At 35.3% G+C, this 57,671-nt stretch carries 56 protein-coding genes, 3 tRNA genes and 2 pseudogenes (2 of these 61 running past the window's edge); 39 read left to right on the forward strand and 22 right to left on the reverse strand.

Translation table 11 applies throughout. The features are described from left to right. The 3 genes in view from feoB to IPH52_23820 are tightly spaced (each overlapping or abutting the next) and all read right to left on the reverse strand, a layout consistent with a single transcriptional unit that may run on beyond the window. Positions 1 to 1,764, reverse strand: the 5' portion of a protein-coding gene (feoB, locus tag IPH52_23810; protein MBK7058022.1) for a ferrous iron transport protein B. 321 nt of this gene lie to the left of the window's left edge; 1,764 of the gene's 2,085 nt are visible here — the first part of the coding sequence; it begins with the start codon at positions 1,762 to 1,764; the stop codon falls past the left edge of the window. Next, entirely contained in the window at positions 1,757 to 1,999 is a 243-nt protein-coding gene (locus tag IPH52_23815; GenBank protein MBK7058023.1) for a ferrous iron transport protein A, read from the reverse strand. The genes feoB and IPH52_23815 overlap by 8 nt, the downstream gene beginning before the upstream one ends. Next, the gene (locus IPH52_23820) at positions 1,996 to 3,318 is read right to left on the reverse strand and encodes an AarF/ABC1/UbiB kinase family protein (protein ID MBK7058024.1); all 1,323 of its coding nucleotides are present in this window, start codon (positions 3,316 to 3,318) and stop codon (positions 1,996 to 1,998) included. Before IPH52_23820 ends, IPH52_23815 begins: the two co-directional genes overlap by 4 nt. Before the next feature lie 127 nt (positions 3,319 to 3,445). Here IPH52_23820 and IPH52_23825 point away from each other — a divergent pair, with 127 nt between their 5' ends. Further along, a complete protein-coding gene (locus IPH52_23825; GenBank protein ID MBK7058025.1) occupies positions 3,446 to 5,446 on the forward strand; it encodes a helicase in 2,001 nt (666 codons plus the stop codon). A gap of 2 nt (positions 5,447 to 5,448) precedes the next feature. On the opposite strand, the gene IPH52_23830 is transcribed toward IPH52_23825, so the two are convergent. After that, positions 5,449 to 5,724, reverse strand: a complete 276-nt coding sequence (locus IPH52_23830) for a hypothetical protein (GenBank protein MBK7058026.1) — start codon at positions 5,722 to 5,724, stop codon at positions 5,449 to 5,451. Positions 5,725 to 6,004: 280 nt separating this feature from the next. Here IPH52_23830 and IPH52_23835 point away from each other — a divergent pair. From IPH52_23835 to IPH52_23860, 6 genes are all read left to right on the forward strand, one after another. After that, a tRNA-Ile gene (locus IPH52_23835) sits at positions 6,005 to 6,078 on the forward strand. A gap of 4 nt (positions 6,079 to 6,082) precedes the next feature. Then, positions 6,083 to 6,155 (forward strand) — tRNA-Ala (locus IPH52_23840). A gap of 165 nt (positions 6,156 to 6,320) precedes the next feature. Next, complete coding sequence (locus IPH52_23845; GenBank protein ID MBK7058027.1) at positions 6,321 to 7,607, forward strand: hypothetical protein; 1,287 nt, start codon at positions 6,321 to 6,323, stop codon at positions 7,605 to 7,607. A gap of 19 nt (positions 7,608 to 7,626) precedes the next feature. After that, positions 7,627 to 8,397: an ABC transporter permease gene (locus tag IPH52_23850; protein MBK7058028.1), complete on the forward strand. Its 771-nt coding sequence runs from the start codon at positions 7,627 to 7,629 to the stop codon at positions 8,395 to 8,397. A gap of 5 nt (positions 8,398 to 8,402) precedes the next feature. Beyond that, complete coding sequence (locus IPH52_23855) at positions 8,403 to 9,191, forward strand: ATP-binding cassette domain-containing protein (GenBank protein ID MBK7058029.1); 789 nt, start codon at positions 8,403 to 8,405, stop codon at positions 9,189 to 9,191. 115 nt (positions 9,192 to 9,306) lie between these two features. After that, complete coding sequence (locus IPH52_23860) at positions 9,307 to 10,188, forward strand: RluA family pseudouridine synthase (GenBank protein MBK7058030.1); 882 nt, start codon at positions 9,307 to 9,309, stop codon at positions 10,186 to 10,188. 2 nt (positions 10,189 to 10,190) lie between these two features. Here the strand turns inward: IPH52_23860 and IPH52_23865 are convergent, their stop codons facing one another. Continuing rightward, on the reverse strand, positions 10,191 to 10,769 hold the full coding sequence (locus tag IPH52_23865; GenBank protein ID MBK7058031.1) for a phytanoyl-CoA dioxygenase family protein: 579 nt from the start codon (positions 10,767 to 10,769) through the stop codon (positions 10,191 to 10,193). Positions 10,770 to 11,193: 424 nt separating this feature from the next. Continuing rightward, positions 11,194 to 12,342 (reverse strand): peptidoglycan-binding protein, encoded by a 1,149-nt coding sequence (locus tag IPH52_23870; GenBank protein ID MBK7058032.1) that lies wholly within the window; start codon positions 12,340 to 12,342, stop codon positions 11,194 to 11,196. A 256-nt stretch (positions 12,343 to 12,598) separates the two neighbouring features. Here IPH52_23870 and IPH52_23875 point away from each other — a divergent pair, with 256 nt between their 5' ends. The 6 genes from IPH52_23875 to IPH52_23900 all read left to right on the forward strand — a co-directional run bounded on the left by IPH52_23875 (position 12,599) and on the right by IPH52_23900 (position 18,713). Beyond that, positions 12,599 to 13,936, forward strand: coding sequence for an HDOD domain-containing protein (locus IPH52_23875; protein ID MBK7058033.1), 1,338 nt, complete (start codon positions 12,599 to 12,601; stop codon positions 13,934 to 13,936). A gap of 63 nt (positions 13,937 to 13,999) precedes the next feature. After that, positions 14,000 to 14,671: a lysophospholipid acyltransferase family protein gene (locus IPH52_23880; GenBank protein MBK7058034.1), complete on the forward strand. Its 672-nt coding sequence runs from the start codon at positions 14,000 to 14,002 to the stop codon at positions 14,669 to 14,671. 1 nt (position 14,672) lies between these two features. Then, entirely contained in the window at positions 14,673 to 15,695 is a 1,023-nt protein-coding gene (sppA, locus tag IPH52_23885; protein ID MBK7058035.1) for a signal peptide peptidase SppA, read from the forward strand. Then, positions 15,695 to 17,110 (forward strand): MBOAT family protein, encoded by a 1,416-nt coding sequence (locus IPH52_23890; GenBank protein MBK7058036.1) that lies wholly within the window; start codon positions 15,695 to 15,697, stop codon positions 17,108 to 17,110. The genes sppA and IPH52_23890 overlap by 1 nt, the downstream gene beginning before the upstream one ends. Positions 17,111 to 17,122: 12 nt before the next feature. Beyond that, on the forward strand, positions 17,123 to 17,695 hold the full coding sequence (locus IPH52_23895; GenBank protein MBK7058037.1) for a hypothetical protein: 573 nt from the start codon (positions 17,123 to 17,125) through the stop codon (positions 17,693 to 17,695). Between the two features lie 4 nt (positions 17,696 to 17,699). Further along, positions 17,700 to 18,713, forward strand: coding sequence for a serine/threonine-protein phosphatase (locus tag IPH52_23900; GenBank protein MBK7058038.1), 1,014 nt, complete (start codon positions 17,700 to 17,702; stop codon positions 18,711 to 18,713). A gap of 243 nt (positions 18,714 to 18,956) precedes the next feature. On the opposite strand, the gene IPH52_23905 is transcribed toward IPH52_23900, so the two are convergent. From IPH52_23905 to IPH52_23915, 3 genes are read right to left on the reverse strand one after another with little or no spacing between them, the layout of a single operon-like run. Then, positions 18,957 to 20,201 carry a hypothetical protein gene (locus tag IPH52_23905; protein ID MBK7058039.1) on the reverse strand — a complete coding sequence of 415 codons (1,245 nt, stop codon included), beginning with the start codon at positions 20,199 to 20,201 and terminating at the stop codon, positions 18,957 to 18,959. Continuing rightward, complete coding sequence (gene fsa, locus IPH52_23910) at positions 20,191 to 20,835, reverse strand: fructose-6-phosphate aldolase (protein ID MBK7058040.1); 645 nt, start codon at positions 20,833 to 20,835, stop codon at positions 20,191 to 20,193. Before fsa ends, IPH52_23905 begins: the two co-directional genes overlap by 11 nt. Further along, positions 20,835 to 21,710 (reverse strand): hypothetical protein, encoded by an 876-nt coding sequence (locus IPH52_23915; protein MBK7058041.1) that lies wholly within the window; start codon positions 21,708 to 21,710, stop codon positions 20,835 to 20,837. The genes fsa and IPH52_23915 overlap by 1 nt, the downstream gene beginning before the upstream one ends. A 124-nt stretch (positions 21,711 to 21,834) precedes the next feature. Here IPH52_23915 and IPH52_23920 point away from each other — a divergent pair, with 124 nt between their 5' ends. Both IPH52_23920 and IPH52_23925 read left to right on the forward strand, forming a co-directional pair. Then, a complete protein-coding gene (locus IPH52_23920) occupies positions 21,835 to 22,155 on the forward strand; it encodes an Hpt domain-containing protein (GenBank protein ID MBK7058042.1) in 321 nt (106 codons plus the stop codon). Beyond that, entirely contained in the window at positions 22,133 to 23,443 is a 1,311-nt protein-coding gene (locus IPH52_23925; GenBank protein MBK7058043.1) for an O-antigen ligase family protein, read from the forward strand. Before IPH52_23920 ends, IPH52_23925 begins: the two co-directional genes overlap by 23 nt. A gap of 184 nt (positions 23,444 to 23,627) precedes the next feature. Here the strand turns inward: IPH52_23925 and IPH52_23930 are convergent, their stop codons facing one another. From IPH52_23930 to IPH52_23945, 4 genes are read right to left on the reverse strand one after another with little or no spacing between them, the layout of a single operon-like run. Further along, positions 23,628 to 23,999: a hypothetical protein gene (locus IPH52_23930; protein ID MBK7058044.1), complete on the reverse strand. Its 372-nt coding sequence runs from the start codon at positions 23,997 to 23,999 to the stop codon at positions 23,628 to 23,630. A 16-nt stretch (positions 24,000 to 24,015) separates the two neighbouring features. Continuing rightward, positions 24,016 to 24,306 carry a hypothetical protein gene (locus IPH52_23935; GenBank protein MBK7058045.1) on the reverse strand — a complete coding sequence of 97 codons (291 nt, stop codon included), beginning with the start codon at positions 24,304 to 24,306 and terminating at the stop codon, positions 24,016 to 24,018. Position 24,307: 1 nt separating this feature from the next. Further along, positions 24,308 to 24,808 carry an Ig-like domain-containing protein gene (locus IPH52_23940; protein ID MBK7058046.1) on the reverse strand — a complete coding sequence of 167 codons (501 nt, stop codon included), beginning with the start codon at positions 24,806 to 24,808 and terminating at the stop codon, positions 24,308 to 24,310. A gap of 47 nt (positions 24,809 to 24,855) precedes the next feature. Beyond that, a complete protein-coding gene (locus IPH52_23945) occupies positions 24,856 to 25,188 on the reverse strand; it encodes a hypothetical protein (GenBank protein MBK7058047.1) in 333 nt (110 codons plus the stop codon). Here IPH52_23945 and IPH52_23950 point away from each other — a divergent pair. Further along, the gene (locus IPH52_23950; GenBank protein ID MBK7058048.1) at positions 25,187 to 26,095 is read left to right on the forward strand and encodes a patatin family protein; all 909 of its coding nucleotides are present in this window, start codon (positions 25,187 to 25,189) and stop codon (positions 26,093 to 26,095) included. The two genes, IPH52_23945 and IPH52_23950, sit on opposite strands and share 2 nt — an antisense overlap. A 13-nt stretch (positions 26,096 to 26,108) precedes the next feature. Here IPH52_23950 and IPH52_23955 read toward each other — a convergent pair whose 3' ends face one another. Then, positions 26,109 to 26,414 carry an STAS domain-containing protein gene (locus IPH52_23955; protein ID MBK7058049.1) on the reverse strand — a complete coding sequence of 102 codons (306 nt, stop codon included), beginning with the start codon at positions 26,412 to 26,414 and terminating at the stop codon, positions 26,109 to 26,111. 121 nt (positions 26,415 to 26,535) lie between these two features. Here IPH52_23955 and IPH52_23960 point away from each other — a divergent pair, with 121 nt between their 5' ends. From IPH52_23960 to IPH52_23970, 3 genes are all read left to right on the forward strand, one after another. Then, positions 26,536 to 27,489 (forward strand): MBL fold metallo-hydrolase, encoded by a 954-nt coding sequence (locus tag IPH52_23960; protein ID MBK7058050.1) that lies wholly within the window; start codon positions 26,536 to 26,538, stop codon positions 27,487 to 27,489. A 309-nt stretch (positions 27,490 to 27,798) separates the two neighbouring features. Then, positions 27,799 to 28,137: a nucleotidyltransferase domain-containing protein gene (locus IPH52_23965; protein ID MBK7058051.1), complete on the forward strand. Its 339-nt coding sequence runs from the start codon at positions 27,799 to 27,801 to the stop codon at positions 28,135 to 28,137. Positions 28,138 to 28,176: 39 nt separating this feature from the next. Then, entirely contained in the window at positions 28,177 to 28,290 is a 114-nt protein-coding gene (locus tag IPH52_23970) for a HEPN domain-containing protein (GenBank protein MBK7058052.1), read from the forward strand. 88 nt (positions 28,291 to 28,378) lie between these two features. Here the strand turns inward: IPH52_23970 and IPH52_23975 are convergent, their stop codons facing one another. Beyond that, positions 28,379 to 28,624: a UPF0175 family protein gene (locus IPH52_23975; GenBank protein MBK7058053.1), complete on the reverse strand. Its 246-nt coding sequence runs from the start codon at positions 28,622 to 28,624 to the stop codon at positions 28,379 to 28,381. A gap of 480 nt (positions 28,625 to 29,104) precedes the next feature. On the opposite strand from IPH52_23975, the gene IPH52_23980 reads away from it, so the two are divergent. The 12 genes and pseudogenes from IPH52_23980 to IPH52_24035 all read left to right on the forward strand — a co-directional run bounded on the left by IPH52_23980 (position 29,105) and on the right by IPH52_24035 (position 40,813). Then, the gene (locus IPH52_23980) at positions 29,105 to 29,977 is read left to right on the forward strand and encodes a DNA cytosine methyltransferase (GenBank protein MBK7058054.1); all 873 of its coding nucleotides are present in this window, start codon (positions 29,105 to 29,107) and stop codon (positions 29,975 to 29,977) included. A gap of 109 nt (positions 29,978 to 30,086) precedes the next feature. After that, positions 30,087 to 33,226, forward strand: a pseudogene (locus tag IPH52_23985) (DUF3427 domain-containing protein). Positions 33,227 to 33,776: 550 nt separating this feature from the next. Further along, complete coding sequence (locus IPH52_23990) at positions 33,777 to 34,484, forward strand: lysoplasmalogenase (protein MBK7058055.1); 708 nt, start codon at positions 33,777 to 33,779, stop codon at positions 34,482 to 34,484. A gap of 334 nt (positions 34,485 to 34,818) precedes the next feature. Beyond that, the gene (glpK, locus tag IPH52_23995) at positions 34,819 to 36,306 is read left to right on the forward strand and encodes a glycerol kinase GlpK (protein MBK7058056.1); all 1,488 of its coding nucleotides are present in this window, start codon (positions 34,819 to 34,821) and stop codon (positions 36,304 to 36,306) included. A gap of 115 nt (positions 36,307 to 36,421) precedes the next feature. Further along, positions 36,422 to 36,853 (forward strand): TRL-like family protein, encoded by a 432-nt coding sequence (locus IPH52_24000; GenBank protein MBK7058057.1) that lies wholly within the window; start codon positions 36,422 to 36,424, stop codon positions 36,851 to 36,853. Next, the gene (locus tag IPH52_24005; protein MBK7058058.1) at positions 36,850 to 37,161 is read left to right on the forward strand and encodes a TRL-like family protein; all 312 of its coding nucleotides are present in this window, start codon (positions 36,850 to 36,852) and stop codon (positions 37,159 to 37,161) included. Before IPH52_24000 ends, IPH52_24005 begins: the two co-directional genes overlap by 4 nt. After that, complete coding sequence (locus tag IPH52_24010; GenBank protein MBK7058059.1) at positions 37,161 to 37,496, forward strand: TRL-like family protein; 336 nt, start codon at positions 37,161 to 37,163, stop codon at positions 37,494 to 37,496. The genes IPH52_24005 and IPH52_24010 overlap by 1 nt, the downstream gene beginning before the upstream one ends. Further along, positions 37,493 to 38,473, forward strand: coding sequence for a hypothetical protein (locus IPH52_24015; protein MBK7058060.1), 981 nt, complete (start codon positions 37,493 to 37,495; stop codon positions 38,471 to 38,473). The genes IPH52_24010 and IPH52_24015 overlap by 4 nt, the downstream gene beginning before the upstream one ends. 99 nt (positions 38,474 to 38,572) lie before the next feature. After that, complete coding sequence (locus IPH52_24020; protein ID MBK7058061.1) at positions 38,573 to 39,004, forward strand: hypothetical protein; 432 nt, start codon at positions 38,573 to 38,575, stop codon at positions 39,002 to 39,004. Further along, on the forward strand, positions 39,001 to 39,312 hold the full coding sequence (locus tag IPH52_24025; protein MBK7058062.1) for a TRL-like family protein: 312 nt from the start codon (positions 39,001 to 39,003) through the stop codon (positions 39,310 to 39,312). The genes IPH52_24020 and IPH52_24025 overlap by 4 nt, the downstream gene beginning before the upstream one ends. After that, entirely contained in the window at positions 39,312 to 39,647 is a 336-nt protein-coding gene (locus tag IPH52_24030; protein ID MBK7058063.1) for a TRL-like family protein, read from the forward strand. Before IPH52_24025 ends, IPH52_24030 begins: the two co-directional genes overlap by 1 nt. Further along, positions 39,644 to 40,813, forward strand: a complete 1,170-nt coding sequence (locus tag IPH52_24035; GenBank protein ID MBK7058064.1) for a hypothetical protein — start codon at positions 39,644 to 39,646, stop codon at positions 40,811 to 40,813. Before IPH52_24030 ends, IPH52_24035 begins: the two co-directional genes overlap by 4 nt. On the opposite strand, the gene IPH52_24040 is transcribed toward IPH52_24035, so the two are convergent. Continuing rightward, positions 40,810 to 41,259 (reverse strand): nuclear transport factor 2 family protein, encoded by a 450-nt coding sequence (locus IPH52_24040; protein MBK7058065.1) that lies wholly within the window; start codon positions 41,257 to 41,259, stop codon positions 40,810 to 40,812. The genes IPH52_24035 and IPH52_24040 overlap by 4 nt on opposite strands. A 94-nt stretch (positions 41,260 to 41,353) precedes the next feature. On the opposite strand from IPH52_24040, the gene IPH52_24045 reads away from it, so the two are divergent. Further along, complete coding sequence (locus IPH52_24045) at positions 41,354 to 41,590, forward strand: hypothetical protein (protein MBK7058066.1); 237 nt, start codon at positions 41,354 to 41,356, stop codon at positions 41,588 to 41,590. Between the two features lie 116 nt (positions 41,591 to 41,706). Continuing rightward, positions 41,707 to 43,194, forward strand: a complete 1,488-nt coding sequence (locus IPH52_24050) for a hypothetical protein (GenBank protein MBK7058067.1) — start codon at positions 41,707 to 41,709, stop codon at positions 43,192 to 43,194. 9 nt (positions 43,195 to 43,203) lie between these two features. Here IPH52_24050 and IPH52_24055 read toward each other — a convergent pair whose 3' ends face one another. The 3 genes from IPH52_24055 to IPH52_24065 are packed head-to-tail and all read right to left on the reverse strand — an operon-like array spanning position 43,204 to position 49,173. Beyond that, positions 43,204 to 44,616: a von Willebrand factor type A domain-containing protein gene (locus IPH52_24055; GenBank protein ID MBK7058068.1), complete on the reverse strand. Its 1,413-nt coding sequence runs from the start codon at positions 44,614 to 44,616 to the stop codon at positions 43,204 to 43,206. Between the two features lie 12 nt (positions 44,617 to 44,628). Further along, a complete protein-coding gene (locus tag IPH52_24060) occupies positions 44,629 to 47,946 on the reverse strand; it encodes a hypothetical protein (protein ID MBK7058069.1) in 3,318 nt (1,105 codons plus the stop codon). 54 nt (positions 47,947 to 48,000) lie between these two features. Continuing rightward, positions 48,001 to 49,173, reverse strand: a complete 1,173-nt coding sequence (locus IPH52_24065) for a response regulator (protein MBK7058070.1) — start codon at positions 49,171 to 49,173, stop codon at positions 48,001 to 48,003. A gap of 140 nt (positions 49,174 to 49,313) precedes the next feature. Here IPH52_24065 and msrB point away from each other — a divergent pair, with 140 nt between their 5' ends. Both msrB and IPH52_24075 read left to right on the forward strand, forming a co-directional pair. Further along, on the forward strand, positions 49,314 to 49,769 hold the full coding sequence (gene msrB / locus IPH52_24070) for a peptide-methionine (R)-S-oxide reductase MsrB (GenBank protein ID MBK7058071.1): 456 nt from the start codon (positions 49,314 to 49,316) through the stop codon (positions 49,767 to 49,769). Beyond that, positions 49,766 to 50,164 (forward strand): hypothetical protein, encoded by a 399-nt coding sequence (locus IPH52_24075; GenBank protein MBK7058072.1) that lies wholly within the window; start codon positions 49,766 to 49,768, stop codon positions 50,162 to 50,164. Before msrB ends, IPH52_24075 begins: the two co-directional genes overlap by 4 nt. Positions 50,165 to 50,167: 3 nt before the next feature. Here the strand turns inward: IPH52_24075 and IPH52_24080 are convergent. After that, positions 50,168 to 50,611: pseudogene (locus tag IPH52_24080) on the reverse strand (hypothetical protein). A gap of 2,369 nt (positions 50,612 to 52,980) precedes the next feature. On the opposite strand from IPH52_24080, the gene IPH52_24085 reads away from it, so the two are divergent. Beyond that, on the forward strand, positions 52,981 to 53,385 hold the full coding sequence (locus tag IPH52_24085) for a PaaI family thioesterase (protein ID MBK7058073.1): 405 nt from the start codon (positions 52,981 to 52,983) through the stop codon (positions 53,383 to 53,385). A gap of 7 nt (positions 53,386 to 53,392) precedes the next feature. After that, positions 53,393 to 53,479: transfer RNA gene (locus IPH52_24090), tRNA-Leu, on the forward strand. A gap of 5 nt (positions 53,480 to 53,484) precedes the next feature. Here the strand turns inward: IPH52_24090 and IPH52_24095 are convergent. Then, positions 53,485 to 54,246: a hypothetical protein gene (locus tag IPH52_24095; protein ID MBK7058074.1), complete on the reverse strand. Its 762-nt coding sequence runs from the start codon at positions 54,244 to 54,246 to the stop codon at positions 53,485 to 53,487. Further along, positions 54,239 to 55,666, reverse strand: coding sequence for an N-acetylmuramoyl-L-alanine amidase (locus IPH52_24100; GenBank protein MBK7058075.1), 1,428 nt, complete (start codon positions 55,664 to 55,666; stop codon positions 54,239 to 54,241). Before IPH52_24100 ends, IPH52_24095 begins: the two co-directional genes overlap by 8 nt. Positions 55,667 to 55,695: 29 nt before the next feature. Between IPH52_24100 and mqnC the strand changes: the two genes are divergently transcribed. Both mqnC and IPH52_24110 read left to right on the forward strand, forming a co-directional pair. Next, positions 55,696 to 56,832, forward strand: coding sequence for a dehypoxanthine futalosine cyclase (mqnC, locus tag IPH52_24105; protein ID MBK7058076.1), 1,137 nt, complete (start codon positions 55,696 to 55,698; stop codon positions 56,830 to 56,832). Positions 56,833 to 57,342: 510 nt separating this feature from the next. After that, on the forward strand, positions 57,343 to 57,671 hold the 5' portion of the coding sequence (locus IPH52_24110; protein ID MBK7058077.1) for a prolipoprotein diacylglyceryl transferase. 472 nt of this gene lie beyond the right edge of the window; 329 of the gene's 801 nt are visible here — the first part of the coding sequence; it begins with the start codon at positions 57,343 to 57,345; its stop codon lies beyond the right edge, outside the window.

A 57,671-nucleotide genomic window follows, 5' to 3' on the forward strand; every position in this document is an offset into this window, starting at 1 on the left:
AAAAGAAGATATAATACCAACGCCAATTTTCCAATCGAAACCTAATGGTAGTATTGCAGGTTCAATAAATTTTCCTAGTTGAGCTGCATATGATTTTGAAATTTCAGTAGGTATTTGTTGCTTCTCTGTTGGTGCGGCTACGGGATAATAAGCGAGAAACCAGAGAAGAATGGATGCATAAAGAATAATAGTTCCAGAATTTTCAATAAAAGCTTTTACATTTTGGTAAACACTTAGGAATAAATTCTTTAGCGATGGAATTTTATAGGTTGGAAGTTCAATTAAAAAATAGGAGGAATCATGTCTAAAGAATGTCTTTTTAAAAAGGAGTGCGAATAAAAGAGCAGTAACCATACCCAGAATAAATAATCCAAATAATACGAGTGCTTGTAGAGAAAAAATACCAAGCAAATTTTTCTTTGGAAAAATTGCTCCAATGATAAGTATGTATACCGGATAACGTGCAGAGCAGGTAATAAGAGGAGAAATAAGAATAGTCGCCATTTTATCTGATTTGTTTTCAATCGTTCGAGTACTCATAATGGCAGGAACTGCACAGGCTGCTGAAGATAAAAGTGGAATGAATGATTTGCCGGATAATCCGAATCTCCCCATAAATTTATCCATTATGAAAGCTACTCTTGATAGGTAACCAGATTCTTCCATAATTCCTATAAAGAAAAATAGCAATGCGATTTGCGGAATGAAAGCAAGCACTGATCCAACCCCTCCGATAATTCCCTTTGTTACGAGTCCATTGAAAGGTCCAACGGGAAGACGGGCTTGAAAATAATTTGCCAAACTATCAATTGAGGATTCAATTATTTGCATGGGAATTTCTGACCAAGAGAATAGGGATTGAAAAACAAAAGCCATAATTCCAAAAAAAGTTATCATTCCGAAGACGGGATGAAGAATGATTTTATCAAATTTTGAAGAGAAGCTTTTTTGATTTTCCATATTACCCGTCAATACTTTGCCGATAATCGATTTTATTCTAAATGATTTATGAATTACCTCTTCTTGGTATTTATATTTTAGACCAGATGCTTCGAGTTCTTTTTCAATAAAGCTTTGAATTTCAGGTTTGAATTCCTCTAACCCGGGTAATTCTTTTTGGAGTTTTTCACCTGATATTCTTTTTAATGCATTTGACAGAACAAAGGACAGGTAATGATGATTATCCGTTTCTATTCGTGTTAATAGACTGTTTAAAAAATTTTCTCGCTTATCATCCCAAGTCCATAGTCTTGATGGAGTCTTGAAATTATACTCTTGCGAAATTAATTCTTTTAATTCTTGAATTCCACTTCCACTCTTTGCATTTACTAAAAGAGTCTCAATTCCTAGTTCCCGTTTTAAAGCATCTACTTGTATAGAAAGATTTTTCTTTTCTAAGATATCTTTCATTGTTATCACTAAAAGAATTGGTGCACCCAGATCCATTATCTGAAATAAAAACTGCAAACTCCTTTCTAATAACATCGCATCAAGAACGAAGATTATTTTATCAGATTCGCGGCGGTTGATTAAAAAACGAGTGAGAGTTTTTTTATCCTCAGAATTAGCATTTAGAGAAAATGATCCAGGTAGGTCAATAATCTCTAATTGTTTATCTTTTAACTTAATTTCACCCGTGGCGATTCCAACTGTGATTCCAGGAAAGTTGCCTGTCTTTTGGCTAAGACCTGTTAGCCGATTAAAGATAGATGTTTTTCCCGCATTTGCATTTCCCACAAGTAGGCAGCGGTAATTATTATTCATTAGTACTTACCTGTATGTACATTGCATCATTTAATCTAAGAGAAACTTTCGTTCTTCCTATTTGCACAACGATTTTATTTTGACTTTGATACTTTTGTAAAACTGAAATCTCTGTTCCTGGCAGAAAGCCATAATCAATCAATTCCATAATGTATTCAGGCCTAAGCTCATCTTGATTGATTAAATCGACTTGAGCAGTTTGCTTTAGTTCTAAGCTGCTGAGGCTCTTTTTCATCTATATCCGATAGATTTATTTTTCTTTACTTCCATTGGAGTTAGGTCTTTAATTAGATCCATCTCCGGCGCTAATATCTTCACATATCTATCAAAATAGAGCATCTGTTTAATCAATAGACCGAACTCATGTGGAATTCTTAAGCCATTGTTCTTACTGATGTCACTGATTCTTAGCATAACAGCGTTTAGCCGCCCTTCGTCAATGTTTGCAACTTCTCCAAGTTGAATGTTCATTGCGATTTCATTCATCTCATCAAAAATGTATTCCAAGTCTTTTGCGAATTTTACTTCATCAATTCCTTTTGCAGTTGAATCCATTTGCACAAGACCCTTTGCCATGGTCTTAGCATTTGTTGTTCCGAGTCCTTCCATAAATAACATCAACCCCATCCATGTTTCGGGGGAAATTCTTCCGACGATTCCAAAGTCAATGAATCCAATTTTACCATCTTTTAGAACAAGTAGGTTGCCTGCATGAACGTCTGCATGAAACATCCCGCTGCCCAGAGAGGAAAACCAAATATCGAGAGCATCAGTCAATGTTTTTGCTGGATTGTTTGAAACTGCTTTAATTGCTTTTAGATCTGTAAGCGGAATTCCATAAAATCTTTCCATGGTTAATAGACGTTTTGTGCTGTAAGAATGAAATACTCTTGGAACTTTTGCTCTTGTCTCGCCTGTGCTCAAAAGATGTTTGTCGAATTCTTCAATATTTTTGGCTTCTTGGATAAAATCTACTTCTAGCAAAATGGAGTCATGAAAAGTTTTTACGATTTCGGTGAGACCAGATGCCTTAAAACCCGGGGCAAGCTTTTCAAAAAGCAACGTAGACAAATAAATCAAATTCATATCGGTCTTAAGAACATCCTCAATATCTGGTCTTTGAACTTTTAATACAACGTCAAAGCCATCGATTGTTGTTGCTGCATGAACTTGCGAAATGGAAGCAGATGCCATTGGTTTTTCTTCAATATAGGAAAAAAATTGACTAGTCTTTCCACCTAGCTCTTTTTCAAGAATTTGAGTGATCGTTTTAAATGGAATAGGGCGAACAGAATCTAGACATTTTTGCATTTCTTCTACGTAATCTTTCGGAAAAAGAGAAGGAGCAGAGGCGATGAATTGTCCCAATTTAATATACGTTGCTCCTAGGTCTTCGAAAGCTTCTCTCAAGCGAACTGCTAGTTGCGCATCTTTTTTGTCTAGCAGAATGTCAGCGAGAACCTGCGCCAATTTAGTGGAAAGAACCCTGAATGAGTCAGCGATTCGTAGGATTGCATTGATTCCAGATGTAATGTTGTCAGTTAAATGAGCCATTAGGATAAAATTTCAGGCTTACTTTTACTGACAATTCATTTAGCTGGAATGATTTTTTGTTTACAGAATATCATTTTTGGCAAACATTGTCAGAAATTTCTAAAAGAAGTAAATTAATCAACCATATATGGACAAAGAAAACATTTTAATTCAGGAGCTTGGGAAATTGGAGCTCTCTGAGCTAAAAAAAGTAGCAACTCTTTGGAATCTTCATAAATTCATCGGAAAAGATAAGAAAACATCTGTAACTCAACTCTATTCCGCCTTTCAAGAAGAATTCTATCTAAAGTCAATACTCGAAAAGCTCACTCCCATCCAAGTAAACATCTTCTCTCTAATTCTCAAAAATAAAAATGTGCAAACACTCGGTGAGATAGTTCGAAAGACATCACTCCACCCGATCAATGCAGAAACAGAATTAGGTGTGCTTCGAAAATATTGTTTAGTCTACCAGAGAAAAAATCGGGAACGACTGACAAACAACCTGGATAAATACCATGCTTACCAAGAAATTGCAGATCTAATCAAACTAGATATGAATTCTAAGGGCGAGAAATTTAAATTATCCTTAGATAAATTTCTTCATAAATTGCCAACAGATCAAATTTCGCCCGAATGGTCAAAAGCTCTCGGACATAAGAAAGTTGAATCATCGGATGAATTTTTAAAGTTTGCATTATCCGAAGAAGGCATTGGTCTTTGCATTGGGTCTCTTTCTGAAATTGAAAGAGATGTGCTACTCTATGTGTATACGCATGGAGGTGTTATCGAAGCTGACGTTGTGCGGAACTATATCAATGTGAATCGTGAGAAATTTGAGCAGATAATACCTGAGTTAACCGCAAAGTATTTAGTATTTGATACGTATTACGTAGATGAGAGATTTATTCGGATTATAACTATTCCGAAAGAAATCTTAAATTATATTCAAGTTCATACTCTGTTACCTTCCGTAAAAAAAGGGACAAAGCAAAAACAAGAAAAGATCGCAAAGAATGATTTGGATTTCTTTTTAAATATTAAGAAAATGATTTCTTTCGTTTCTAGAAAAGGACTGAGTCTTGCCAAATCTGGAAAAATCAAGCAAGCAGATAATAAGCGAACAGAGCAAGATTTATTGAAGCCGGATATTGATATTTTCCCGGAAAAAGGGCAAGTATATCAAATTGAATTGATTCTTCCGATTCTAAAAATCCTAAATCTGGTCGATATCAAAGGGGAAAACATCGTATTAGCCGGAGAAATTGATGAATTTCAAAAGAAGGATATTTTTGAATTAATGAATTTAGTCATTCATGAAGTCAATGAAGTTCGCTCTAAGAGATTCAATCCACCAGAAGTCTTTTCCGCCATTGAAGTTCCTTTCTACGACAAACCAATCCTAGACAAATGCGTTCAGATTATCTTGAATATGGGTAAGGTGAATACTTCCGTAATTTTTTCAAATGTAGTTAGAGAGAATTTGGTATTAGCCCCTGGTTTTAAAATTAAGAATTTTGAATCAGACTTGTTAGATTTACGAAAGGAAATTATCAGTGCAATTTTTTATCTGCACTTATTTGGATTATTGGAAGTAGAATATCCTTCTCGTTTTTTAGTTTTATCTGATTTAGGAAAATATTATTTTCAATCAAAGGCGATTCCAAAGCATACAGAGAAGGGGGGAATTACTATTAACTCCGACTTTAGTATCATTGCATTTCCTGAGAAATGTTCATTGCATGGCATTCACTTATTAAAAGTTTTTACTGAGCTAAAGGATTATGACCGAGTTTATACATTTGCGTTAACGAAAGATTCTTTTCAAAACGGAATTTTACTAGGATATGATCCAAATCTCTTTATACAATTTTTAAAAGATTCAAGTAAGGCAGACCTTGCTCAGAATCTAATGTTCTTGTTCGATGATTGGGGTAAGAATTTACCGATCGTTGTGGTTACTGAGGATTGTGTGCTCCTTAAAACGTACGACCCACATGTAATGGAGTTGTTGCTAGGGCAGATTAAAGGAAAGAAAATTGTTATGGAGGAAATTAGCCCTGAAGCGATCTTGATAGATAAATCAAAAATTCAGGACGTAATTCAAATCTCCGAGAAATTGAACCTGATTATAAAGTTAATCAGGTAATTCTATTCAGGGTCTGTAACTTTAATCTTAGTTTTAAAGTTCCAGGCTCTGAAAGGTGCTATAGCTTCAAGCCTTTGGTCTAGTACGAAGTAAAGTCTATCACCGTATTTTACCAATCCACCTTTGTAGTGTGCGTATTTTGTTTTATGGTCAACTAATCCTACCTCTTTTACCTGTTTCCAGTCTTCACAGGTTTTCAGGGAAGGTACTTTTCTCAGATACAATTCTTTGATTGTATTATCTTTTACTGCGTCTCTTAAAATTTTTTCCCATTCCATACAGAATAGATTCCTTACTTTTATCCTAGCCTATGCTATATTTACAATACGAAAAAGGTTATCTCTATCTCTTGGCTTCGTATGCAACATAAGCTGCAAATTGGTACAATATAATCATCATGAGAGTAGTCAATGTAAATTTAAGAAAAGAATTGGAATTTTACAAGAATCCATTAAGCTCATATAGGTAAGAATTCCTTTTTTACTAAAAAAAACTTTTCTTTTTCCGGTCTCCCAAAAGAATGGTAATACATTCTTATTCCTTGATAAGATTGTTCTCGGGCCTGTAGCTCAGCTGGTTAGAGCACTCGCTTGATAAGCGAGGGGTCACAAGTTCAAATCTTGTCAGGCCCATAAAGGGGCTTTAGCTCAGCTGGGAGAGCATCTGCTTTGCAAGCAGAGGGTCATCGGTTCGATCCCGATAAGCTCCATTTCTTTTTTAATTTTTCTTGCCTATAGTTGCCTCACACATATTTTATCATTCAGTGCGCATCATAGTTCAAATCCTATTATTTTTATTTCTTACCGTTTCTATTGAAGCTAAGCTCCCCACTTATCCTAGCGGAGTTTATCCTTCCAATTATTGGCAGTTTTGGGTGTTCTATGAAAAAGAGTGGCGAAAGGGGCAAAAAGATATTATCCTCCGCCCTTTTTATTCTAATTATAAGGATGAGTTGAGTGCTCATAAATTTAATACTTCCCTGTATCCTCTTTACTATTCTGAGCAAACAAATCATTGGAGCAAATGGACTTTTTTATTTGTATTTAGCCACGACAGTACTTTGCATGACGATACAGGAGATGACTCAGATTTAGTTCTCTCTCCTTTATTTCAGTGGGGGCGAGGAGAAACAGCGAAGGATCGGTATGTGGCTTTTTTCCCATTCTTTGGAAAAATGAAATCTAAACTTTCATGGGGTGAAATTAATTTTTTTCTATTTCCGCTGTATGTAGATTGGAGTCATAAAGAGTTTAAAGCGCGTAGTTTATTTTATCCGCTTTTGCTTTGGGGAAGTTCGGATATTCGAAGTGAACAGAGGTTTCTTCCGTTTTTTTCGAAGAAGTCTCATATCGCCAAATTTGAACATTACTCAGTTTTCTGGCCATTCCTTCAATGGGGACGCGATTCATTAGATAAGAAAGAACCTACTTCCTTTTCCTTTCTATTTCCGATTTATAATATTAAATCTTCTCAATATGGAAATATGAAAAGTCATGCATTTTTATGGATACCTCTTCTCGGGTCACTTGTTGGATACGGATATGATAAGAGGACAAGCGAAGTGAATTATAATTTTCTTTTCTTTCTAATGCAATATGGTTACTCAAATAGCAAGGATTATCGTAAGCATATATTTTTTCCTTTTTACGGTTATTCTAGATTTGCCAGCAAGGAGTTTACTTTTATTACTCCCTTATTCGTTCATATGAGATCAGACACGTATGGAGTGAAATCAAATTCATATTATCTAATACCTTTCTTTTATTACAAGGAAATGCACTATAATAAAGAAGAAAGAGCGGATACCTATTATAAAGTCTGGCCTATTTTCAAATGGCATAGAGATGCAGAAGGAAATCTTTTTTGGAATACACTCTCCTTGTTTCCTATTCGTTCAACTACTCTAGAACGAATTTGGGATCCGTTTGTTTCTATCATTGAATATAAAAAGTTTATCAATGGAGAAAAGCGATTATCTTTAATGATGCGTTCCTATACGCAACGTTGGACTGAGGATGAATTACATATATATATACCCTTCTTACTTGATTTGTCATTGGAAAAAGATAAAACATCTTGGAAATTTCTTTACGGTTTTTTGGGTTATGAACGAATAGAAGAGAAAAGACATCTACAAGTTCTTTGGTTTATTTCAATATGAGAGTAAGGACGATTTGTCAATGGGAATGATTGAGTTAGCAAAAAGCTTTATTTTTGGAGCGGGGTATACTCTTGTTTTACTCTTTCAAACAGTTTTACAGTTTAGAGCGATTTTCTTTAAGCGAAATGAAATTGTTCAGCAGATGTTCACTGCTGGAATTAGTAGCTTTTTTGTAGTTTCAATTGTTGCTGTTTTTACTGGAATGATTATGGGTTTAAATGCCGGTCTAGGTTTAAAAGACTTTGGTGCTGAAGGGCAAATTGGACTTCTCCTCACAATCACACTTACGCGAGAAATGTCTCCCTTTATGACGGCGCTCATATTATCTGCCTCTGTTGGTTCTGCCATTGCAGCAGAAATTGGAACGATGAAAGTATCGGAAGAAATTGATGCATTGGAGGTAATGTCTATTAGCCCTGTGCGGTATCTTGTGATGCCAAGGGTCATTGGCTTTTCTCTGATGGTTCCTGTTTTATGTATTTATTCTAGCATACTTGGTGTCTTTGGGGGAGCGGTTGTTGGACATTTTCAATTGGGAGTAGAATATCAGGTTTATTTTAATGATGTTTTAAATAGAGTAGGCTCTGTTCCTGGTCTAAAAGACTTGTACGTAGGTCTATTAAAAGGCTTTGTATTTGGTATAACTGTTTCAATAGTTTCCTGCTCTCATGGACTAAGGGCTACTAACGGTGCTATTGGTGTTGGTCGGGCAACCAGAGAATCAGTCGTAACTTCTTTCTTGTTAGTAATCTTTATAGGTTACGTATTAACCGCCATTTTATATAGGTAATAAATATGAGTGAGATACCAATCATTGAAATGAAAAATGTGCATAAGACATTTGGAACGAGAAAAATTTTAAAAGGAGTGGATGTCGTTGTCAATAAGGGGGAAACGATGGTTATTCTCGGTCCTTCTGGAACTGGAAAATCTGTTACACTCAAACATATCACTGGTCTTGTCGCTCCTGACGAAGGGGATTGTCTTATTTTGGGAGAGTCGATTGCATTTTCGAAAGAAAAAGTGAGAGAGAAACTTCGTGCAAAGATGGGAGTTCTTTTTCAATCAGGTGCTTTAATAAACTGGCTAAGTGTCTACGAGAACGTAGCCTTACCACTCAGAGAGCATAAAATTTCTAAAGGGGAAGAGCTACATAGAAATGTGATGGAGAAATTACAGTGGCTAGACTTGGTAGTGGCTAAGGACAATTTACCGGGAGATATTAGTGGTGGAATGAAAAAAAGAGCTGGTATCGCAAGGGCACTGACGACTAATCCTGAAATATTACTCTACGATGAACCAACATCCGGTCTTGATCCAGTAATGTCGAATGTGTTCAATGAATTGATTTTACGTTTAAAAAAAGAACTTCATGTCACTTCTATAGTCGTAACTCATGACATGGAAAGTGCTTATATGATTGCAGATAGAATTACTTTTCTTTACGAAGGCAAAGCGATATTTTGTGGAACTGTTTCTGAATTGAAAGCTTCGCCGAATGCTATTATCCAACAGTTTATTCATGGTCGCACGTTTGGTCCTATGATACTTGATCATTCTGAAAAAAAGAAATTAAAGCATTGATGTATAGCGGATAAGAATTTGTATCTCTTGACAATTAAAAATGAAAAATCGTTAATTGAATATTTCAAAAATGCATTTCACTTATAAAATTAAGTCTGAGGAAAGAGTTTTTAGCCTGCTACAATTTCTTGCTAAGAAATATACATACTATTCTCTAGAGGATTGGAAATTACAAATCACAAAAGAAATGATTTTAGTAAATGGAGAAAAGGCAGAATTCGACTTACTGCTAAAGGAAAATGACGAGATTTCTTTTTTGAAAGAAGATTTTGAAGAACCTTCAGTTGATGAGAATTTTTCAGTAGTTTATGAAGACGAATTCCTATTTGCGATCAATAAATCTGGCAATTTGCCAGTTCATCCTGCTGGTCGATATAGGAAGAATAACCTCACAACCATTTTACAAAATTCTAGTAAGATAAATGGCGAAATGTATATTGTAAATCGTCTTGATCGAGAAACATCAGGAATTGTTCTATTTGGCAAATCATCCTTAGCCGCTTCTCGTTTAGGCAAATTATTCGAAAGAGGCTTAGTTAAGAAAACTTATATAAGCTATGTGGAAGGATTATTTCCTGAAAGAATTACTGCAAAAGGTTTTTTAAGTAAGGATGATTCTTCTGAGATTAGAAAGAAGAAAAAATTTTCTTATCAAAAAGCAAGTAATTCCCTTTGGGAAGTAGATACAGATTTTGAATTAATAAACACGTTCTCTGAGATATCGAAGATATATGCTTATCCACATACTGGGAAGATTCATCAGATTAGAGCCACTCTTTATTCAATCGGCTATCCGGTAGTAGGCGATAAAATGTATGGGTATGACGAGAATCTTTTCCTAAAGTTTATAGAAACTGGAATTAGCGAAAATAAGTTTAATTTGCAAAGACAAGCTCTTCATGCATATCGTTTAGAGTTTCATCATCCATTTACTGATTCAGATATTATTATCCACGCGGAGGAACCAGACGATATGCTAAGTCTAATGCAAAATTAGACTTAAATACATTGGAATCTGTGAAAAGTTTTTGCTGATAGCATATCAATTAGAATTGAGCCAGTGCTTTTATTGTCTACATTCGGGGCACAAGGTCTTTTTAAATCGAGAGTATCCACTGTCCTAAAATCTAAACTAAAACGTGTATGATTTGTTAAATTTGGAGTCGTTCCATGCAGGTGAGAAGCGGAAAATAGCAATAAGTCGCCAGCCTTACAAGGAATTTTTAATTCATTTTTTCGATTCAGTTCTTCTGTTACCTCTGGGAAGATTCTTTCTTTGTCTATTTGAGTAGATTGAAAGCCACCTGCCAAACTCCAATTTGCATAATCAAATTCATTTGAATTATTCTTTACCGGTCTTGAAAAATAGTCGGGATAAAAGCTAAATGTATCTTTTTCATCGACATCATATAATGGAATCCACCAATTGATCTGAGCTTCCGGATTTGCATACCATGTATCACGGTGAATCGCAAATGCAGGCTTAGCCGCTGAGATCTTATGTGCGTATGAGGTAATAGATCTTAGCCGCACTGGATCAAAAAAAATTGTTTCGATATTGAAACTCCTTTCATTCAAGATACTCCGTATAAATTTTCTTGTCTCTTGTTGATTTGAGAATATAGGTTTTATTGCTGATAAAGTTTCAAAGAATATTTCTCTAGAAACTCTATGTTCGAATTCTCTAATATTCTCTGTCTTTAAATATTTTTGTAAAAAGCTTATTGCGAATCTTGCTAACTCTTTTGATTTTTCGCAATTCGTAACGAGAATAATTTTTCCATTAAAAATAAGTTCTCTTGTTTCTACCAAGGAGGTATTAGTGTAAAGGATATCTGAATCATTGGCGATGTTCATTGGGATGTTAAATATGTCTTTCGTTCTAGAAACTCTAGACTTTAAGAAAAGAGATGCTAATTGATAGGAGTTTTTGAGTTTACTTAGAAGAGAAGGAAATTCCGAGCCTTAGTAGCCCGCTCGGAATTTTAAAGACCTTAATAAATTATTTTGAAACGCCGAGCGCTCTAACTGTAGTCATATTGATGTGCTTTCCCTCATCAACAGGTAGGTTTTTGCTTTTTTGAAACTCATTCAGAGCTTTGAAAGTTCCTGCATCTGCATTTCCCTCTGTAGAACCAGGATCAAATCCAGCTGCTTTTAGAGCTTTTTGAACTTCGCTGAGTTTTTCTTTGGTTGTATTGTTTTCACAAAGAATTTCTCTCCACTCTGATTTTTCAGGTTGGTCGATAACTTTCTTGGAAACAGTCTGGTATTCTGCCGGGACAGCTGCTTTGAATTCTTTTTCTGGTTCAACTAGTTTTTGAATTTGAACAGTTCTGTATTCTGCTGGAATTTCGATTGTTTTAGTTGTTGCAGGAGTTTTAAGAACTTGTTTTTGTATGACGGATTTTTCTTCAGGAACATCTACTTCTTTGGTCGAAGCAGGAGTCTTAATAACTTCTTTAGATACCATTTTGTATGTTGGAGGAACTTCAACTAGACATTTAATACCTGTGGTTGAGTCTTTTTTCCACTCAGTGTAACCTTCTTTATCCACGACTTTTTCTTCTACAGTTTCATACACTGCAGGAATTTGTTCGATTTTTTTTCCAGCAGCTCTAACAACTACTGTTTCTTCTACCATTTCGTAAGTAGCGGGAATTGTTTCTGTTGTAGTGGAAGCTGGTTTAACTAAAACTTGTTCAAAGGTGGATTCGTAACGAGCCGGAATAATTTCAATCTTTTCTGTTGCTGCTCTTTTAACAACATTTTCATTCACTTCTCTGTATGTAGCAGGTGAATAAACGGGAATCCAACATTGACCAGCTTTTGCTAGAGGTGGATTTTCAGGTAAAGAGCCTAACTTATTCGTTGCTGATTCGTCTGCACTTCGCATTCCTACTTTTTCTTTGTCTGCAGATGCATCACCTGAGCCACTTCTAGTTGAGGCTGGTGCAGTCTTCGCATCCTTAGAAACTGCTGCATCCTTTGAGTCTTTTACATCTTTTGAGTCTTTGGCATCTTTTGAGTCTTTGGCATCTTTTGTGCTAGCTGCGTCCTTTGCATCTTTTTTAGGTGCACTGCTACAAGTAGCAAAGACTGCTAAGACGATTGACACAAGTATAACTTTAAAGCTAAAATTTCTTAACATTTTTTATTCTCCAATATATCGATTGTAACCATGTAGTTTACTAAATAGAAAAAAGTAAAGTAGACTTTTCGCTACGATAAATACATCGTGATATTTTTTAATTTTCTTGAGGATTGTTTTTTAAGGTATACAGACTTCCAGTGGCTGTCCTAACTTGCATTGCAAATTGTCATTGAGTCCAACTTTGTTTTCTCCTTTTGACTGTTTCTTGTTCGGTTTTATTTACAAAATAAGTGCCCTTAGTATTTGTATTTTTTTGGAATTTCAGTTGATTCTTTGCTGTGCATTAATATTGTTTAATACGACTATGGCAAGTGAAATTCCACTCGGGGTAAATCCCCGAAAAATGATTCCCTATAATGTTTTGATTGCAGATGATTCCATTACAGAGCGCAAATTGATTCAGCAATTTCTAAAATCAGCAGATTTTACGATCATTGGTGAAGCCATTAATGGGGAAGAAGCGATTCATAAATTGACTGCACTTCATGGGCAGGTAGATATTCTATGCATTGATTATCGAATGCCGGATATGAATGGGGCAGAAGTCATTCAACAACTGCGCCCCCTTTTTCCTAAGTTGATTATTATTCTGATTACAGCACACACTGAAAAGGAAATTGTAGAGGAGGCAGTAAGACTAAAAGTTAATGCTTTCCTTGTTAAGCCAATTTCGAAATCATCCGTCTATGAAAAGCTGACTTTTCTTTTGGGAAGAAGAGATCTCGCGGACAAGATGGTAGTCGGCTATAAGCCAGGTGCCATTAAGCTAAGTGAAATTCAAATTCCACCTTTGCGTGATGTAATGAATCGAGTTATTACATTTGATTCAAAAAAATTTGGGGGAAGTGCAGAGCTCGAAACCATTATCGCTCCTGACAAAGCTTTGAGTGCTGATATACTACGAATTGCGAATTCCAGTTTTTATGGTAGACCAGGAACCGTGGATACATTGAAGACAGCGATTACTTTGATTGGTCTAACTACAATTAAAAATATTGTAGTTCTTCAATTTCGGAAAAATTTCACAAAGAATTTACCACAAGCTTTGTTTAAGAAGCATTTGAATGAAATACCTTTGCTAACCGGTCTTATTGCAATGGACTTAACTGCCCCGCTGAATCTAAAGAATCTCAATGATCAAATTGTTGTCAGTTCCACTCTTAGGAAAGTTGGTATGACTATATTAGCACAAAATCTTAAGCTTAGGTATTTAGACATTATTAAATTATTTGAATATGGGTCAAAACCATTAGCCCAACTAGAAAGAGAAGAACTGAACATTGATCATATACAAATTGGAATCAAAGTTTTTAAACTCTGGAAAATGCCTAGAAGTCTACAAAAAATAGTGGCTAATCAGTCTTTTGCGCTTAAGGATATACAGGAAGTAGCGGATATAGACAGGTTGCTTAGAATTGCTGAAATTTTTGCAATGCAAATGTTAGGTGTAACGATTAATGAGGAAGATATTGAAATTTTATCAACTACACTTCAATTCTATAGAGCGCCGGAAGAATTAGCAGCATTGTTCAACGAAGATTATTACACAAATATAAAAAGTCATCCATTCTTTGATTCGTTACAATCGTAGAAAAGACTTAAATTTTTTTTGAATGGATTTTTATCACTACCTTTTCATATTTGTATTTGATACATGAAATATATTGTCGTCAGTCATATTGTAAAATTTATTTTGTCTTTTTGGTTTCTATTCATTCGAAAACAAAAATACTTTGTTCCTGAAGAAACAGAAAAATATTTAAAGCAAAAGAATGGTTTTATATTTGCAGGCTGGCACAATCAAATTCTATCTCTTACAAGGCACGTGGCTCATTATTTACAAAGAGATAGACATATCCTATTAACACCCTTGGTTTCTCTTTCTAAAGATGGAGAGTTTATCTACCAAACGTTTCTTCGATTTAAAATGGAATCAGTGCGAGGCTCTACAAGTCGTGGTGGATCTACTGCACTTCGCCAAATTTTAAAAGCAATCAAAGAAGGGCGTGTTCCGATATTTACTCCTGACGGACCTCGCGGACCTGCTTTAAAGGTTCAAACTGGTGTGATTCAAATGGCTTCTCTTACTAGGCTTCCAATTATAACTTTCTACTCTAAGTTTGATGAATACTATGAATTCAAAAGTTGGGATAGACAGAGATTCCCTAAATTCTTAGCAAGAGAATGGGTGGATTATTCGGAACCTTTTTTTGTCCCAGAGAAAATCGAAAATTATGAAGAGTATGCGCTAGAATTAGAGAAGCGAATGATAGAACAGATGTCTCGCTTGGATAAAATTGTAGAAGACGCTAAATCATCGAGGTAATATGTTTATAAATTCAATCTTTCCTAAAAGAAGGCATTCCATTCTAATCCTTTTTTCTATCTTTTATTTGAACGCGTGCATTATTGGAAATTCAATTAAATTTCCCTCTCTAGGTCCCGAGCGTGAAGCGGAGCTTACCGAACATATAATGGAAGGAGTAGATAAAGATAAAATTTTAATCCTTTCTATTGATGGAGTAATCTCGGAAAATCCAAGTGGCGGAAATATTTTCGGGGGAGGCGGGAGTGAATCAACAGTATCCGCTATTATCAACGATCTTTTTAAAGCTAGTTTCGATAGAGACATCAAAGGAATTATCTTAAAGGTAAATTCGCCCGGAGGCACTGTTACCGGAAGTGATCTGATCTATCGAGAATTAATGAAACACAAAGCAACAACGGGAATTCCAATCGTCGCATTATTTATGGATAAAGCTGCGAGTGGGGGTTATTACGTCGCTATGTCAGCGGATAAAATTGTTTCTCTCCCGACTGCTGTGACTGGTTCTGTTGGAGTTATACTATCAGGGTTTAATGTAAAAGAAGGACTTGATAAGATTGGTGTAAAAGATCAGTCGATTACTTCTGGTGCGAATAAAGCCATCGGCTCTCCTTTTGCGGAAATGAAACCAGAACAAAAAGCGATTTTGCAATCTATAGTTAATAATCTATACGAAAGATTTTTCAATATAGTAAAAATGAATCGTCAGAATGTTTCAGATGCAAAGCTAAGAGAAATCTGTGATGGAAGAATTTTTACTGCCGATCAGGCATTAAAAGAAGGGATGATAGATAAAATTGGTTACTTTGAAGAGACTGTCGCTGAGCTAATGAAAATGGATAAGTATGCAAGAATTGCAACACCAAATAATTCTAGACCACGAATTGTCTATTACTCTCATTTCAAGCAAAAAGTCCGTAGCGTCTACCAAATATTAGCCGAAGAGTCCAATACTTTCGGTGCTCTGGAAAGTATTCTTAAGACTACTACAGAAGTAAAATTTATGTATCTCTGGTCTTATTAATGCTTTTTAATTCTATTCCTTTTTTAATTCTATTTCTATTTACGTATCTCCTTTATTGGAATATTGATGATAAGTATAAAAAGTATGTCCTAGCTGGTTCTTCCTTTCTTTTCTATTTATACTACGATGTGTTAGCTACAGTTCATTTCTTCACTGTCATTGCTGTGAATTTCTATTTTAGTGAAAAAATGTTCATCGCAAAACAGAAAGGTGAGGATACAGGCAAACTGTTAAAAATAATTCTTGGTCTTAATCTTGTAAATCTTGCCTTCTTCAAATACTTTTACTTTTTACTGGATTCTTTTTTTAGCTTAACCAATTCTCAGATGTTCAAGGATCTGTCTTCTTCGGTTAATATTATTTTACCACTCGCAATTAGTTTTTATACCTTTCAACTGATTGCAATTCAAGTAGATATTCATAGAGGTAGAGTTCTTGAAAAAATTACATTCTTTGATTATACAATATTCATAATTTTCTTTCCGCAATTGATTGCCGGACCAATTATGAGAACTTCAGATTTTCTTCCGCGCTTAAGTAAGCCAGTCATTACTTCAGATTCTATGAAGAGCGGCATATTCCTGTTAATCATTGGGCTTTTTAAAAAAGTAGTCATTGCTGATAATGTGGGTTCTCTCATTGCTCCTGTTTATATGGATCCAGATAAATATCATTTTGTTTCGATATTCATTGCTTTTTTGGGTTTTGCTGCACAGGTCTATTCTGATTTTAGTGGCTATACGGATATGGCTCGCGGACTTGCTCTTCTTTTAGGTTTTGAAATACCGGAAAATTTTACAGGTCCATTTTATTCGGCTTCATTTTCAGAGTTATGGTCTAGATGGCATATCACTCTTTCTACCTGGTTACGGGATTACCTTTATATACCACTTGGTGGAAATGCAAAAGGCTTTCACATGAGCAATGTAAATATGTTCATTACGATGGTACTAGGAGGGTTATGGCATGGTGCAAATCTCGCCTTTATACTCTGGGGTGCTTACTTTGGCATAATCCTTTGGATAGAAAGAATTTTCTTTAGCAAAGGTTACAGTCTTGTTCCTAAGAATCCAATTTTACTTTTCTTTAAGAGAATGTTTGTGTTCGTATTGTTTTCTCTCTCTGCCATTTTCTTTCGAAGTGGTGCCTATGGAACTGATTCATCGGCAGTCATGTATAAATTAGCGTCTGATTTCTTTGGAATGAATAAGGGGAGAGGAATTTCTGGAAGAGATGAAGTCATCCTTTATATCTTTCTTGCCTTGTTGCTTAATTTTTTCCAATACAATCCACAGATTGTATCTCGATGGAAAAAATATCAGAATTTTCTACTTCCAGTCGCATCCCTATTGATTTTCTTACTGTTGGGTCTTTTTGGGGACGGGGGCGGCGATTTCATTTACTTCCAGTTTTAAGGCTCTAAGAAGATGAGCAGGCTATTTGTATGTTTCGCCTTGTTATTTATTGGTTGTCAAAGACAGTGGTATCGTAGTCTGCCTGGCGAAAGGGAAGTATCTACACATAATTTCTACGGTTTATGGCAAAAGAAAACAAATCCCCGCTCGCCTATAAATTCTTCTTGGCACAAGAATTGGTGGTCAGAAAAGATTCATCTAAGGCAAGATCAAACATTTGTAAAAATTTATGAATCTGAGGATTTGATAGGTAAAACATCAATTCGACGTAAGGTAGAAGGAAAAGGGACCTTTAGAACTCATAAGAATTGGATTCTTCTTGAAACCAAGCAAATTGAGCAAATAGAATGGCAGGGAGAAGAATTAAAAAAAAAAGAAAGTAAAGAAGTAGATTCGGCATTGCTATATTATTATTATCTTGAGGGAAATCTGATTATTCCGATGATTTATGATATGGGCTACAATGAGAAAGATTTTGGAGTCAAAGACGGAGTTTTTATACCGTATGATGAAAAAAATTCTACTTTTTTCAGTATATTAAAATATATGCTTTCAAAGAATTTCAGTCTCATGCTTACTATCTAGGAAATTGAGAAATAAGATGACGAATCCATTTAGCGTCTACAAACAGCGTAAATATACAATTATTTTAAAGAATAGTATTCTATTATTTTTTTCGCTCATACTCGTTTTTTTCCTTGATCAAATGAATTTTATCAAGATAGGTCATAGTATATTCTGGCTTTGTTATAATTTTATTTGCATTATAGCCTTTTTCCTTTTGAATTTCCCTGAGCTTAAATATTTGAAGAGTCTTTTAGATTTATTGAATTACTTTCATACAAGCGAGAGTCATTCTTTAGATTTTGTAAACTTGAACCTTCAAACTTTTGTCTTTCCACTCAATCTAAATGATGAAAACTTTGAAGTATTCGGAAAACTACAACCGGCAACGTATCTGGGTGGAGATATTATCAATCATGCGCGTGACAGAGAAGGAAACTATTGGTTTGCTGTTGGGGATGCCTCCGGTCATGATTTAAACTCTCATCTATTCAGTATGATGATATTAAATCAAATGAACTATCTAGTCAATTTAGCTAAGACTCCGAAAGAGATGAATGCAATGATGAATCAAGTCTTAAAGGAGAGAATCCAAAGTTATCCTATTCCTGTAAATAGCTATGCCTCCCTGGGATTATTGAAAGCAGATCCAAATGGAAAATTTCAGCACTATGGGCTGCATCCTAATTTTCTTTTGTATAGAGCGGATAAGAAAGATATTGAGATTATTGAAACGAGCGGACATTTTATAGGGATCGAAGTATCGAATGCATTTCACTCTAATTCAAAAGAAGATCATGAGGATAGGTCATTTACTATGGACAAGGGAGATATTCTTTTTTGTTTTACAGATGGTTTATTTGAACAGAGAAACAAAGAGCGAAAGTATTTTGGTTATCGTTTATACGAGTTTATTAAAACAGAAGATAAGAGTAATTTTCCTCAATTTGCTAAAAGATTATTTGATTCAGTTCGAGAGTTTGCAGGAACAAAGAACATTGATGATGATATGACAATTCTTATTATACGAAAGAAGTAAGTCTATCGGTATCTACTCAGAATTTTTTGCCACAAAGGCACAGAGTCACGGAGGATTATGGAATCGTGCCAATTTAATTCATGTGCATCATGTGAAATAGAGCTAATAAAAAAAAATCGAGTTTTAACTGAATATTAGTAGCCTGAATTACGAAAACAAACAAATTTTTTTGAAGAAGACTCTCTCGACATTTCTCAGTGTCTCAGTGTCTCAGTGGCAAAGCATTATGCTGAGTAGTTACGTCTATCTTAGGAAAGGAAAATCTTTCCAATTCCAGTTTCGAGCAGAATTAGTATCAATATTATCCGGCACAAGATTCCATAAATACGTTTCCATATACTGAGCGCCTTTAAAATTTATGTAGAAAGAAATTAGCAAGGTAAAAAGCAAAAATCCATACAGGATTGTCCTTTTATCTATATATTGAACTGAAAAAATAAGATAATAAATGAAAAAAGGGATTGTATCGGATAATAGTCTATATCCATATGAGTGTCCTCCCCACCAATTTAAATTCCTGGAAACTAGAATCCAATGTAGGATGACAATTGAAAATATAGCATAGTCCAAAACCGAAAGTTTCTCCATTTTCTTCTTTAGATAGATTCCATAAATGCTAAATATAAAAATAGGGGAGTATATAAATAATCCACGTCCAGGACTGAATAGATTAGCAACTAACGCTTCATAAAAACTATCACTGCCACTAACTTTGCGAAAGTCGTAGTAGGGATGCACAATACTTCCGAAGAGAAGGAAGTTTATATAAAAGAAAATACTCAACACAAGAAATCCCTGTCCTAAGAAAAATACTGATTTGAGCTTTAAGCGGTAAATGGCAATTAGACTAAAGAAGACAATTGGTAATAGGTTCGTTGGTCGAACTACATAAGAAAAAAATAAGGGGAGGGCAGATAGAATAATCCATTGTTTTTTTTCACTTAGAAAACCATAAAGTGTTAGGCTAAGTAGAAGTATGCTCCCTGAGTGTTGCCATAAGCCTCTTGATATGGTAGAAAATACAAGTGTGCAAAAAGAAAAGATAAACACAGTCTCTAGAGATTTGACCATTGAATTGGTCAGATGCAAGGAAATTAAAAAGAATATACAGGCTGATAGGCTAAGCAGAGAAGAAGAAATATTTTTTTCTAATCCGATAGTAGAAGAAGCAATTACTTTATCAGATAGATTCTTTCCTTTCCATGCATACCACTGGTTTAAAATCCAAATATGTGGTGCTGCGAGTAAGCTGACTCCGTATGGATAATAATTATAGGTATGACCATTGTAAGTTGTAAGATTTGCATGAAATGCCTTTGGAAATAAACTTGCATATTCGTCTAAGTCAATGTTTCCTTCCCTCACAAGACTAATTGTAGTGTAGACACTCCAGAGGGAATCTGTTTGATTGAATACTTTGGTCTCAGTTAACGTAAACCAAACGCAAAGATAAATAAATACTAAAAGCAGTCCCTTCTTAATGCACAATTTTCTTTGCGTCTTCCAAGAACTTAGAAAGTCCTAGATCCGTTAACGGATGTTTGAAAAGCATTTGAAATGTAGAATAAGGAAGAGTCACCGCATCTGCTCCTTCCAATGCAACTTCTTTAAAATGAATCGGATGACGAATAGAAGCAGCAAGTATCTTCGTTTCAAAGCTGTAATTATCGTAAATCGTTCTTATTTCCGAAATTAAATCCAAACCATTAAAAGAAATATCATCAAGCCTACCGATGAAGGGAGAAATATAAGTAGCCCCGACTTTAGCGGCTAACAAGGCTTGTGGTGCAGAGAAGCAAAGTGTGACATTTGTTTTGATGTTTCTCTTGGAAAGCTCTGATACGCATTTAATTCCTTCCGGGATGAGAGGAATCTTAATCACTACATTCTCTGCGATTTCAGAAAGATCGAGTGCTTCAGCAAGCATTCCGGCATAATCTATTGCAATTACCTCTGCACTTACTGGTCCATTCGTAATATTACAAATTTCTTTTATAACTTCTTTGAACTTTCTTTTGCTGGCTGCAATGATACTCGGATTCGTTGTAACTCCATCGAGTAGACCTAAGTCAGCAATTTTAGAAATCTCTGTTGTGTCGGCTGTATCTAAGAATAATTTCATTATTGTTTCACTGGAGGTGTAGAAGGAGTTACCTCTTTATTTTGATCCTTTTCAGAATAGACACCTTCATTTACCAAATCTAACAATACATCTGTTTCCCTTGCTGAAAAATAGTCCTTATAATCAATATTTATCAAATCAGTTCTATCTACGCTAAAATAATCCATTCTTTTGCTGAAAGCCTTCTTATTATAAGGCTCTACCCATTGAATGATAAATTCTGATTTACCGCCTTTCGGTGGAGCAGAAGCGCTTGCTGCTGCAGACGTTGGTGGCTCGCTAGATTCAGTATAAGAGCCAGCTCTTTTGAAAGTCCAAGTATAAGCTCCGGCAATTTTTTTATCGTCTTGGTTTTCATCAGAGGATTCATTTTCGTCATCTGGCTTTGAGAATTTATCCTTTGGAATTTGTGCTTGTGGCTCTTTAGTTGGCTTACCGTATTTATCCTCAACTTGCTTTTTTAATTTCAAGCTTTCTACTGGACTGAAATAAACTCCAACAGAAAATAAAGAAGAGCTTTTTCCTTCATCTTCTTTGCTTTTGTTGAATTTTTCTAAGATTCTTGGCTTTTTGTAGAATCTGTATAGGTAGGTGATATTGTTTCTTTTTATAAGTAAGGTTTTATCCTTTTGCTCATTGATAATTTCAATTTTTTCTTTGACATCTGGGTTTTGACGAATCTTGTTAATTTGATCTCGTATTCCTTCGAACGAATTTCCCCACGCTGAATCTCCTAGACCTCCACCAGGTCCCGGAACACTTACGGCTATCTTAGATTGATCGATTGCTGGTTTGTCTTTAGCAGGCTCATTTGTTGGTTCAGCCCAAATGGAAAGTACGCAAAAAAGGATTAGGGAAATAAGTAAGTTTTTCATAGTAGATTTATCGGAGAATTACGACAAATCGTATACAGTAAAAATGAAAATATATAGAGAAATGACCAAAGATTTTTTGGAAAAATGATTTAATTGCCTGTAGACTCTCAAATTGTTGTCAAATATGACTGATTCAAAAGCAGAGATTTTAGTAGAAATTTCCAAAGATTTAGAGGATTTAATCCCCGAATACATTGATTCGATGAATAGCTCTATTGAATATATTGAAGGCTTAGTAAAATCCAACAATCTAGTGGAAGTAAAAAGTGAAGCACATAAAATGAAAGGGCACGGAGGTGCTTACGGGTTTCGCTATATTTCGGATATAGGGCTTTTAATTGAAGGGTTTGCGAAAGAAGGAAAAAATGAACTAATCTTAAAATGTTTACAAGAATTGAAAAACTATATGAGGAGCATTAAAATTGAATTCAGAGAGGATGAATAAAATATTTCTTGTATTTCTTCAAATAGCAATTATCTCCTGTGCAATATCTGTTTCCCTCAGCCAGTTATTCTTGTTTCTTACTTTCATCCTATTTTTTTTTACGAAGGGCAAAGAGTCTATTCGTCTAACAGCGATATCTGTCTTATCCTTTGGTGTATTCGGGTTCTACTTTTTATCCTTTTTTTTTCATTTTGCTACTGGCGGTGAATTGTCATATATTGGTGCCATCAAGGGAAGCGAACTAAAAGATGTATTATTATTTTCTGCCTTTTTAATAGTTCAAAATTTAAAAACCGAAGAAGAAATTGCAAAAGTAGAGAAGGCGTTTTGGATTTTACTGATTGTTCTTCTTATCACTGGATTTTTTTCTATCTTTAGTCCAATAAGGCTTTCTCGATTAGTCTCTGACTTATTTAAGCCTTCTCCTAATTGGAAATTCGCTCACCATTATGGAAATTTACTTGGAATTGGAATTCATTTACCAATTGGTCTTATGAATACACATTTGACATATGCTGGCATATTCCTACTATTCGCACCATTTGTGTTTTTTAGATTTTTATTTTCCATTCGAGAAAAGAAAAACATATTATTTAATTTTTCCATTTTAATTTTATTTGGAATGATTGCTTTATTGAATAATGCTCGCTCTGCTTTACTTGGAGCCTCTATTGCTATTTTCATTGGCTTTGTAGATTTGCTTTTTATTCAGAAATACTTTTCATTAAAAAAAAGTATTAAGTATCTTGGTATTTTTCTTGTTGGAGTTGGACTTATTCTTGGACTACTTTTTTTTAATGAAACAATGGCTAAGACCATTCAACCACTTCTAGGTCAAGAAAAGCATACAGACTCCGGTAGAACTTTTATCTGGTCTTCTACATTTCCAATGATTCAAGAAAATCCACTTTTAGGTGTAGGTCCCGGAAATTATGGCAAGCAAGTAGAGATCAACCGCAAAAAATTGAGTGAAGAATATAAGGAGTTGCTTTTCTTTTTTGAAGTAACGCAGAGAGGTCATGCACATAATGATTTTTTACATCTTGCGGCTATTGCGGGTTTGCCGGCAATGCTTCTTTATGTTTTACTTGGTTCGGTGATTGGATATTCTTTACTGAAAGGCAGACTAACTAGAAAAGATAGCATTTTGTTTTATGGGCTTGTAGGTTTTTTCTTTGCAGGACTTTTTCAATGTTACTTTCAAGACGATGAAGTCGTAATAGTGTTTTGGTATCTACTCGGATTCTTTCATCTGAAATTAAACCGGGGAATGACTACTAACGTATAATTTGTAATCTATACAGTCCGTAAACTGTCACCTCGAATAGTTTCATCGTGAGAGGTCTATCCAGCTTAATACTATCGTTGTATTGCCAGATAGATTTCTCACAAATTTCCAGTTTTGCGCTTTCGCATTCCTCGCCTTTGTCTGTTCGAAATGACATTGTAATTTCGAACAGATAAACCACACACTATTTACTACAATAAACCAGGACACTTCGGCTAGAAGTGATTCCGCCTAGGAAGCCATGAATAACTGAATCTATCCAATCAGGATAAATTACAACTGTATCTACATTATTAGGACATACAGGCGTTACATGCTTCTCTTTTTCCGTTTTAGTTGTAAACCATGTGCTTCTAAAAGTTTGCGGTTTATTCGGAGTAACCGGTCTTGAGTATTCTTGTAATCCGTCAAAATTACTAAAATATCTTTTATTATAGTCAGCAGCTTCTTTGGCTTCAATGACTCTAGTTGGATTATTCACCTTGATGATTGTCTTTCCGCAGCCGATTGAGACTAGAAGAGAGAGTGTAAGTAAAACTTTGATTGCACTATTCATAAGAACCTCCTTTTGGTTAATTGCAAGTAATCTTTAAAGTTCTTGGAACATAGATACCAAGTGTTAATTGAGTTAGAACAGCATCTTTCCATGTATAGTATTGATCAATTTCATATACTCCGGATGGGCAAATCTGTGTTGCATCCACTTCTACTTTTCTAGGAAAGAATCCGCCTAACCAAAACTTATGCTGTAGTGTTTTTACTTCGCCTTTTGTTCCGCCGCTCTCATTATCGAGTCTAACTCTCGCATGGTGACAATTCATAGAAAATAAAAGTAACATTGTTAAAATAAGTAATTGTTTCATCTTATTTCGCCTCGCTTGTTTGTTGTCCAGGGATATAACTTAACTCTTTAAATTCTTTTCCATCAAAGGCTAGTATGGATGCGCCCGTCGCTGTAATAGAAATGTTCAATGTTCCAGCACTAGAAGAGGAAGTTTCAGTGGCGGTGATAATAACATCACCCACTTTTACTGCCGTAACTAGTCCGGAGGCAGGATCTACGCCTGCAATTGTTCCATCGCTCGTTTTCCAAGTGATACCCGTTGCGATTTCCTTTCCTGTCTTATCAATTGCTTTTAGTTGCTTTGTATTTGTAGGAGCCATTTTTATATTTGCTAGCGCTGCAAGTTTATCATCTGCAATTCGAACTGCTGCTACAGTCGATGTGGTTTGACCTGGAAGGGGAATAGGATAAACGGATGTTTTTTTCTTTCCGGGTGGAACTGGGATAAGTGCAGGCCATGCCGTGCAACCAATAAAAAATAGTAATATATTGATTACTAAAATATTTTTAATGAATTTCATAATAAACCTCTCTTGTATTAACTTTTGATTCTTTACTTTTATTACACTTACATAGATAAAAAAAATAAATAGTTTTCTATTAGCTGATTTGTATTTCGTATGGGAATATATTTCCATTGTCTGTCTACTGCATACTTTAGGGATAGACTGAAAATAATTTCTGATTTTTCTAAATTAAAAAATTTTCTCCATAAAAAGACCGAATGAGTTTTTTGTCTTTCTTTCTTTTCGGAAGAATCACAGAAAAATCCTATTGATTTGATTGATAATCTCTTTCTGGAAAAGATTGCGGTATGCAAGGAATTTCTTTTTTTTAGTTTTTCCATTTTCAAAATCGGATAGTTTGCGGGAATGGAAGAAAGCAATTTTAATACAGTCATGAATTTACCATTTAATAAAGATAAATCAGCAAAGGCTTTAATTGTAGAAGGTGGCGGAATGCGCGGAGCCTTTGCGGGCGGTGTGCTTTCTGCTATGTGCAAATACCACCCAGCGGATAATTTCGATTTGGTAATTGGAGTGTCGGCTGGTTCGTGTTCTCTTGCATATTATACGATTGAAGAAGAGCATAAACCATTTTCCAAGCAAACGATTCTAGATATTTGGAAAAATGAATTAGATGGCTCCAAATTCATTTCCCTGATGAATTTTTTAAAGGGAAAAAAACCACTGGATCAAAAGTATTTAATTGACTATCTTCTAGGTGAGAAGTATAGACTTCGAGCTGAAATCTTGCACAAAGAATCTACAGTTCCATTTTACGTTGTGGTGTCTAATCTGAATACTCTGCTTCCTGAATATGTAAGAGCGAGTAAGGATAATATACTGCAATTATTAAAAGCAGCGACTTCCCTGCCGATAGCCACGAGAGGCAAAGAATGGCTGGGACAAAAACTGTATACGGATGGGGGAGTAATGGATCCGATTCCTATCAAGGCAGTAATTGCAGCAGGCTATAGGGATATAACAGTCGTATTAAATAAATCAAGAGACCATTTCTCTATGCCTGTTGGAAAAATAGTAAGTTTTCTTTCGTTTCCAACGCTACCAAATGTAGCTAAGTTCTTGCGAGAAAAACACCACTTAGCGTACAACGAAGCAAAGGCTATTATAAATAACCCACCGCGCGGAATAAAAATAAAAATACTAGAACCAGAACATAAGATAGATATAGGTCTGACTACGACAAATAAAAAATCTTTAATACAGACTGTGAATCATGGTTGGGAAGTCGCCTATCGCATGTTCAATCATAAAAACAAGCGACGAGCTAAATCCCATAAGTAATTGAACAAAGCTATTATATAATATTAAGATGCTTATCCAGATTTGCAATCTTGAGGATAGTCATCGTTTCGTGTCCAATATTCTTAATCTTTAGAATTCCATTCTTTTCATTCACGTATTTTTGTGAATTAAAGATGGCTCCAATACCGGATGAATCAATATATACATTTTCACCAAAATCCAATACTATATCCAAAATACCATTATCTACCTGTTTCATGATTAGCTCTTTAAGCTGGATAGCATTTTTTAAGCTAATATTTCCGTTTAAGGAGATTGTACATACACCGTTGACTACTTCGACTTCTGATTTAAACATAATTCCTCTTTCTTACTCTTACTATATCGTTCCTATGTTGCAAGGAATTTATCTATAAAAAAACATTTTTTTATATATAATTTATCTTGCAATCTATTCATGGATTTGCATTCATTCACTCATGAAAATTAAATTTTGGGGCGTCCGAGGCTCTATTGCCTCTCCTAGTTCAGGCAAGGCAATTAAGGCTAAAGTCGAGAAAATCCTTGCAATGGCAACTCCTGCAGACATTCAAAGTCAGGATTCAATTAAAAGCTTTCTAGATACATTGAATTTTTCTATCCTTAATACTTACGGTGGAAACACAACTTGTCTGGAAATTCGTGATTCAAAGAATAATCTTTTTATTATAGATGGTGGAACCGGATTGAGAGAGTTGGGTAATTCGATTTTAATGGAAGGATTCCTTGAGGGAAAAGGCAGGGCGAATTGGATATTTACTCATACACACTGGGATCATCTACAGGGGATTCCATTTTTTGTTCCGCTTTATATTCCCGGGAATCGTTTTGATTTTTATACCTCTATCGACGGGTTAGAAGAACGTATCAAATACCAGCACCGAAATACTCATTTCCCTGTTCCTTACGAAGCGTTATCTGCAACAAAGAATTATTCTTTTGTGCAAGAAGGGGATACAGTTCAAATTGATAATATTTCCCTTCTTTCCAAATCAGTGCGTCATCCGGGTGGAAGTTATTCCTATAAGATGACAGAAGGCGATAAAACGTTCATCTTTGCGTCTGACGCAGAGTTTAATATTGATGAAATGGAAAATATTGATCTTTATATCGAATATTTTCGTGGGGCAGATGTATTAGTATTTGATACCCAATACACATTTGATGAGTCCTTAAAGAAAATCGACTGGGGTCATAGCTCTGCATCTATCGCAACAGATATTGCTCTCAAAGCTGGCGTAAAACAACTCGTAATGTTTCACCATGATCCATCTTATGATGATGACAAACTAGATGCAGTCTATCTCCGCGCTCTCAATTACAAAGAAATGTTTGATAAAAACAATGCACTCGATATTATCATGGCTTATGAAGGTCTTGAGATAGAAATATAGTTTAATTACGCGAAGGCTTTTAGTAGCGGATAACTGAATGTTGCTGTCAAGAATACTATCAAATATACTCTCATTGATACTTAGGATTTTTTTTAAGTATCTTTGAGAGTATCATTCATAGTATCTTTGATAGTATTCTTGAGATATGGACAAGTAGGTAATGGTTACTATTAGTTGTGTCGGAGATAACAATCATTAGGCTTTTTATCCGGGATGCAAGTTTTCAATCTTCCTAACAATAATTTAAATGTTGACTAGATTTCTAAAGAATACAGTATAAAGTATAAATAAAACTGAACTAAATAATTTATGAATCTAGCAAAAAGTATACTAATAACGAATGATCCATTGATAAAAGGAATAGTTGAACAGATAGTAAAATCAGCTCAACCAATATCTATTTATTTATTTGGCTCTACTTCGCGAGGAGATAATAAAGCAAATAGTGATTTAGATTTTCTAGTATTAGTTCCTGAAAATCAACATCGTAGAAAAACAGCTCAAAAACTATACCAGGAAGTCGAAAGTAAATCTGTTCCTTGTGATTTTGTTGTAGCAACTCCTTCTATCCTCGAAAAAAACCGAAATAATTCATATCGTATCTATTCAAATGCATTAAAGGATGGAATTCTTCTGTATGGCAAATGAGGATAATGCGCAACTAAGTTGACTGATTATGCGGTTAGTATGCGTTATCCGGGAGACTATGAAGAGATTACAGAAGATGAATACAAGGAAGCAATTCAGTTGGCATCTGCTGTTTTAAATTGGGCTGAAGATATAGTAATGGGATTAATTTAATTTTTCAATTAGGTATAATTCTCTTACCTTAGAGAGTGTGTAATATTTAATAAGGCAATGAAAGGAGAAGTATCGGAGATAACAATCATTAAGCTTGATCTAGGAATTTTAAGGTTTCTAAATCTTTTTCTAATTCTTCTTCGTCGTAATGAATGGAGATATTTCTATTTCCTAATTCTTTCTGGAAATCTAAATAACTAATTTCAGCAAGTTTGCTTGCTTGTTCTAAAGTTAGAATATCTTTCTCATAAAGGTATATAGCAAATTCTAGTTTTAAATTTGCTTCTGCGAGAAATGTATTTTGTATATATTGATCTGCGATTTTTAAAACCATGCTTTTTCTCCTTCTGTATACATTTAAGTATGTAATAATAAGTTAGTCAACTAAGAAATTTGTCATGGAAGATGGAGATCCTATGATAGTGAGCGGGGATTTTTTGCCACAGAGGCACTGAGGCACAGAGGGTTGGGGATAATGGTTAATTTTGAATGATGAATTATGAATGGAAGAGTTGGAGTAGGGATAGCTTTTTCTGTCATTCCCGAAATTTTCTATCGGGAATCTCAAAAACTACAAATTACCGAAATCGCTTGGTTGTCGTGTAAGCGCAGCAAAAGGGAGGAGCACATTCGGCAGACTCAGTGCAGGTTTCTAGAATGACGGATTGTTTATTCTGCTGATATTGTTTCCTGTCTTTAAATCGAATTGATATTATTTAGAGCGAGGTTAAAACTATTTCAGTAAAGTCAAAATTCATAATTTATTCTATTTTGTCTGTACGTCCTGCTATACTTACTTAACAGTGGAGATATTATGATAGCGGTTAATTCGTATTTTTCGGGAGCGGGGTTATTTGATATTGGTCTCTCGCTTGCAGGCTTAGAGATTAAGCAAAGTTTTGAAATTGATTCAATTTGTTGTGAGACTCAAAGAAAAAATTTTACGCATGAAGTCAAAGAGTGTGATATCACAAAAAAGTTAGTCTTCGATGAGATAAAGTCAGATGTAATGGTTGCCACTTATCCTTGCACAAAATATTCAACAGCCGCAAATCTACATGGGACAAGAACAGGAGATGATTTATTTTTGCATTTCTTCCGTCATATTGCGATGCAGAGACCAGAAGTCTATGTGGTAGAAAATGTCCCCGGGATGAAAAAGTTTCCAGTCGTAATGGAGGCTATGAGTAAGTTGCCCGATTACTATGTTTCCGTTTTTTGTCCCGTGCAAACAGAAAAATTTCTTCCGCAACGAAGAGATAGATTAATTCTAATTGGTTCCCGTAAATACTTTCTATGGCGTGAGCCTGAATCAACAAATAGAATCAAACTAAAAGACATTCTAGAAAAAAATCCAGATATTAAAATTCCAAATTATGTATACTCTCGTCTAGAAGGGAAATACAGGGATTTGCCAATCATCTCTGATCCTGATAAAGATGATATCGCTCCAACTTGTGTTGCCCATTATTCCAAAGATAGAGGCACTCGTTTAGTCAAAGATAAATTTCATTCGAAAGGCTTACGTCCATATACCACAACCGAGTATGCAAGACTCCAAGGTGTTCCTGATTGGTTTCAATTTGCTGGCAACGATTCGCAAGTGTATAAACAAATTGGTAACGGTGTTCCGGTTGTGTTTGGCGAATGGATTGGGCGAGAGATTAAGAGGTATTTTGGGAGATGATTTAAAATGGAAATTAAAAGAAATTTGAAAACGAATATTAATTTATAATCGACACAAAGATTAAAGTAAATTCAGTAGGATATGTCCTATTGAAAAGCAGATTATTCGAATGTTGCAACAAGGTCTATACGAAAAACTCATTGATAAATTGATTTATACTAAAATCAATGCCTTAGATAAAAACATATTTTATATCAAAGAGAATCCAATTGATAGAGCAGAGGCAGCAAGAGTTCTTTCGCAACATTTGACTGAGATTATAAAAATTGCACTCAGCCAAATTTCTGGAGAAGAGAGTCTAGAAGAGCAAATTAAACTTTCCAATAAAATCATTTTACTTTTAAAATCGGAATTGCAAGAAGAAAGTTTTGAAGAAGACATTATAGCGACAGAAGGAAAAATCCTTTCGGCAATCTTCTCGAAAGTAGATGCTAGATTTTCTGATTTTGAAAAACATCTGAAGGAAATTACGCCTTACACTCGTTTGTCGCAAAGTGAGCTTTTTACAGGAAATAACGCTGGTATTTCGCTTGAGAGTGAAATCAAAAAAGAAATATTATCTTCGGACAAAATTCATTTCCTTGTTTCTTTTATTAAATGGACTGGCATTCGAATCTTTGAAAGAGAATTACAAGAGTTTACCGATAGAGGTGGTCAATTAAAGATTATTACAACTTCTTATATGGGTGCAACGGACTTAAAAGCAGTAGAATATTTAGCAGGTCTAAAAAACACAGAAGTAAAAATTTCTTATAATACAGATAACGAAAGACTACATGCAAAAGCTTATTTATTTTTTAGAGAAACAGGATTTCATACTGGATATATAGGATCATCGAATCTTTCTCGCTCTGCATTAACGAATGGACTTGAGTGGAATATGAAAATTACCACGAGAGAAGTAAGTCATATCATAGACAAGTTTCAAAAAACATTTGATACCTATTGGCAAGACAAAGAGTTTGAATTATTTAAAATAGGAGAGAATTCCGAAAAATTAAGACTAGCACTCAAAAAAGAAAAAAGTTCAGATAAAAACAATTCTCTTTCGTATTTTGATTTAAGACCTTTTCCTTTTCAGGAAGAAATATTAGAGAAGCTACAAACAGAAAGACAAGTTCACGATCGTTATAAAAACCTAATTGTAGCTGCGACTGGAACCGGAAAACTGTTATCTCTGCTTTTGATTTTAAAAGCTTTATAGCAAAAAATTCTAACGCAAAACTATTATTTATCGCTCATAGAAAAGAAATTTTAGAACAAGCAAGAGCCACCTTCCAAGGAATCCTCAAAGATAATAATTTTGGAGAGCTTTTTGTGGATGGAATCGAGCCTGAAAAGTATGACTCCGTATTTGCTTCTGTTCAGACATTGAATAATCGAATCAATTCTTTAAATCTGTCTGAGTCATTTTATGACTTCATCATTGTAGATGAAGTGCATCATATTGCGGCTAATAGCTATCGTCCCATACTGAGTAGATTTAAACCCAAAGTATTATTAGGACTAACTGCTACACCGGAAAGAATGGACGGAGAGGATATTCTTAAAGATTTTTGTAATACAATTGCCGCTGAAATTCGATTGCCAGAAGCTTTAAATAGAAAACTACTTTGTCCATTTCAGTATTTTGGGATTACGGATAATATCGATTTGTCGAATGTAGAGTGGAAAAATGGAAGATACCTTCCAAGTGAACTTACGAAACTTTATACACAAAACGATAAAAGAGTTGGGGATATTATCTCTGGTCTGGAGAAATATTTGCGAGATATAAAGGAAGTTCGTGCTCTATGCTTTTGTGTTTCCCAAGAGCATGCGGAGTATATGGCTGAGAAGTTTACTCTTGCTGGATTCAAGGCTGACTATTTAGTAAGTTCGCGAAGTGATGAAAGAGAAGAGTTAAGAAAAAAATTTCTTAGAAAAGAAATCAATTATTTATTTGTAGTAGATATATTTAATGAAGGAATTGATATTCCTGACATTGATACTGTTTTATTTCTACGACCAACTGAGAGTCTAACGATATTTTTACAACAGCTAGGACGAGGTTTACGTTTAGCAGAGGGTAAGGATTGTTTAACCGTTTTAGATTTTGTAGGAAATTCTAGACCAGAATATGACTTTGAAGGAAAGTTTAGAGCACTTATTGGTAAGACGAATACATCTATCCAAAAAGAAATAGAGGATGATTTTCCGCATCTTCCACTTGGCTGCACAATTATTTTAGAGAGAAAGGCAAAAGATTTTATCATTCAAAATATTAAGCAAGCAACGAATCTAAATAAAAACCAGCTATTAAATAAAATACGAAATTACAAATACCAAACTACCTTGCCACTTACCTTAAAAAATTTTATCAACTTCTATCATATACCAATACAGTATATTTATAAAAGAGGAAACTGGAAGCGTCTTTGTGTGCTGGCAGAGCAAATAGAAGATTATCCGCAAGAGAATGAGTTAGAAATTTATAGAGCTATAAGTAAGAAATGGCTTTCTAGTGTTTCGAATTCGTATTTTAAGTTTATTTTAGAATTAGCAAATAAGAATTTTTTCATTGAATTCAAATCCCTTTCTGAAGAAGAAAAGATTTTTTGTTTACTGCTTCACTATGATGTATGGCAGAACGCGAGTGGATTTGATTCCTTGGAAGAGAGCATTCGGACAATTGGAAAAAATAAAGTTCTAATGGAAGAAATTCAAGAGATAATGGAAATTCTTTTAGATAAAATTGACTTTTTAGAAATAGAGAATCAATTACCTTACTCTCAACCTTTAAAAATTCATGGAAGGTATACAAGAGAACAGATATTAGCCGCTTTTGGCTTTAGTAGTTTTGAAAAGAAATCTTCCAATAGAGAAGGAGTTGCGGAGAATAAAGAGTTGAATACGGAAATTTTATTTATTGATTTGATTAAATCAGAAAAAGATTTTTCTCCAACAACAATGTATCAAGATTATGCGATAAGCGATACTTTATTTCATTGGCAATCTCAGAATTCTACTAGTGAAGATAGAGGAAAGGGGTTATCTTATATTAACCACGTAAAACTTGGCAAAAAGATTTTACTCTTTGTTCGAGAGCGCAATGCAGATGAATTCGGCATTACAATGTCTTATGTTTTTATTGGAGAAGGCATATACCAAAAGCATACTGGTTCCAAACCAATGAGCATTACTTGGGAATTAAAAACACCAATGCCCGCCTATCTCTGGAAAGATTCCGCAAAAATGGCTGTAGGTTAAACCCGCAGACAAAAATGGTTTAGAGAATTAGCAGAAAAAGTTACACCTAAGAAAAACCTCAAAAAATTCAATTACGGGTTACTCGACTTTACCCGCAAAGTATGTAAGACTAAGAAACCGGTATGTAAAGAATGTTTATTGGCTAGTAGATGTGAGTATTTAAAGGATTAGTCTTTTGATTTCAAATAAAGATAAAAGCTTAATAGTGTTGCTGCATTAGAAATAGTGGCAACTACTGTTTTGCCCTTCTCGCTGACATTCGTGCAATAATTTGAATAATCATATAAAAACCAAATGAAAAACTAAAAAAGAAACTGAGCCAAAAGTAAATATCAATAGATTCCATTTATTTCCCTCTGCATATTAGACATCGTAATGCCTTTTAGAAACTAGTATATCATATTATATTCTAATCAACTCATTTTCTTTCTATCGTTCTAATAGGTTGTAATCTAAACGAACTAAAATAGTTGTATTGCCAGATAGATTTCTCACATCGACCACTGCGTAGAGTGAAAAGTTCTACTGATAAACTATGTTCGAAATGACCGTGAAACATCTCACGACAAAGAAACAATTTTCCGATACTACAAGTATGAGACTAATCCAATTTTTTATTCCGCTTGTTTTTTTACATATATTGACTCTTATCTTCTTTCGCGGAGAATGGGGATTAACCTTAACTACAAAACTTCTGCCGATGTTTGTATTAATTTATTTAGTCGGGAAGAATTACGGAAGCTTAGAGAAGGGGCAGAGACTTTTTCTTTATGGACTTCTTTTTTCTACCGTAGGTGATACCGTATTGAGTGAGCCGTTTACTCTATTTATTGCTGGATTAATTTCTTTTTTAATAGCTCATCTTTTTTATATATTTGCCTTTAGCCGCAGTTCTTCTCTTCATCTGGTTCGATCTATTCCATTTTATTTACTCGGTGGTGTCCTTGGATATTTTTTATTTCCTCTAATAGCACCTGAAATGAAAATTCCTGTTTTTATTTATGGATTTGCTTTGACTACCATGGGCTGGCGAATTGCTTCTAGAAATTCCGATTCTAAGTCTTTGTGGGTTGGAATTTCCGGTGCAATTCTATTTATCATCTCCGATTCTATCATTGGTTTCTCTCAGCTTGCTCATATAGCGATTCCAAATTCTACTGTCTTAATCATGATTACTTATTACTTGGCTCAATATTTACTTTTTAAGTCTTTTACATTAAGTAAAGGGAATGGGGGCACGCACGATATCATTAAGTGAAGAGGGAATTACCCCTGTCACCTCGAACAGCTTTATCGTTCCACCCTTCGCTTAGTCGCGCCCTTAGCCTTCGCAAGGTCTATATTGCAAACATAGACTTAGATTCATCTATACTATTTTTGTCAAATAGACCTCTCGATTCCTCCACTTTGCGCTTAATCGCGATATTTGGTTTAGCAAGTTCGAGGTGGCAGGGGTAAGCAATCTAAATTTTTTATCTCTCTCTCCGTGCCTCTGTGGCAAATAGATTAAACAAACAAAAAGTTTTTTCTTCTTTACATTCAGAGTGCATCGCCGCATTTATTTCTTAGAAATTGTCTGATAGGAGATAGATGTGAAGAATTATATCATTGGGATTGATGCGGGGACTACAGGAATTAGGACATTTTGTTTTGATACGAAGGGGAAGGTGATTTCGGTTGCTTACGAAGAGTTCAAACAGATTTTTCCAAAAGCAGGATGGGTGGAGCACAACGCTCTTGAAATCTGGCAAAAGACAGAAAAATTAATCCTTCAGGCGATTAAGAAAGGAAAACTCAATCCTAAAAATGCTATTTGCATTGGTATCACTAATCAACGCGAAACAACTGTTCTATTTGATAAAAAGACCGGCAAACCGGTATATAACGCTATCGTCTGGCAATGCAGAAGAACTTCAGAAATTTGCACTGATTTAAAAGCAAAAGGGTTGGAATCTGATTTTAGAAATAGAACAGGTCTTGTCTTAGATGCTTATTTTAGTGGCACAAAAATAAAATGGATTTTAGATAATGTTGGTGGGGCTCGCGATAAAGCAAATAGAGGCGAATTGCTATTTGGCACAATTGATACCTGGCTATTGTATAAACTCACAAAGGGTAAGTCTCATATGACCGACCATACAAATGCTTCGAGAACTTTAATCTATAATATCAAAGACAAAAAATGGGATGTAGATCTTTTAAATATTCTAAATATTCCTGCATCCATTTTACCCGAAACTCACACTTCTCGCTATGAATTTGGAAAGACAGAAGGCGTTAAGGGGCTACCCGATGGTATCCCCATAACTGCTCTTGTAGGAGATCAACAGGGTGCTCTCTTCGGTCAACTCTGCACAGAAGTAGGAGAAGCAAAAAATACCTATGGAACCGGATGCTTCTTATTATTTAACATCGGAAATGATTTTCAAATTTCTAAGAATGGACTCATTACTACTCTTGCCTGTGGTCCTGAGGGTAATACTGTTTATGCACTCGAAGGCTCTGTATTTATTGGCGGTGCTGTCATTCAATGGCTACGTGACTATATGAAATTCTTCAAAGATTCTAAAGATACTTTTAAAATCGTAAAATCGCTCAAGCACGAAGATGATATTGTATTTGTTCCTGCCTTTGCTGGACTTGGTGCTCCTCATTGGGATATGAATGCTCGTGGCGCATTATACGGTATTACCCGTGATACGAATCAAGCTCAAATAGTGAGAGCCGCTCTTAAGTCTATTGCGCTTCAATCTTATGAGCTTGTTTCTGCAATGGAAAATGATACAGGTAAAGCTCTAAAGATTTTAAAAGTAGATGGGGGAGCGACTAACAACGAATACCTCATGCAATACCAGGCTGACATCATCGGCAAGAAAGTCCAACGTCCGGACAATGTGGATACTACTGTGCTTGGGGCGGCTTACTTAGCAGGACTTGAATCTAAAGTTTTTTCTTCCGTCGAAAGTCTAAAAGCGATGAACAAAAAATTCAAAGAATTTAAGCCTACCATGAAAGAAGAAATGCGAGCCAAAGAAATTCAAAAATGGAACACGGCCATTGTGAAAACAAAGACCGTTTAACAAAGAGTTTCCTCAAAATCAATTACGCAGTTCAGTTTATTTTTTTGGTTGAAGTGCGTAATTGCAAAAGAAAAAATCTTTACTAGAAATTTCCTTTTTTGAAAGGTGTAGGAACATGTCAAATCTTAAGACAACAGAAATTATTAAGACACACTTTCAATTTTACCTAATTCGATATATGTTCGTTAGTGCAATCATATTATTGAGTTCTTGCACCGGTGTGAATTTACGATCATGGCCTATACCGATGTCTCCGAATACTCATCCGATAGAATCCTATTCAGAGGGTGGAGTATTATTAAAAGGCGGAGTGTTCTATCATTTTGGATCGAGTGTATCGTATTCTGGTCAGGCAAAATTAGAGAAGAGTGGCAGAGCGTGCTCTCATTCATTTTTATACTTAGTAGCCTTTGGGAGTTCTCGCATCTATGATGCGAAAGTAGATGGAGCCATCAATCATATCGGTATGATAGAAGAAGAAGTGTTAGCGATACTGGGTGGTTTTTATCATAGACATTGCACGATAGTAGTAGGAGAGTCTAGATGAAGAGACTCCAGATGATTTTACTTTTATTATTATTTAATTGTGCCTCCGGTCCTGTGGGCGGATTAGTATTTACCAATTATGAATATGCGGGAGAGGTTAATCCTGATTCGTCGATCCCGATACTAGCAGAGGCGAAGGGCTGTCAGTTTACGTTACTTGGATTATTTTCAGTTGGGGATTCAAGTGCGGGTCAAATAGCAAGCAATGTAGGAATTAGACGAATCGCGACGATAGATCATTCAACCATATCGATCTTGCATGTGTTGTTTGTTCGCAACTGCACGATCATAACAGGAGCGACCTACTGATGCGAAAGATGATTTTATTATTAATCCTAATGAGTATGAGTTCGTGCATAACGACGATTTCTCCCGGTATTATATTTAACAACACAGCGGAGCATGTGTATAAGGATAGAACGACGAGTCAGTTGGGAAGTGGTCGTATAATGAAGATGGAGAAGTCGTGCACGTATAACTCGATAGTATTTGCCTTTTTTTATCATGGGAAAGTAGCGAGCGCAGCGAGTGTAGCTCGAGAGGGCGGTATAACGAAGATAGGTGTAGTAGATTATTCTTCGTTTAATATTCTAGGTCCTTTGTTTTATTCTAATTGTATTATTGTATGGGGAGATATCGAATGAAAAAAATATTTTTGCTAATTTTACTTTTTACCATTTCTAATTTTGCATTTGCAGAGTCAGTGGTAGAAGAAGGACCAAAGAGTAAAACAGAAATTTCTAAGCAACCAGGGACAGTCAATGTTACCGTTGAGCACAAAGAAGTAGTAAACGAGAAGACAGAAAAAGTCATCGTAGATAAAGAGCTTACCAATAGCGTCATGCAAAAATTTGAAGATGCTGATAAACGCAGGCAACAAGCTACGAGCGAAGAGATTCAAGTTTTAAAAGATGAATTAGAATACCTCAAAAAAGAAAAAGAAAAATTGATGAAACAAAATTCAGGCGATGAAGAATTTAAGAAGATGATGGATAAACGGTTAGCCTCTACTGAAATTCGAATTCGTAGATTAGAAAAATATCTTGGAATGGATGAAGCCATGATAGACTATTACCAGAGAAAACGAAGTCCCTGGGATTTAGTTTGGAGATCAGCTGTATTTCCTGGATGGGGTCATCGTTATGCGCGAGAGGATTATACAGGTAACACCTATTCTACTTCTATCCTAGTTCTTGCCGCACTCGGTTTTCTTGTAGATTACCAAGCCAACGCTGCCTCGGATGCGGCTAAGACTGCTTTGTTCAATGGTGTAGTTGTAAAGAATTATCAATATTCTAGCCTTGGAATTCCTGCTACATTTTCAAATACCTTTGTTTTAAATAGCTTCGCCTCTTATAATAGTGCCATGAGTGCAGTAGATTCGCAAAGACAATTATCCCAAAATCTTTACAGTGCAGCGATTGGATTATATTTAATTCAATTAGTGCATGCTTATTTTACCGGTGTTGAATGGTCAAAGGTTCAATCGAAAGATTATACAAATGAAGGCTTACTAAAACCAACCGGTTTTAATATTAAGTCAAAAGTGGATACTAATAATTATGCGAAGGTTCCCGAAAGAGGAATTCGTTATGAAGTTGAGTTTAGCACTAATTTTTAATTCTATACAATCAAATGAAAAAAATATAGAGATATGAGCTTTCCTTGAAAGATAAAAAAATCTTTACTAGATATTTCTTTTTCGGGAATGTGTAGGAACATGTCAAATTATAAGACCAAAGAAATTATTAAGACAGGGTCTGAAAATTATAAAGCTCTGTCCGTCCTAATTGGTGTAATTGTGTTTCTGAGTTCTTGCACCGGTGTGAATTTACGATCGTGGCCTATACCGATGTCTCCGAATACTCATCCGATAGAATCCTATTCAGAGGGTGGAGTATTATTAAAAGGCGGAGTGTTCTATCATTTTGGATCGAGTGTATCGTATTCTGGTCAGGCAAAATTAGAGAAGAGTGGCAGAGCGTGCTCTCATTCATTTTTATATTTAGTAGCCTTTGGGAGTTCTCGCATCTATGATGCGAAAGTAGATGGAGCCATCAATCATATCGGTATGATAGAAGAAGAAGTGTTAGCGATACTGGGTGGGTTTTATCATAGACATTGCACGATAGTAGTAGGAGAGTCTAGATGAAGAGACTCCAGATGATTTTACTTTTATTATTATTTAATTGTGCCTCTGGTCCTGTGGGCGGATTAGTATTTAGTAATTATGAATATGCAGGAGAGGTTAATCCTGATTCGTCGATCCCGATACTAGCAGAGGCGAAGGGCTGTCAGTTTACGTTACTTGGATTATTTTCAGTTGGGGATTCAAGTGCGGGTCAAATAGCAAGCAATGTAGGAATCAGACGAATAGCGACAATAGATCATTCAACCATATCGATCTTGCATGTGTTGTTTGTTCGCAACTGCACGATCATAACAGGAGCGACCTACTGATGCGAAAGATAATTTTATTATTAATCCTAATGAGTATGAGTTCGTGCATAACGACGATTTCGCCCGGTATTATATTTAACAACACAGCGGAGCATGTGTATAAGGATAGAACGACGAGTCAGTTGGGAAGTGGTCGTATAATGAAGATGGAGAAGTCGTGCACGTATAATTCTATAGTATTTGCCTTTTTTTATCATGGGAAAGTAGCGAGCGCAGCGAGTGTAGCTCGAGAGGGCGGTATAACGAAGATAGGTGTAGTAGATTATTCTTCGTTTAATATTCTAGGTCCTTTGTTTTATTCTAATTGTATTATTGTATGGGGAGATATCGAATGAAAAAAATATTTTTAATGTTTATATGCAGCGTATTTTTTTTGCCAATGTTTTTATTAGCAGATCGAATCGTATTAAAAAATGGAAAGACCATTACGGGAACGGTTCAAGGTCAGGAAAATAATCTAGTTACGATTATCACAGCTTCTGGAGAAAGGCAACAAATTAAGAAAGAAGATATTGTTTCTATGATTTATGTAGAGACGAAGGCTGTTAAGAAAAAACCTGTTCCAAGAAAAAATCCTACTAAAATTGTTGCTAAAGATACAAAAGCGAATACTCTCGATAAGCCAACAAAGTCTTCTGACAAGACACATGTAAACAATAATGAAAAGAATATAGATAGATTAGAGAGAACGACAGTAGATAAAGAAGTCACTGATAAGGTAATGCAAAAATTCGAGGATGCGGATAAGCGGAGATTGCAATCTACATCTTCTGAAATTCAGGTTTTAAAAGAAGAACTGGATTATTTAAAAAAAGAGCGCGAAAGAATGCAAAGAGCCAATGAAGGCGATGATGACTATAAAAGGATTCTAGATAAGAGAATGGCCAGCATAGAAATCCAAATACGTCATTTAGAAAGATTTCTTGCAATGGATGAAACGCAAGTAGATTATTTTAAACGCAAACGAACTCCCTGGGATTTAGTTTGGAGATCGGCTTTATTTCCTGGATGGGGACACCGTTATGCGCGAGAGGAATACACGGGTAATACGTATTCGACTACAGTGCCACTTCTCATAGGTTTTGGATTTCTTTTTAGTTACATAGCCAAGTCAGCGGAAAATTCAGCAAGTGATGCTTTATACAATGGAGTAGTTGTTAAGAGTATTCAATATTCTAGCCTTGGAGTATCTTCCACCTATTCTAATACCCTTGTCCTGAGTAGTTATGCAAACTATAATACATCTATGAGTGCTATCGATGCACAGAAAGAATTGTCTCAAAATCTTCTACATGCAGCAGTTGGTTTGTATTTGATCCAGATAGTGCATGCCTATTTTACCGGTGTTGAATGGTCAAAGGTCCAGCCAAGAGACTATTCCAATGAAGGACTTCAAAAACCATTAGGACTCAATTTTAAATCAAAAGTGGATACTAATAATTATGCGAAGGTTCCAGAAAGAGGCATTCGCTATGAAGTGGAATTCAGCACAAATTTCTAGTCATTGTTAAATATTAGGTAAATAACCTTCCACTTCTTTTTATACTTGATAAGGGTAAAATAATCATATCCATATTGCTCGCGGCTATTCGATGTTAATTTCCACCGCACAGTCACTTGCGCTGTTCCTTTATCGAATTGGATTTTTTTAGACAGTGGAATCTCTTTCATTCTTTCTGTTGAATACGCATGTGCATTCTTTTGACCTTCGATGAATGCGGATAATTTTTCTTCTCTTACATCACCACTTCTTTCAAAATGAATGATTGCATTTGGATGAAAGCAAGATTCATAGCCTTCCATATCCATATTAGACCAAGTAGAAAAATAACGATCAATTGCTTCTTCGATATTTTTCTTTTCAGTTAAATCCTCTGCTTGTATCTGAACTTGAGAAACTAATAATAAAAATAGAAGTATAGCTGAGTAATGAATTATTCTTTTCATGTTTCCGTTTTACCTGTTATTTATGCATTTAACATGTTTTGTTCTTTATCGTTAAATTGGTTTACAAATTGGTCAAACGAAAAATACTCTGATTATGAAATACCTAGAAACTTCCCAAATCATTCCTATGAAAGGAATGTCTTATACAATGTATGAAATTGAAGGTGATGATAAGATTATTCGTATGCTCACATTTATTCCCGATGTAAATGAATTGCATATTTACCCAAAGCCTCCTGTTAAAAAACTATATAAGCCAGAACTATGTAAAGAAGTAGAAGCTGAATTTTTTCTAAAACTATGGACGGACGGAGAAAGCAGAAAGGGATAAATTTTCATTTTTGCTTAGATGGATTCCTATTTTTATTGCTTGCATTATTATTTTTGTCTGATATTATTTTGTGACAGAAAAATATGAATACAACGCGTAATTCATTGAAACTAATAATGAGAAATATTCTGTTCATTGGTTTATTTCTTTTTGTTGCTCACTGTAATTTTAATAGGAATCCTAAGTTAAATTTCTCTTTGCCGCTGCCAAGTTCCAATTCACCGGTTCCTACAACGGTAGCAATCTCCACTTCTTTTGTCGGGGCAACTATTGTAGAGTCGGGTGGATCAACAGATGTCTTTGAGGGAGTTACTAGAGATTCATATACAATCGTTTTAAATTCTGCCCCTACAAATTCAGTTACCATTTCTGTTAGTTTTGACAATACTCAAATCAGTGTAAATGATTTAACGACTAGTCCAATTTCAATTTCCTTCACGACGGCAAATTGGAATATACCTCAAACAGTTTACGTGACTGGCATATACGATAATACTACGGAAGGAAATCATAAATCTTCTATTCTTCATACTACGACCAATGGAACCGATATTGTCACAATTGGAACAGTCATTGCAAATATAACGGATAATAGTGGTTCGCGGCTAACTAATTCTTTGCAATCAGGAACTGTTACGATTGGTGGAACGAATCCACTTGCTGTAACACTTACACCGTCTGTCGATCCGGCTAAATCCTATGCATATTGTAATTTTCGAATGAATAATTCTGCTGCCAATAGAGCGACTACTTGTCAAATAGCAGCAAACGGGACAACTATAAACATTCAATCAGGAAATTCTGGAAGTGGAACAGTGGTGAACTGGTATGTGATAGAATTCTCGACTGGTGCATTAGTGCAAAGAGGAAGCAATTCCCTATTAGCCACTGAATCTATACAAACTATTACTCTTTCTCAGTCTATTGATCTCAATCGTAGCTTTATCATCGCATACAGTCGAACAGCAAATTCTAGTTCGAGTATTGACGAAAGGAGAACATTACGGTATCGGTTTCTTACGAATTCAACAATCGAAGTCTTACGCAATGAAGCTGGAATCATCACTGATTTTGAATGGCAGGTGATACAATTAGATGGAGCTCGAGTTCAATCTGGAATTGCAACGATTCAAAATAATTCCACAAGCGTATCTGCTACTCTAAGCAGTCTTAATTTAAGTAATTCTTTTATCATTTTGAATTCTGCTGCAGGGGCAGGTGTAAATGGAGTAGAGCATGATCATTATGTGCAAGGCTATTATAATTCTTCGACACAGATTAGTTTTGCTCGCAATGGGACGGATGATACTGTAGATATATCCTGGTATGCAATTGAAATGATCGATGGGACTACCGTGCAAAGCGGTAATACCACAGTATCCTCCGTATCTTCCTCTGCTACAACAAATCTAAATGCGGTTAATACTGGTAAGACTATGATAGTATTCTCCAATCAAATTGAACTTGGATCAGGTACAGATCTCACACAAGATTCTGGAACGTTTTCTTCTGTTTTTAATAATTCTACAACGATTCAATTTCAGAGAGCGAGTGCAGAATCTAATTCTGCGATCATTTCTTGGTTCGCAGTTCAGTTTCAATAAAATCTTTTCTTATAAATGTTTGAGTCTATTTACTAGATTTAAAAATTCTCGCCTTGTTCCATCAGGGTCGTAAGTAGTAGCTGTTTGAATCAAGTGAATTACCATATTAAAATCGACTTTTCCCTTCTCTTTGGAATTATTTAAAATCATACTAAGCCCTGCAACTCCTGCGGCAAAGCGAAAGTTGTCGGAAGAGTTCCAGATAGAATTCTCTTTGTCGAGAAGTGTTTCTTTGATTTCCTCTGTTTGTCCTTTCTCAGTTTTGTAAGTGAGGCGGACTGAGATTAATTCATTTTGTTTGATTTGCGGGTAGGTAAAAACTTCGTACAATGCAATGTAAGAATAGTCTCCGCCTGCTTCATAGTTGGTTTTTGTTTTGCTTCGATTGTATTTTTCAAAGCCAATTAATCTAAAAGACTCTACTTGTTCGGTATTAAATTTTACGTTTATGCTCATCTCTTTTGCGAGGCTATTTCCGATTAACCAGGATTGGCTGGAAAGACTTTTCTTTGCATCTTCAAATGAATTGATATAGTATGCTTCTCCTTTCTTTCTAGCAACTAACGTATCCATTAAATCTACTGAACTAGTCGAAAAACCTAATATAGAAAGATTGATTCCGACTCTGTTTTCTTTTTCGACTAGTGCCATAAACTCATCGTTATTTACTCCACCAAAGTCACCATCTGTAATGATAACGATCTTTGTTTGATCTTTGTTTAATTTCATATCTTTCGCCAGTTTATACGCAAGAAGTATTCCGGTCCACGCATTCGTGCCACCATCGACTCGTAAATTGGATATGGATTCCAGGATTCTATTCTTGGCATTCATGCTCGTTGGAGGTAGAATAATTTTTGCATCATTCGTATACTGAAGAGTAGCCACAGTATCCCTGGAATTTAATCCTTGAATAAATGCCTTCATTGAATTCTTTGCAAGCTCCATTCTGCCCGTTCCTTGCATCGAGCCAGAAGTATCTATCGCAAAAATTATATTCTTGGAAGGAGTATCTAGTTTTTCTTCTCTTTCTTCTTTGATTGAACTAATTCCGATTTGAATTAACTTTCTTTTACTATCCCAGGGAGAAATTGCAGTTTCTAAATGTAAGCCAATATTTTTTTTATCTTTAGGCTTTTCAAAATTATACGTGAATGAATTGAGTAATTCCTCGGTGTATATGTTTGAAGGATAATAGCCGTTTTCCACGGATTCTTTGAAATTTGCATACGAAGTGGTAGATGCCTCCAATGGAAAAAAAGAGTTACTCATTTTTTTAGTAGCTACAAATTCATTTCCTGAAAGTGCTTCATACGCAGGAGCATTGTCCTTATAAAAAGAGCTTTTGCGAGTGTTTGCACCGGAACAGGAACCTAAAAAAAGTATAATGGCTATTAGTCTGTAAAATTTACTTTGATTCATTTCTGCACCTTTTTAAAAAGAGATACCGAGTATCTTTTTAGTTCCATCGGCTTCTTTGGTATAAGAAAATAATTTTAAGACAGAATATTTTTCGAAGGATGTCTCTTCTTCTTTTTGATAATCCCATAGCCAACCCCATAGACTACCACGAGCACGAAAGCCTCGCTCCTTTTCTGTGTATTCTCGATAAAGAGTTCCAAGTAAAATATAAGTATCTTCTTCTTTATTTCTTTCATCTTTTCTATACCAATATCCTAATCCTAAAAGACCTAAGTGAAAATTCTTTCCTTCTTCTTCGGATGTATACAAAAGAAGTGGACCATAAATTCTTGAATGTTCGTCTTTATAATCATAGCTGCGTATAACAGGAAGAAAATTGTAAATAGTCTCTTCTTGTTTATTGGAATATCCTAACCAGAGAAAAGATGCATCTCTCCAGATATCATTTTCCTTTTTGAAATTCCAGGCATATCCGTAAGCTCCTTGAAAATAACTTTCTGTTTTGAAGTTATGATAGCGAATTCCTGTGAATAAAAAATCCCAGGTATAAGTATTGTCAGACGCAAAATACTCATAATCCGCAAGATATAGAAAGTTATTTCTAACTCCCTCTTTTGAAACTCTACGATAATTTCCTAGTGTCCAGTTTTGGTAGGAATCAGGACTGGAACTGTGAAAGAAGAGTAGGGAGAGATTATAAATGGAACCTAAGCCATCTTTGCGATAGCCGCCACCAAGAAACCATAGAATAGAGGCTTCTTCCCATTTGCCGGCATTTTTAGAAAAATTCCATCCGTATCCCCAGAGTCCATGAAAGTTAGAACTTTCTTTTGTATTTGAATATTGAATGCTTTTTAGGAATAAGTTTAACTCTAAAAAGTTTGGATTCTTTTCTGCTTCTGCTAAGAATAAGAAATTATAATAGAATCTATTTTCAGAGATACTCAGATAATTTAATAGAGTAAATGTCGTGAAATTGCTTTCTTTTTTTGTAAAACTAATTGGAAAGATTCCAAAATAACTATTTGAAAAATAAAAGAATGGAAATGCAATGATTCTATCTAAGTTTTCTCCGCGATATTTTAAATCAAATAACCATAGAAAATTTGTATGAGATGACGATGTGTCTTTGCCTCGATAGAAAAAAGGAGTTACCCATAGTGTTGAAGAATTATATTCAGTAACACCACCATCAGTATTTAAATCCTTTCGGTTAAAACTTTCATAATATGTGAGAGCAGGCCAGAATAGAAAATTTGAATTTAGAGTATCCTTTGTTTTTATTCTTTGAAAATAAGAAAATAGAGTATAATTGTAATTAGACTCTGAATCTTTTGTTTTATAATTTTGTTGGATATAGAATGGCAATACTCGATGACCGGATTTTGTGTCAGACGAAAACCAATTTACTAGAGGCCAGGCTACCGAGGTTTCTTTCCAGTTATTTTCTTTGTATGTTTCTTGTATATAGGCATTAAGTAAAACTGCTTTTTTTTCTGAAGTCTCATCTTTTTGTTTTCCATAAAATGGAAAGAATACAAAGTATTCGAGTAAGTCGGATTGATACCATAAAAAAAGAGGAGCCACTAAAACTTTGTCTGAAGACTCTTTATCCCAACTAAGCCAGGAAAGTGGGAGTAGACGAAAATGTCTTCTTGTGTCTGCTGCTTCATAAGACAATACTCCGAATAATAAGCTATAGCCGCTAAAGTTAAGAGAATCATCTCTTGTTACAGATTTTTTTCTTGTGAGCTTGGGTTCATTATCTGTATTCTTCACTTTAGAATTTTTCGATAAGGCTAATTCTTTTTTTTTGTCTTCCTCTAATTCTTCAAAACTTTTATTTCTGTCTAAAACATTTCTTAGAAACTTTGGCTTCTCTATTGTTTGACGAAAAGAGAAACTCGCGAGATAATAAAGCACAGTAAAATCAGTGTCAAAATACCATTTGTTTTCTTTTTTACCGAGAGACAAACTTGGATTAACCACACCGGAGCTAGATCTTGTGAAATAGAGTAGGTTGAAATTATAATCGCTTTCTTTATCGTTGTAATTTACATACAAAGGAAGGATGAGTGTAATCTCTTTCTTTTCTGATTTAGATTGAAAGTAAAATGGGAAAAGAGTTTTAGTAGATTCCTTTTTTACATCGTTTGTCAGAGATACCCATGGACCAAGAACAAAGGTTTGACTCGAAGGATCCCATCTATTGTAATATAAAAAGAGTGGCATAAAAGAGCGTCCATAAGAACTAGAAGGAGCACTTAAATCTTTATCTATAAATAGTATCGGTATTCTGAAATAATCTTTCTTTTTATAGAATACAAAAGGAAGAAAGGAAAAAGAATCAAGCTCTCCTTTCTCTGAACTTGCCCAGTGGAATAAGGTGAGTATCCGCTTATAATTTCCTTCTCCCTGTTCAAAGGAAGAATAGAATAGAATTGGAATTGCTGGAAATCCCCATTTGCTTTTATGAGTGTATTCTTTAAAACCGCCTGTGTCTTCTTCTACACTTCTATAATGAAACAAAGTCCAATGGGTTATATCATAGTGGCGATTTTTGTCTGCTATCGGGTAAGAACTTCGGGAATAAAATATTGGAAAAAAAGAAAACGCAAACTTGAGTTGTTCTTCCTGTGTAGTTTCTTTGCGATAGTATCCATATATAGGTATCGTATAATGATAATAAGAGTCTTCTGATGTCGTATAACGTATTAGAGGAAGGATCGGAAACCAAATACTTGACTCTTTATTTTTGTTACTCGATTTATATTTTTCTAGAGTTCTTCCATGAAGAATAGAAAAATGATTTTCTCTTGTAAATGATTCACTGGCTATTGATTGATAAGAATAATAGTAAGTAGCCGGAAATAGGATTAAATTCTTATTTTCTAAAGCTTCATTCTGGGTAGAAGAATAGGAATAAAAAGGAAATGCTGAATGGTAGTTGTGATTGGTTTTTGTATTTCCACCCCAATAGATTAAGGGTAATACGGATTTGTCAGACTGTTCTTTTTCTTGCTTATTTGTATAATTTAAAAGTCTAAATTTTTCTCTATTGTCTATTTTACTATTGATTCGATAATAAAAAGGAAAAAATTGGGTAGAGTTATACTTGGGATAATCAGTATAATCATACAAATACAGAATTCTAACTCCGTAGTGATTGTCCCATTTTTCAATTTCTCCGAAGATATTACTCATCGAATACTTTTTACTTTTCTCACTTCCGTATACTTCTTTTTTTTCCCCTTCTTCTAAGTCTTTCCAATCTTGCGTAAAAATGGGAACTGTGTTGAAGAGGATAATAAGTAAAAAGAGCCATCTCATAGCTATCATGGAATCAATGTTTTTGAAAAGCAAAATTTCCGAAAGCGAATATTTTTAAATGGATTGCTTTCTAAAAAGTTTTGATTCGGATATATCTACTAACGTGCAAACTACTCTGTCTATTATTTTTTCTTGATTGTAGATTGCGTTAAATACCATGTAACCCCAAAGTGTTCCACCAAGCTGTGGTTTGATTAGAACTTCAGCTTGAAAAGTTTCTAATTTTCCCTGCTTTAGCTTTTCGAAATTTTCACAAATAGACTTAAGTTCTTTTGCTCCAATGAAATCAGAAAAGTGCAACCAATTCAAATCCTCTTTTGAATAACCTGTAAGTGTTTCAATGGTAGGATTCATATTTAATATTTTTGCATTCATATCAAGGATGGCGATTCCAAAATAAGGATTATTGCTGATAGCCGTTAGTTTTTCCCGTGATATATGAGAGGTATATTCTAAGTTTTTAATCCAAGTAATATCTTTCGCACTGTGAATGACTTTTCCGTGCTCTTGATCTATTGAATGAAAAATTCCGGTCAACTGAAACCAGCGGTAAATTCCGCTTTTATGCTTTAATCTTAATTCTACTTCTGATTTTTGACCGGGATTTGTTATGATTTGTCTAAAATAGTTTTCGATAAGAATAAAATCTTCCCCGTGAATGAGAAGCGGTATAATTAAATTAGCCATACGCGCAACCTCGTCTTTCGTATAGCCTAAAGGAATTGCCAATTCTTCCAGAGGAAAAAAATAAGGAATTGTTTTATCCGTATTTTGACTGAAAATTAAATCGCCAAGAAGAGTCTCTAGATTTTTAGGGATGTGATTTTTTCTATCTCGTTTGAACTCTTTTTCTATTGCACTTTTGTTAATCGCTGTTTGAATAGTTGTATGTAATTCTCTAGCAAAGAATGGTTTTAATAAATATCCAGAAGGTTCCGTCTCTAAAGCTTTTGCAAGCATTGTATCATCGCTAAAAGATGTTAAATATATAACCGGAATATCGAGCTGACTTTTAATTTGTCTTGCTGTTTCGATTCCATTCATTTCTCCTTCTAACTCAATATCCATCAGAATTATTTCTGGTCGATTTTTTAGCGCGTTTTTAATTGCGTCTTCGCCAGAGCTGGAGATTCCAACTACCTGATAGCCAAAATTGATAAGATTCTCGCGAATATCAATGCTAACAATTGCCTCATCTTCTACTATCATGACCTGCACCGGTTTCATACTCTTTGCCTCGTTTTTATATTCAGTATTTTTTGCTTATTCTTGTCATGAATTGTTTTTTTGGGGTTAGTTTTTTCAGTAATAGCACAATCTCATTTTCAAGTTTTGTCAATTGCTTTTTATTTTTTTATCCATATGATATGAAAAACATATCCTTCTTGCCATTCTGGAAACAATTTAGAATTAGTCTAAATTGTATGGAAAAAATTAATAAAACAGAAGATGAATGGAAGGCAGAGCTTACAACGCAAACTTTCCAAGTTTTGCGTAAGCATGGAACGGAGAGAGCATTTTCCGGAGAATACAATGATCATCACGATGATGGAACCTATGTTTGTGCCGGTTGTGGAAATGCACTCTTTGATTCGAAAGTAAAATTTAATTCTGGCACTGGCTGGCCTAGTTTCTATGAGCCGATCACACCTGACGCAGTCGAAACGACTACAGATACGAAATTTTTTATGACGAGAACGGAGGTGCACTGTGCTAAATGTGACGGGCATCTCGGACATGTTTTTACGGATGGACCAATGCCTACAGGTATGCGTTATTGCATGAATTCAGTTTCATTAAAATTTCAGAAGGAGAAAATATGAAAAAAGTATTAAGCGTAGGGCAATGCAATCCAGATCATAATTCAATAAAGCATTATTTTGAAACAAATTTCGACTGTGAAATTACTAGAATTGATTCTACTGAGGAAGCATTGTCCGAGCTTAGTAAAAAATCTTATGATTTAGTTTTGGTCAATCGTAAACTCGATATTGATTATACGGATGGAAATATACTCGTTGTGGAAATGCAAAAAGATTCTAAAATGAAGCAAACACCGATTATGCTCATTTCAAATTATCCCGAATATCAAAAAGAAGCAATTGTATTAGGAGCAGTTCCGGGGATTGGCAAATTAGAATATGGAACAGATTCCGCTTTTCAAAAGGTCTCTAAGTATTTACCGCCAAAGACAATTAAGATTAAAGCCGAAGGATAGCGTTTACCCGCCTTTACTCATTATAAATTTCTCTAAGAACTCTGTGATGTCTGTGATGTTGCGGTTAATCATGTTTTTTAATTCCGGTGGAATATTTTGCGATTTAATTACGCGATAATAATTTAATGCATTCTTTAGCATTTTACGACGGGCAAATTCTTGCGCCTTCATAAGCATTGGTTTATATTTGTAATAGGAATATTCCATAATGCTATAATTCTTAGAGAGTTTAAATGGATGTGGAATCTTACTAAAATCATAAGTCAATGTTAAGAAAGGAGCATCATCAATTTCAGGTGGCTTCAGTTCGAGGATACCATGAATTGTCCGCTCGGGCTCAGGTGGGGGAGGTGGTAGTTCAGGAATTTCAGAAATCTGAGACTCTTCTTCGTCAGAAGGAAGAGGTCCGTCACCTTCAATCATATTTATTTCAGGAGTTTCTTCCGGTGCAAACGGATCGATTAAATGACCGGACTTTGTTCTAACGAAATCGTCTGGATCAGGGAGTTCTATCTTTAATTCTTCAGGTATATCGTATACGCCAGGAGAATAAGGAATTGGTCCCATACCAGAAGCATCTTTCGCTGATTCCTTATTAGCCGCTTCTCCAACGATTCCTGTTCCATCTTTAGAGGAGACTTCTATTTCGCCTGAAACTTCTCTGTGTGGTAATTCAGCAGACTCAGCTTTCAATAAAACAGGATCGGGAAGATCAATTTTAACAAGACCTTTATCGCTTTCCGATAATCCCAATTCTTCATTTGCCGGTATATACTTGGAAAGTGTGTTTGCTATGTCATCGGAAACTGATTCTTTCAGAACTTCATTTTGATCGAGTTGAGGTTTTAAAACTATTTCTTCAGGCTCTGGCAACTCTACTTTAATTAGCTCATCCGAGTTAGGGAGTCTTTCATTGGAGGATGGATCTCTCGGTAAAAATTCTAGTGATCTTAGATTTGGGTCTATTGACTCTTTGTCGGAAAAATATTCTCTCTCAGAGATTGGCTGCTCTAAGTCAGAAGGTATTGGATAACTTTTTAAAGGTTGAGAAAGATGAGGATAAGATTGATTATCTCTATGCCAGTCTCTAAGGAAGGCTTCCCTTGCATGAAGCAGATTCTCATCTTGATTTCTTCTATCTTTTCCAGATCGTCTATCTTTCTTAACACCTTTCGGCAATTCTAGTAATTCATTTACTCTTCTATCTTTCCCGGAACGTCTTTCCTTCATTGGGAGGGGTTTAAATTTTTCCCATTCTTGAGAAAAAAATAAATTGCTCAACCAATCATTTATGTTTAAAGGCATTGGAGGAGGAAGTGGAGGAACGTTGAATGGATGCTGACTGGTGTCTGAAGTTCCTTCGACATGAACATTCGGTACATTACTGTTATCCGCTGAACTTGAATCAGGTATTTCCGGATGTCCTCCTGATTGCTTTTCCTCTAGCCCCTTGTCTCCACTATCACCAGCATTCTCTTTTTTTAAATCAGATTCATTGCTTGATTTGTTTGATCCGGAAAACTTGGTCTCCTCTCTTGCTTCTCTTGAAACGAATTCGCCTGTGATAAATTCGGTAGCTTCTGGTATTTCAATATTACCCGCTTCATACTTTTTCATGAGCGGCGCATAATCTTTATCTGCCTTCGGTTTCGGAATCTCTTTTTCTAATTCAGACCATCCCGTTTCAATATGAGATAGATCCTGTTCTACTTCAGGAGGAAGCGAATTGATTTTTTCCGTGTATTCTTTTATTACTCGAATTTCTTCAACTACTTTAGTCTCGGTTGACTGCTTTGATTTAGAAGGAAGGGCTTCGTCTTTTTTTTCTTTAGCGGGTAACTCAGATATCTCTTCTTTGCTGCTAGAATTAAAATCGTCTTTTTTAATTTCGGACTCTGATTTTACTAGACTTGTAAGATTTTGGTTTTCTATTTGCAGGGAGTCTGAATCAATTGTGGCATTTTGAATATTGGTTTCGTTACTTATTTGAGCTGATTCGTTAAATATTTCTGCTTTTTGATTTTTTATATCAGAGGTCTTGAAATCCGATTCTTTTTTAATAGATGAGTTTTCTTCTTCTTGAGGAATATTTGTATTATCCGTCTTCGAATCGTCTTGAATATTTTGCTTCTTTCCTCTTGCATCTAGTGAACCTAAATCCAAAGGTTTTAACTCTGAATCCCGATCTTTGTTTGCTAAGTCTTCTATACCGGTATTTCTGTCCGGGACTGTCTCTATTTGCTTTAAAATGTTTAACTTTTCGGTAAGTGAATCGGAAAGATTCTCTGTCAGCTCTTTTAGAGACTCCGAAAATTCCTTCTCTCTATTGTCTGAGTATTTTTGTAAGAATGCCTTCTCAGAGTTGGGATCACTCGATTTTAAATAATTATGAATATCAGAAATATTCTTTTGGATTTTTGCTTGCACTTCTAGATTTGTAATCTTGTTTACAGCTCGATAGTAGATTTCTAAGGCACTTTTAAAATGTCCTTTTTTTACCATCGTATCTGCATTTAGCAAAGGGCGCTTATGCAAAAACAGACTTTTATCGTTCTCACCTAAAATTTCAGTGGCATCATAACTCAGAGTTAAATTGGTAGTAGAAGTGTTGAGCGGCGCCATTAATTTTTCTGTATTCTCCTAGAATTTAACCCAAAAAGTAAAACTTCATTTTTTATAAAAAGGCTTATTTAAATAAAGTCTATTACAATTTTCGACAAATTTGCCTTCCTAGACTAGAACTAAAAAGCCCAAAATTGACTTCATTGCTTTAAAATTTTCTTGACAAAAGATTCTAGCACGTACTCTTTGTCTTAATGAAGTTAGTATCGAAGAAGAATTTAAGTTTTGGTTCAAGTCCTGATAATAATGATGGATTACAGCTTAGAATAACATTTGATGAAGATACTAAAACAGCCTACGGGGATTATACCTGTCCTGCTAAGTTTCAAGGATCGCCCGATGCCATTCATCCGGGAATCATAGCTACCATTTTAGATGAGATCATGATTAAGATCAATGAAGCCATGAATTTTGAAACAATGACTGGCGAATTGACTGTTCGATATCTTCAACCAGCTTTTATCAATGAGCCTCTGCACTTGCGTGGTTGGTTTGTAAAGAAAAACAAAAAAGTCATTGAGAATAGAGCCGAGATTGAAAACGAAATTGGAAAAATTGTTGCCCGTGGAAAAGGAAAATACATGGAAGCAGGCGACTAAAAGACAAGCCGATGTGGTGAAATTGGTAGACGCAGTGGATTCAAAATCCACCGAGGGCAACCTCGTGTCGGTTCGATTCCGACCATCGGCACCATTGTATTAAGTTTTATTCTCTTTTAAAGCTCTTTCATAGAAATCCTTTTCGATTGTATCAATCCCTTTTAAAATTAACTGAATCTTTTCTTGGCTCAGTTCGGTAAATACGTCTTTGCCTCGAATGATAATCCCTTTTCCAAGACTGATTCCGTCTATGTCTGCCTCTGTATAAGTTTCAGGTTTTAATTTCATTTTCCCTATTACATAGTCTAGAACTTCCAAAATTTTTGCCAGTAATTCCTTTTTCGAGAGAGTGGCGAATAGGCTAACGATTTGATGCCTGAAATCATCAGCCTCTTTTTGCGGGATACTTGCGATTAGCCTATTAAAATAGATTTCTTCTTCAATGTCTTTACCTTCTGCAATCAGCTTCTTGGCATGATCATATAGAATTGCTTCAAACTTATGTGCAGTTACATAAGACTTGAGAGCGGATACTCCTGCTTTTGCGGCAGAGAAGAATTGCTTTCCGAACTTAAAAATTATCGTTCCTATACTTCCCAAAAGCCCGAACATTTTATCAGGAGAATGCACAAAAGAGGCAAGGGCTTCAAAGGCTTGGTCTAACTTGATTCGCTCTTCCAATTCAGGATAAAGAAGTTCTAAAAAATAGGACGTTAGACGGTCTACCGTTGCCTGATCAATGCTTGTAAATTCCTGAAAGCGATTTAGATTCTCTCTCGAATATCTTTTTTGCAGAGACTTCCTATAGGCGAGAATTAAAAGTCCGAATTCTTTTTCTTTTAAAGGGGTTGGTTTATTCATTTTTATCTGACACCACTTCTTCGAAATAGCTAAGTCCTGTGCTGCCTACATATTTTTCAAAGTCAATTCGTCTCCCCTTAGGAGTGTAGAGAGTTTCGATAGGTCTTAGCTCTAATCCATTGAATAGAGAATATATCCCAACTGCGAGACAAATGGCTGTTTTGCGTTTCTTGGTCGTTACAAAATACATGTCTCTATCGCTTGTAATTTCACCCAATTCCAGATAGGCTGAAATCGCATTTACAAAAGTAGGAATACTGTAAGTAGATACAAAGGGAAGCAATATTTTGTTTGGCTCTTTGTATGTATCTTTGTCTTCATTTACCTGTAACCGCAGTCCATACTGCATAAAACGTAGCAATTCATTGCTTGCATAGAGATTGTCACCGCCAAATCCCTCTAAGCCGCCCTCTCTGCGCATTAACTCTGGTTTGCCTCTCTCTCTATCCCAAAATTTTCCCACTGCACGAAACCCAGAATGATCTATTGCATACGGACCTTCTTTATTGTTTACAGTTTTTTCCCATCCGTCTGCATCTTTATATCGCCATGTAATCATATTTGCCCGATAGCCTTCAAATCTTTCTACGTTTGATTCTGTTCCTGCCTGGTTAGGCCAGTATCCATTAAAATAAATCCATGCATCTGCAATTGCATTTTCTAGTCTTGACCATTTTGATTCAAAGAGCATCCAATTCTTCCAGGGAGTTTTTAAAAATTCTTCCGGCTGTGCTTTTTTATCTGAAATTCTTTTTAGAAGTTCAAAGGTTTGATAGGAAGGAGCAATCACGGCACCCATTCCTCCTGAATCGGGAGCTGCGTTCATTGCATTGATATGGAGAGAAACTACAAGCGCCGGTTTTTCTTTGTTAATCATAGAAATTCTTCCCAAGCGATTTTTTCCCGTTTTAAAATCAGGATAATCATAAAGGCGATAGAGTTGGTTCTTGTCTTCTTTTTCTCTGTAACTTCTATCCTTGTAATTGTCTGTTCTTGTCATGGCTGATTCAATTTTGATCCAAGGAGCATCGGAGTCAGAGAAAAGTTTGATATAAGATTTGAATTTTTGAAATCCTTTTTTTGTTTTAGTGAGATCTAAAATTTCTTTTAATTCCTTTCCTACTTCTAAAACAATTTCCATTTCCGTGCGCCCTGCTTTGGGGTGGCTGGCACCATCTTTGTAATTTTCTAAAAATCTTCCCGTTACTGTGTCATATTTATCTCCGAAAATTTCGAGAGGGTCTTGCTTGGCGCCACCGTGTCCCGGGTCGATTACGATTTTATATTTTTTAATTGGGTCGCTCTGTAGGCTAAAGCCTACAACTAAGAGTAATAAAACTAAATATGTTTTCAAAATGCTTCCTTGTAATTTGATGATCAGAAATCTTCTTTCTAATTGCAAAAATAAGTGAATATTCATTCTTGTAAAGTATCTAATCGAGGTTATGAATGTTATTGCAGGAAGAATTTAAGGCAACAGAAAAATCGGATAAAATCTTACAGAAAGCATTGGAAGGGAATCGAATTTCAAAGGAAGAGGCACTTCTTTTGTATGAAGAGGGTGATTTTCTAAAAATTCAATTTGTGGCACGTGCGCTACGGGAAAAAGTTCTCAGCCATAAATATGCAAGCTATACCATGTTTCGCGTTGTCAATTATACAAACTATTGCAATGTTGAATGCTCTTTCTGTTCTTTCATGGATGAAATTGGTTCGGGTAAGGGATACGTTTTAAGCAAAGAAGACATTGTAGAAAAAATGGAATTTGCCAAAAAAGAAAATGCAGACCAGATGTTTCTACAGGGCGGAGTCTATCCCAATTTAAAATTCGATTATTACTTAGATGTGCTCTCTGCGGTTAAGAGCCGTTTTCCGGAAATGCATATTAGGGCTTTCTCGCCCGTAGAAATTATCAATATGGAAAGGCTAACCGGTCTTAGCCTAAGAGATGTTCTTCTTCGTTTAAAAGAAGCAGGACTTGATTCTGTTCCCGGTGCAGGTGCAGAAATTCTTACCGAGCGTATGCGTAATATTATCTCCCCCAAAAAAGCAAGCGTTAGTGAATGGACCCGCGCAATGGAAACCTGTCATGAAGTAGGTTTACTCGGCAGTGCCAACGTAGTATTTGGATCAGAGGAAACAAAAGAAGAAGTCATTGAACACCTAAACGTTATCCGCGAGTCGCAAGATAGAACTCACGGGTTTCTCGCATTTATCCCGTGGACATTTCAACCGCAAACAAAGCGATTTAAAATTAGAATGGTTCCGACTCATGAGTATTTGAAGGTATTAGGCATTTGCCGCATCTTTTTAGATAATATTCCCCATATTGAAACCTCTGTCATGGTTCTCGGAAAAGGAGTAGGGCAGCTTGCTTTATACAGTGGAGCGGATGACGTTTCCTCTGTTGTAATTGAAGAAAATGTTCTTCGCTCCTTCGGTCTTAAATCAGAAGAAGAGGCTACTCGCTTTCTAGCCGGTGCAGGCTTTACTCCTAAACGCCGCGACTTACTTTATAATTATGACAAGTATCCTGATTACGTTCCTACTGGAAAAGAAATGAATTATATGAACTTGGGGGCGTAATAATGAGGAATTGTTAATACGGAATGAGGAATGGGGGAGTTTGCGGATAATGGTGAATTATTAATTTTGAATTTGGAATGATAAGAGAAAGAGTCGGTTATTGAGTGAGATTTTTTCTCTTCATCAACAATATAGCTTTCAATAGAATCTTCATTCTTTTTAGAAAATAAAAATTGGTTTGAATCGTTGCTATTAATCAACATTTTTTCGTATTCCATTAAGCGATTAGAAATATATGTTTGTGTCTTGCTATCTAGCTTTAGCCATTTTATATTTTCTTTGAGACATCTCTTGCTACTGAGGTAAGGGTAATAGAAAATAAAAAAAACAATTCACTGAAAGCGCAACATTCACCAGTAAAAATAAACCAAATACAACTAACTCTCGCTTCATAATATTATAAAACATTAATACCTATCTTCGTGAGTCAATAACTAGTTTATAAATTTTAATTTTCCAGCAGTATTATTCTCCATTGACAAATCAAGCATATTACCTACTTTATTTTTAATGAATTTCCCTCTAAACCTAAACTTTGGTGTATTTGAAATATCTTCTCACTTACTTTTTGAAACGCTTGCCTTCTTAATTGGGTTTCGTTTTTATATGGTCTTACGAAAAAAAGAAAAAGCCCTTCTTACTTCATCAGAAAGACTTTGGATACTCATTGCGGTAAGTATTGGGGCAATACTTTTTTCACGATTCATTGCAGTGATGGAACATATTGAACTGGTGAATCGGGATACTCCGCTACTTTTTTATTATTCCCAAAAAACAATTGTAGGTGGACTTTTAGGTGGATTAATTGCAGTTGAGATAACAAAGAAATTTTTGGGGAT

This window comes from Leptospiraceae bacterium, from assembly GCA_016708435.1.
Taxonomy (GTDB): Bacteria; Spirochaetota; Leptospiria; order Leptospirales; family Leptospiraceae; genus UBA2033.

What these genes read in the sequence shown, in the direction of transcription:
- IPH52_23815 (MBK7058023.1), bottom strand. Translation starts at nt 1,999, where the DNA reads ATGAAAAAGAGCCTCAGCAGCTTAGAACTAAAGCAAACTGCTCAAGTC.
- IPH52_23820 (MBK7058024.1), bottom strand. Translation starts at nt 3,318, where the DNA reads ATGGCTCATTTAACTGACAACATTACATCTGGAATCAATGCAATCCTA.
- IPH52_23825 (MBK7058025.1), top strand. Translation starts at nt 3,446, where the DNA reads ATGGACAAAGAAAACATTTTAATTCAGGAGCTTGGGAAATTGGAGCTC.
- IPH52_23830 (MBK7058026.1), bottom strand. Translation starts at nt 5,724, where the DNA reads ATGGAATGGGAAAAAATTTTAAGAGACGCAGTAAAAGATAATACAATC.
- IPH52_23850 (MBK7058028.1), top strand. Translation starts at nt 7,627, where the DNA reads ATGGGAATGATTGAGTTAGCAAAAAGCTTTATTTTTGGAGCGGGGTAT.
- IPH52_23855 (MBK7058029.1), top strand. Translation starts at nt 8,403, where the DNA reads ATGAGTGAGATACCAATCATTGAAATGAAAAATGTGCATAAGACATTT.
- IPH52_23870 (MBK7058032.1), bottom strand. Translation starts at nt 12,342, where the DNA reads ATGTTAAGAAATTTTAGCTTTAAAGTTATACTTGTGTCAATCGTCTTA.
- IPH52_23880 (MBK7058034.1), top strand. Translation starts at nt 14,000, where the DNA reads ATGAAATATATTGTCGTCAGTCATATTGTAAAATTTATTTTGTCTTTT.
- sppA (MBK7058035.1), top strand. Translation starts at nt 14,673, where the DNA reads ATGTTTATAAATTCAATCTTTCCTAAAAGAAGGCATTCCATTCTAATC.
- IPH52_23890 (MBK7058036.1), top strand. Translation starts at nt 15,695, where the DNA reads ATGCTTTTTAATTCTATTCCTTTTTTAATTCTATTTCTATTTACGTAT.
- IPH52_23895 (MBK7058037.1), top strand. Translation starts at nt 17,123, where the DNA reads ATGAGCAGGCTATTTGTATGTTTCGCCTTGTTATTTATTGGTTGTCAA.
- fsa (MBK7058040.1), bottom strand. Translation starts at nt 20,835, where the DNA reads ATGAAATTATTCTTAGATACAGCCGACACAACAGAGATTTCTAAAATT.
- IPH52_23915 (MBK7058041.1), bottom strand. Translation starts at nt 21,710, where the DNA reads ATGAAAAACTTACTTATTTCCCTAATCCTTTTTTGCGTACTTTCCATT.
- IPH52_23920 (MBK7058042.1), top strand. Translation starts at nt 21,835, where the DNA reads ATGACTGATTCAAAAGCAGAGATTTTAGTAGAAATTTCCAAAGATTTA.
- IPH52_23930 (MBK7058044.1), bottom strand. Translation starts at nt 23,999, where the DNA reads ATGAATAGTGCAATCAAAGTTTTACTTACACTCTCTCTTCTAGTCTCA.
- IPH52_23935 (MBK7058045.1), bottom strand. Translation starts at nt 24,306, where the DNA reads ATGAAACAATTACTTATTTTAACAATGTTACTTTTATTTTCTATGAAT.
- IPH52_23940 (MBK7058046.1), bottom strand. Translation starts at nt 24,808, where the DNA reads ATGAAATTCATTAAAAATATTTTAGTAATCAATATATTACTATTTTTT.
- IPH52_23950 (MBK7058048.1), top strand. Translation starts at nt 25,187, where the DNA reads ATGAATTTACCATTTAATAAAGATAAATCAGCAAAGGCTTTAATTGTA.
- IPH52_23945 (MBK7058047.1), bottom strand. Translation starts at nt 25,188, where the DNA reads ATGACTGTATTAAAATTGCTTTCTTCCATTCCCGCAAACTATCCGATT.
- IPH52_23955 (MBK7058049.1), bottom strand. Translation starts at nt 26,414, where the DNA reads ATGTTTAAATCAGAAGTCGAAGTAGTCAACGGTGTATGTACAATCTCC.
- IPH52_23960 (MBK7058050.1), top strand. Translation starts at nt 26,536, where the DNA reads ATGAAAATTAAATTTTGGGGCGTCCGAGGCTCTATTGCCTCTCCTAGT.
- IPH52_23965 (MBK7058051.1), top strand. Translation starts at nt 27,799, where the DNA reads ATGAATCTAGCAAAAAGTATACTAATAACGAATGATCCATTGATAAAA.
- IPH52_23970 (MBK7058052.1), top strand. Translation starts at nt 28,177, where the DNA reads ATGCGTTATCCGGGAGACTATGAAGAGATTACAGAAGATGAATACAAG.
- IPH52_23975 (MBK7058053.1), bottom strand. Translation starts at nt 28,624, where the DNA reads ATGGTTTTAAAAATCGCAGATCAATATATACAAAATACATTTCTCGCA.
- IPH52_23980 (MBK7058054.1), top strand. Translation starts at nt 29,105, where the DNA reads ATGATAGCGGTTAATTCGTATTTTTCGGGAGCGGGGTTATTTGATATT.
- IPH52_24000 (MBK7058057.1), top strand. Translation starts at nt 36,422, where the DNA reads ATGTCAAATCTTAAGACAACAGAAATTATTAAGACACACTTTCAATTT.
- IPH52_24005 (MBK7058058.1), top strand. Translation starts at nt 36,850, where the DNA reads ATGAAGAGACTCCAGATGATTTTACTTTTATTATTATTTAATTGTGCC.
- IPH52_24010 (MBK7058059.1), top strand. Translation starts at nt 37,161, where the DNA reads ATGCGAAAGATGATTTTATTATTAATCCTAATGAGTATGAGTTCGTGC.
- IPH52_24015 (MBK7058060.1), top strand. Translation starts at nt 37,493, where the DNA reads ATGAAAAAAATATTTTTGCTAATTTTACTTTTTACCATTTCTAATTTT.
- IPH52_24020 (MBK7058061.1), top strand. Translation starts at nt 38,573, where the DNA reads ATGTCAAATTATAAGACCAAAGAAATTATTAAGACAGGGTCTGAAAAT.
- IPH52_24025 (MBK7058062.1), top strand. Translation starts at nt 39,001, where the DNA reads ATGAAGAGACTCCAGATGATTTTACTTTTATTATTATTTAATTGTGCC.
- IPH52_24030 (MBK7058063.1), top strand. Translation starts at nt 39,312, where the DNA reads ATGCGAAAGATAATTTTATTATTAATCCTAATGAGTATGAGTTCGTGC.
- IPH52_24035 (MBK7058064.1), top strand. Translation starts at nt 39,644, where the DNA reads ATGAAAAAAATATTTTTAATGTTTATATGCAGCGTATTTTTTTTGCCA.
- IPH52_24040 (MBK7058065.1), bottom strand. Translation starts at nt 41,259, where the DNA reads ATGAAAAGAATAATTCATTACTCAGCTATACTTCTATTTTTATTATTA.
- IPH52_24045 (MBK7058066.1), top strand. Translation starts at nt 41,354, where the DNA reads ATGAAATACCTAGAAACTTCCCAAATCATTCCTATGAAAGGAATGTCT.
- IPH52_24050 (MBK7058067.1), top strand. Translation starts at nt 41,707, where the DNA reads ATGAGAAATATTCTGTTCATTGGTTTATTTCTTTTTGTTGCTCACTGT.
- IPH52_24055 (MBK7058068.1), bottom strand. Translation starts at nt 44,616, where the DNA reads ATGAATCAAAGTAAATTTTACAGACTAATAGCCATTATACTTTTTTTA.
- IPH52_24060 (MBK7058069.1), bottom strand. Translation starts at nt 47,946, where the DNA reads ATGAGATGGCTCTTTTTACTTATTATCCTCTTCAACACAGTTCCCATT.
- IPH52_24065 (MBK7058070.1), bottom strand. Translation starts at nt 49,173, where the DNA reads ATGAAACCGGTGCAGGTCATGATAGTAGAAGATGAGGCAATTGTTAGC.
- msrB (MBK7058071.1), top strand. Translation starts at nt 49,314, where the DNA reads ATGAAAAACATATCCTTCTTGCCATTCTGGAAACAATTTAGAATTAGT.
- IPH52_24075 (MBK7058072.1), top strand. Translation starts at nt 49,766, where the DNA reads ATGAAAAAAGTATTAAGCGTAGGGCAATGCAATCCAGATCATAATTCA.
- IPH52_24085 (MBK7058073.1), top strand. Translation starts at nt 52,981, where the DNA reads ATGAAGTTAGTATCGAAGAAGAATTTAAGTTTTGGTTCAAGTCCTGAT.
- IPH52_24095 (MBK7058074.1), bottom strand. Translation starts at nt 54,246, where the DNA reads ATGAATAAACCAACCCCTTTAAAAGAAAAAGAATTCGGACTTTTAATT.
- IPH52_24100 (MBK7058075.1), bottom strand. Translation starts at nt 55,666, where the DNA reads ATGAATATTCACTTATTTTTGCAATTAGAAAGAAGATTTCTGATCATC.
- mqnC (MBK7058076.1), top strand. Translation starts at nt 55,696, where the DNA reads ATGTTATTGCAGGAAGAATTTAAGGCAACAGAAAAATCGGATAAAATC.